This window comes from Bradyrhizobium quebecense, from assembly GCF_013373795.3.
Lineage (GTDB): Bacteria > Pseudomonadota > Alphaproteobacteria > Rhizobiales > Xanthobacteraceae > Bradyrhizobium > Bradyrhizobium quebecense.
In genome coordinates this window covers 277550-334316 of record NZ_CP088022.1, presented here as the reverse complement: position 1 = coordinate 334316, position 56767 = coordinate 277550, and the positions used below count along the sequence as shown (strand labels likewise).

53 protein-coding genes and 2 pseudogenes (2 of these 55 cut by a window edge) are annotated in these 56767 nt (G+C 65.5%); 32 read left to right on the top strand and 23 right to left on the bottom strand.

Annotated features, from left to right (window positions below; all coding sequences use genetic code 11):
• The 5 genes from HU230_RS01735 to HU230_RS01715 all read right to left on the bottom strand — a co-directional run.
• Positions 1-656, bottom strand: the 5' portion of a protein-coding gene (locus HU230_RS01735; RefSeq protein WP_176533240.1) for a TetR/AcrR family transcriptional regulator. The gene continues 67 nt to the left of window position 1, outside the view; 656 of the gene's 723 nt are visible here — the first part of the coding sequence; it begins with the start codon at positions 654-656; its stop codon lies off the left edge, out of view.
• A 58-nt stretch (positions 657-714) separates the two neighbouring features.
• On the bottom strand, positions 715-1593 hold the full coding sequence (locus tag HU230_RS01730; RefSeq protein WP_176535187.1) for an SMP-30/gluconolactonase/LRE family protein: 879 nt from the start codon (positions 1591-1593) through the stop codon (positions 715-717).
• Between the two features lie 35 nt (positions 1594-1628).
• Entirely contained in the window at positions 1629-2699 is a 1071-nt protein-coding gene (locus HU230_RS01725; protein ID WP_176533241.1) for an aldose epimerase family protein, read from the bottom strand.
• 2 nt (positions 2700-2701) lie between these two features.
• Positions 2702-3631 (bottom strand): Gfo/Idh/MocA family protein, encoded by a 930-nt coding sequence (locus HU230_RS01720; protein ID WP_176533242.1) that lies wholly within the window; start codon positions 3629-3631, stop codon positions 2702-2704.
• A gap of 235 nt (positions 3632-3866) precedes the next feature.
• Complete coding sequence (locus tag HU230_RS01715; protein ID WP_176533243.1) at positions 3867-4892, bottom strand: histone deacetylase family protein; 1026 nt, start codon at positions 4890-4892, stop codon at positions 3867-3869.
• A gap of 151 nt (positions 4893-5043) precedes the next feature.
• Here HU230_RS01715 and HU230_RS01710 point away from each other — a divergent pair, with 151 nt between their 5' ends.
• Positions 5044-5655 (top strand): TetR/AcrR family transcriptional regulator, encoded by a 612-nt coding sequence (locus tag HU230_RS01710; RefSeq protein ID WP_176533244.1) that lies wholly within the window; start codon positions 5044-5046, stop codon positions 5653-5655.
• 3 nt (positions 5656-5658) lie between these two features.
• On the opposite strand, the gene HU230_RS01705 is transcribed toward HU230_RS01710, so the two are convergent.
• The gene (locus HU230_RS01705; protein WP_176533245.1) at positions 5659-6609 is read right to left on the bottom strand and encodes a fatty acid desaturase; all 951 of its coding nucleotides are present in this window, start codon (positions 6607-6609) and stop codon (positions 5659-5661) included.
• 14 nt (positions 6610-6623) lie between these two features.
• Complete coding sequence (locus tag HU230_RS01700) at positions 6624-7655, bottom strand: alpha/beta fold hydrolase (RefSeq protein ID WP_176533246.1); 1032 nt, start codon at positions 7653-7655, stop codon at positions 6624-6626.
• 215 nt (positions 7656-7870) lie between these two features.
• Here HU230_RS01700 and HU230_RS01695 point away from each other — a divergent pair, with 215 nt between their 5' ends.
• The 6 genes from HU230_RS01695 to garD all read left to right on the top strand — a co-directional run bounded on the left by HU230_RS01695 (position 7871) and on the right by garD (position 15787).
• A complete protein-coding gene (locus tag HU230_RS01695; protein WP_176533247.1) occupies positions 7871-9208 on the top strand; it encodes an MFS transporter in 1338 nt (445 codons plus the stop codon).
• 137 nt (positions 9209-9345) lie between these two features.
• Positions 9346-10251: a LysR family transcriptional regulator gene (locus tag HU230_RS01690; RefSeq protein WP_176533248.1), complete on the top strand. Its 906-nt coding sequence runs from the start codon at positions 9346-9348 to the stop codon at positions 10249-10251.
• Positions 10252-10378: 127 nt separating this feature from the next.
• Positions 10379-11320 (top strand): 5-dehydro-4-deoxyglucarate dehydratase, encoded by a 942-nt coding sequence (kdgD, locus tag HU230_RS01685; RefSeq protein WP_176533249.1) that lies wholly within the window; start codon positions 10379-10381, stop codon positions 11318-11320.
• A 31-nt stretch (positions 11321-11351) separates the two neighbouring features.
• A complete protein-coding gene (gudD, locus tag HU230_RS01680; protein WP_176533250.1) occupies positions 11352-12707 on the top strand; it encodes a glucarate dehydratase in 1356 nt (451 codons plus the stop codon).
• A 16-nt stretch (positions 12708-12723) separates the two neighbouring features.
• The gene (locus tag HU230_RS01675; protein ID WP_176533251.1) at positions 12724-14172 is read left to right on the top strand and encodes an aldehyde dehydrogenase family protein; all 1449 of its coding nucleotides are present in this window, start codon (positions 12724-12726) and stop codon (positions 14170-14172) included.
• 73 nt (positions 14173-14245) lie between these two features.
• A complete protein-coding gene (gene garD, locus HU230_RS01670; protein ID WP_176533252.1) occupies positions 14246-15787 on the top strand; it encodes a galactarate dehydratase in 1542 nt (513 codons plus the stop codon).
• A gap of 84 nt (positions 15788-15871) precedes the next feature.
• Here garD and HU230_RS01665 read toward each other — a convergent pair whose 3' ends face one another.
• Positions 15872-16129, bottom strand: a complete 258-nt coding sequence (locus HU230_RS01665; RefSeq protein WP_097673301.1) for a hypothetical protein — start codon at positions 16127-16129, stop codon at positions 15872-15874.
• 218 nt (positions 16130-16347) lie between these two features.
• On the opposite strand from HU230_RS01665, the gene HU230_RS01660 reads away from it, so the two are divergent.
• A complete protein-coding gene (locus HU230_RS01660) occupies positions 16348-16554 on the top strand; it encodes a hypothetical protein (RefSeq protein ID WP_176533253.1) in 207 nt (68 codons plus the stop codon).
• A 92-nt stretch (positions 16555-16646) separates the two neighbouring features.
• On the opposite strand, the gene HU230_RS01655 is transcribed toward HU230_RS01660, so the two are convergent.
• Genes HU230_RS01655 through leuC form a run of 6 tightly spaced genes read right to left on the bottom strand, consistent with a single transcriptional unit; the run spans position 16647 to position 22608 of the window.
• Positions 16647-17519: an ABC transporter permease gene (locus HU230_RS01655; RefSeq protein ID WP_176533254.1), complete on the bottom strand. Its 873-nt coding sequence runs from the start codon at positions 17517-17519 to the stop codon at positions 16647-16649.
• Entirely contained in the window at positions 17516-18349 is an 834-nt protein-coding gene (locus tag HU230_RS01650; protein WP_176533255.1) for an ABC transporter ATP-binding protein, read from the bottom strand. The genes HU230_RS01655 and HU230_RS01650 overlap by 4 nt, the downstream gene beginning before the upstream one ends.
• Entirely contained in the window at positions 18346-19407 is a 1062-nt protein-coding gene (locus HU230_RS01645) for an ABC transporter substrate-binding protein (RefSeq protein ID WP_176533256.1), read from the bottom strand. The genes HU230_RS01650 and HU230_RS01645 overlap by 4 nt, the downstream gene beginning before the upstream one ends.
• Positions 19407-20540 (bottom strand): 3-isopropylmalate dehydrogenase, encoded by a 1134-nt coding sequence (gene leuB / locus HU230_RS01640; RefSeq protein WP_176533257.1) that lies wholly within the window; start codon positions 20538-20540, stop codon positions 19407-19409. The genes HU230_RS01645 and leuB overlap by 1 nt, the downstream gene beginning before the upstream one ends.
• Entirely contained in the window at positions 20537-21202 is a 666-nt protein-coding gene (gene leuD, locus HU230_RS01635) for a 3-isopropylmalate dehydratase small subunit (RefSeq protein ID WP_176533258.1), read from the bottom strand. Before leuD ends, leuB begins: the two co-directional genes overlap by 4 nt.
• Positions 21202-22608 (bottom strand): 3-isopropylmalate dehydratase large subunit, encoded by a 1407-nt coding sequence (leuC, locus tag HU230_RS01630; protein ID WP_176533259.1) that lies wholly within the window; start codon positions 22606-22608, stop codon positions 21202-21204. Before leuC ends, leuD begins: the two co-directional genes overlap by 1 nt.
• A 145-nt stretch (positions 22609-22753) precedes the next feature.
• Between leuC and HU230_RS01625 the strand changes: the two genes are divergently transcribed.
• The gene (locus HU230_RS01625; protein ID WP_176533260.1) at positions 22754-23542 is read left to right on the top strand and encodes an IclR family transcriptional regulator; all 789 of its coding nucleotides are present in this window, start codon (positions 22754-22756) and stop codon (positions 23540-23542) included.
• 146 nt (positions 23543-23688) lie between these two features.
• Here HU230_RS01625 and ald read toward each other — a convergent pair whose 3' ends face one another.
• Positions 23689-24804, bottom strand: coding sequence for an alanine dehydrogenase (ald, locus tag HU230_RS01620; protein ID WP_176533261.1), 1116 nt, complete (start codon positions 24802-24804; stop codon positions 23689-23691).
• Positions 24805-24891: 87 nt separating this feature from the next.
• Here ald and HU230_RS01615 point away from each other — a divergent pair, with 87 nt between their 5' ends.
• Positions 24892-25419 carry an Lrp/AsnC family transcriptional regulator gene (locus HU230_RS01615; protein ID WP_176533262.1) on the top strand — a complete coding sequence of 176 codons (528 nt, stop codon included), beginning with the start codon at positions 24892-24894 and terminating at the stop codon, positions 25417-25419.
• A 15-nt stretch (positions 25420-25434) separates the two neighbouring features.
• Here the strand turns inward: HU230_RS01615 and HU230_RS01610 are convergent, their stop codons facing one another.
• Complete coding sequence (locus HU230_RS01610; RefSeq protein ID WP_176533263.1) at positions 25435-25983, bottom strand: cytochrome b; 549 nt, start codon at positions 25981-25983, stop codon at positions 25435-25437.
• A gap of 463 nt (positions 25984-26446) precedes the next feature.
• Here HU230_RS01610 and HU230_RS01605 point away from each other — a divergent pair, with 463 nt between their 5' ends.
• Positions 26447-27421, top strand: a complete 975-nt coding sequence (locus HU230_RS01605; RefSeq protein ID WP_224944083.1) for a hypothetical protein — start codon at positions 26447-26449, stop codon at positions 27419-27421.
• Between the two features lie 84 nt (positions 27422-27505).
• Positions 27506-28220 (top strand): annotated as a pseudogene (locus HU230_RS01600) (glutamine amidotransferase-related protein).
• Positions 28221-28230: 10 nt separating this feature from the next.
• On the opposite strand, the gene HU230_RS01595 reads toward HU230_RS01600, so the two are convergent.
• Positions 28231-28581 (bottom strand): hypothetical protein, encoded by a 351-nt coding sequence (locus tag HU230_RS01595; protein WP_176533264.1) that lies wholly within the window; start codon positions 28579-28581, stop codon positions 28231-28233.
• Between the two features lie 246 nt (positions 28582-28827).
• Positions 28828-29763, bottom strand: coding sequence for a LysR substrate-binding domain-containing protein (locus tag HU230_RS01590; protein WP_176533265.1), 936 nt, complete (start codon positions 29761-29763; stop codon positions 28828-28830).
• Between the two features lie 201 nt (positions 29764-29964).
• On the opposite strand from HU230_RS01590, the gene HU230_RS01585 reads away from it, so the two are divergent.
• From HU230_RS01585 to HU230_RS01570, 4 genes are all read left to right on the top strand, one after another.
• Positions 29965-31293: an MFS transporter gene (locus tag HU230_RS01585; RefSeq protein WP_176533266.1), complete on the top strand. Its 1329-nt coding sequence runs from the start codon at positions 29965-29967 to the stop codon at positions 31291-31293.
• A 22-nt stretch (positions 31294-31315) separates the two neighbouring features.
• Positions 31316-32341: an amidohydrolase family protein gene (locus HU230_RS01580; protein WP_176533267.1), complete on the top strand. Its 1026-nt coding sequence runs from the start codon at positions 31316-31318 to the stop codon at positions 32339-32341.
• Positions 32342-32374: 33 nt separating this feature from the next.
• Complete coding sequence (locus tag HU230_RS01575; protein WP_176533268.1) at positions 32375-33049, top strand: RraA family protein; 675 nt, start codon at positions 32375-32377, stop codon at positions 33047-33049.
• Between the two features lie 613 nt (positions 33050-33662).
• On the top strand, positions 33663-35849 hold the full coding sequence (locus tag HU230_RS01570; RefSeq protein WP_234633904.1) for a TonB-dependent receptor: 2187 nt from the start codon (positions 33663-33665) through the stop codon (positions 35847-35849).
• Between the two features lie 202 nt (positions 35850-36051).
• Here the strand turns inward: HU230_RS01570 and HU230_RS01565 are convergent, their stop codons facing one another.
• The 3 genes from HU230_RS01565 to HU230_RS01555 all read right to left on the bottom strand — a co-directional run bounded on the left by HU230_RS01565 (position 36052) and on the right by HU230_RS01555 (position 38050).
• Positions 36052-36825 (bottom strand): SDR family NAD(P)-dependent oxidoreductase, encoded by a 774-nt coding sequence (locus HU230_RS01565; protein WP_176533269.1) that lies wholly within the window; start codon positions 36823-36825, stop codon positions 36052-36054.
• Positions 36826-36949: 124 nt separating this feature from the next.
• On the bottom strand, positions 36950-37570 hold the full coding sequence (locus HU230_RS01560) for a hypothetical protein (RefSeq protein ID WP_176533270.1): 621 nt from the start codon (positions 37568-37570) through the stop codon (positions 36950-36952).
• A gap of 243 nt (positions 37571-37813) precedes the next feature.
• Positions 37814-38050, bottom strand: a complete 237-nt coding sequence (locus HU230_RS01555) for a hypothetical protein (protein WP_176533271.1) — start codon at positions 38048-38050, stop codon at positions 37814-37816.
• On the opposite strand from HU230_RS01555, the gene HU230_RS01550 reads away from it, so the two are divergent.
• Complete coding sequence (locus HU230_RS01550) at positions 38049-38420, top strand: hypothetical protein (protein ID WP_176533272.1); 372 nt, start codon at positions 38049-38051, stop codon at positions 38418-38420. The genes HU230_RS01555 and HU230_RS01550 overlap by 2 nt on opposite strands.
• A gap of 147 nt (positions 38421-38567) precedes the next feature.
• Positions 38568-40841, top strand: a complete 2274-nt coding sequence (locus tag HU230_RS01545) for a TonB-dependent receptor (protein WP_176533273.1) — start codon at positions 38568-38570, stop codon at positions 40839-40841.
• A 34-nt stretch (positions 40842-40875) separates the two neighbouring features.
• On the opposite strand, the gene HU230_RS01540 is transcribed toward HU230_RS01545, so the two are convergent.
• Positions 40876-41808 (bottom strand): LysR family transcriptional regulator, encoded by a 933-nt coding sequence (locus HU230_RS01540; RefSeq protein WP_176533274.1) that lies wholly within the window; start codon positions 41806-41808, stop codon positions 40876-40878.
• Between HU230_RS01540 and HU230_RS01535 the strand changes: the two genes are divergently transcribed.
• The 3 genes from HU230_RS01535 to HU230_RS01525 all read left to right on the top strand — a co-directional run bounded on the left by HU230_RS01535 (position 41801) and on the right by HU230_RS01525 (position 43058).
• Complete coding sequence (locus HU230_RS01535) at positions 41801-42262, top strand: hypothetical protein (RefSeq protein WP_224942861.1); 462 nt, start codon at positions 41801-41803, stop codon at positions 42260-42262. The two genes, HU230_RS01540 and HU230_RS01535, sit on opposite strands and share 8 nt — an antisense overlap.
• A gap of 43 nt (positions 42263-42305) precedes the next feature.
• A complete protein-coding gene (locus HU230_RS01530; RefSeq protein ID WP_176533275.1) occupies positions 42306-42776 on the top strand; it encodes a hypothetical protein in 471 nt (156 codons plus the stop codon).
• 132 nt (positions 42777-42908) lie between these two features.
• Positions 42909-43058 (top strand): hypothetical protein, encoded by a 150-nt coding sequence (locus tag HU230_RS01525; protein WP_176533276.1) that lies wholly within the window; start codon positions 42909-42911, stop codon positions 43056-43058.
• A 37-nt stretch (positions 43059-43095) separates the two neighbouring features.
• Here HU230_RS01525 and HU230_RS01520 read toward each other — a convergent pair.
• A pseudogene (locus HU230_RS01520) lies at positions 43096-43305 on the bottom strand (LysR substrate-binding domain-containing protein); the annotation flags it as partial.
• A gap of 128 nt (positions 43306-43433) precedes the next feature.
• Here HU230_RS01520 and HU230_RS01515 point away from each other — a divergent pair.
• The 11 genes from HU230_RS01515 to HU230_RS01465 all read left to right on the top strand — a co-directional run.
• Positions 43434-44369, top strand: a complete 936-nt coding sequence (locus HU230_RS01515; RefSeq protein ID WP_176533277.1) for a helix-turn-helix domain-containing protein — start codon at positions 43434-43436, stop codon at positions 44367-44369.
• Between the two features lie 114 nt (positions 44370-44483).
• Positions 44484-45728 (top strand): acyl-CoA dehydrogenase family protein, encoded by a 1245-nt coding sequence (locus HU230_RS01510; RefSeq protein ID WP_176533278.1) that lies wholly within the window; start codon positions 44484-44486, stop codon positions 45726-45728.
• Between the two features lie 25 nt (positions 45729-45753).
• On the top strand, positions 45754-46473 hold the full coding sequence (locus tag HU230_RS01505) for an SDR family NAD(P)-dependent oxidoreductase (protein WP_176533279.1): 720 nt from the start codon (positions 45754-45756) through the stop codon (positions 46471-46473).
• A gap of 454 nt (positions 46474-46927) precedes the next feature.
• Positions 46928-48178 (top strand): ABC transporter substrate-binding protein, encoded by a 1251-nt coding sequence (locus HU230_RS01500; RefSeq protein ID WP_176533280.1) that lies wholly within the window; start codon positions 46928-46930, stop codon positions 48176-48178.
• A 138-nt stretch (positions 48179-48316) separates the two neighbouring features.
• Positions 48317-49135 (top strand): helix-turn-helix transcriptional regulator, encoded by an 819-nt coding sequence (locus tag HU230_RS01495; protein ID WP_176533281.1) that lies wholly within the window; start codon positions 48317-48319, stop codon positions 49133-49135.
• 120 nt (positions 49136-49255) lie between these two features.
• Positions 49256-50266, top strand: a complete 1011-nt coding sequence (locus HU230_RS01490; protein ID WP_097673275.1) for a branched-chain amino acid ABC transporter permease — start codon at positions 49256-49258, stop codon at positions 50264-50266.
• Position 50267: 1 nt separating this feature from the next.
• Entirely contained in the window at positions 50268-51353 is a 1086-nt protein-coding gene (locus HU230_RS01485; RefSeq protein WP_176533282.1) for a branched-chain amino acid ABC transporter permease, read from the top strand.
• On the top strand, positions 51346-52128 hold the full coding sequence (locus HU230_RS01480; RefSeq protein WP_021075866.1) for an ABC transporter ATP-binding protein: 783 nt from the start codon (positions 51346-51348) through the stop codon (positions 52126-52128). Before HU230_RS01485 ends, HU230_RS01480 begins: the two co-directional genes overlap by 8 nt.
• On the top strand, positions 52121-54331 hold the full coding sequence (locus HU230_RS01475; RefSeq protein ID WP_176533283.1) for an ABC transporter permease: 2211 nt from the start codon (positions 52121-52123) through the stop codon (positions 54329-54331). The genes HU230_RS01480 and HU230_RS01475 overlap by 8 nt, the downstream gene beginning before the upstream one ends.
• 3 nt (positions 54332-54334) lie before the next feature.
• Positions 54335-55168: a phosphoenolpyruvate hydrolase family protein gene (locus tag HU230_RS01470; RefSeq protein ID WP_176533284.1), complete on the top strand. Its 834-nt coding sequence runs from the start codon at positions 54335-54337 to the stop codon at positions 55166-55168.
• Positions 55169-55193: 25 nt separating this feature from the next.
• Positions 55194-56767, top strand: partial view of a flotillin family protein gene (locus HU230_RS01465; protein WP_176533285.1) — the 5' portion only. 1312 nt of this gene lie beyond the right edge of the window; the window shows 1574 of its 2886 coding nt (coding positions 1-1574); its start codon is at positions 55194-55196; its stop codon lies beyond the right edge, outside the window.

The window sequence follows — 56767 nt, the reverse complement described above, 5'->3', positions numbered from 1 at the left end:
GTCGCGCGCACCAGCTGCTCGATGGCATGGCCGGCATCGGTGCCGTCGGCGCTGCCGCGCGACAGGCGCGAGACGCGCTCCGGCGTCACCAGCGTGTAGTAGAGCGCGCCGAGCAGGAAGTGGCCGCGCCAGACCAGATCGGTGCGCGGAATATGCGGCAGGCTTTCATGGATCGCGTCGATGAAGGCGTGGCTGGTGTCGTCGAAGGTCTGCGCGATAATCTTGCGCACGACCTCGTTGCCCTCGGCCGACATGATCGCGCGCAACCGCGTGAACCGCGTTCCGCCACCGGCAAGATCGCTGCCCGAAGTGAAGGCCGGCAGCACATAGGCGCGCACGATCGCCTCCAGCCGGTCCTGCAGGTCGCGCACCCGCCGCGCCGCCGCCAGGAGCTCCGAGCGCCGCCGATTCATCGGGCCGCAATGCCGACGATAGATCTCCAGCAGCAGGCCGTCCTTGGTCTTGAAGTGATAGGTCACGCTACCGGGATTGGCGCCGGCCGCCTGCGCGATGTCGCGTACCGAGACGGCGTTGAAGCCGTAGGTCGAGAACAGTTCCTCCGCCGCGGCGAGGATCGCCTCGCGCATGTTCGGCTTGCGGGTGCTGGCGGCCTTGGCGTCGGCCTTCATGCCGGACTTGGCAGGTTTGCGGACCATATTTGTACTATCGTCCAAATATTCAGGTCGCGTCAACAAGGCGGCGGCAGGCCCGCATTCAGGACAGTTTGACGTCAGGCTCGGCACGGCCGCGTGCCGCTGCATCGAGCAGAAAGGTTTGGCCGTGGCCGGGATCGGCCTCGCGCTGGGCCTCGTCCATGTCTTGCCAGGCTGACGTAACGAGCACGCGCGAAAAATCGCGGCCGACAAAGGCCGGGCAGCTCGATTGACTCGCCGGCACCTTCAGCGAGCGCAGGTGCCGGCCGGCGGGATCGTAGACATCGACGCAGCCGCCGCCCCAGCGCGCGTTCCAGATCATCCCATCGGCATCGACGATCGCGCCATCGAGCCCGCCGGTGCCTTGATGCCTGATCAAGTCGATGGGCTCGCCGGTCGGCAATCCCGTCGATGGATCGAGCGGCACGCGATGCAGCACATTGGTCGCGGTATCGGCGAAATAGCCGGCGTCGCCTGCGGGCGAAAAACAGATCGCATTGGGGATCGTGATCCCGGGATAGAGCCGCGTGATACGGCCGTGATGCAGCGCGTAGATCGCGCCGGCGCCGTGCTCGGCCTGGCGCCCCATGGTGCCGAGCCAAAAGGTGCCCGACGGATGCACGCGCGCATCATTGGAGCGCGTCACGGGATTGTCGGCTTCGAGTGCGACGAACAGCTCCATGCGACCGCTGGCGACCTGCCGGACGTAAAGCCCATCCTCAGTGAGGATCAGCTGCCGTTCGCCATCGATCCGCGCCAGCGCACTCGCCATTCTCGGCAGCTCGTGAATGACGGTGCGGCCGCTTGCAAAACGATGCTCGAACAGGCGACGCTCGCGGATGTCGAACCACCAGGCGGTGTCGGTCGCCGCGTCATAGGTCGGGCCCTCGCCGAGATGACAGCGCTTGGTGGACAGCACGGATGTCGGCACCTGTTCGATCAGCGGCTCGGCGGCACGGTCGGTCATGGCGTCACTCACATGGTCGAGAATCGATAAATTGCGGTGCGTCGATAGATCTGCCCGGGATCGAGCCGCGCCGACGGGAAGTCGGGCCGGTTCGGCGTATCCGGCCAGGCGTGCGGCTCGAGACATAGCGCATCGGATTGGCGATACAGCCGATCACCCTTGCCGGCGCTCGAGCCATCGAGGAAATTGCCGGAATAGAACTGCAACCCCGGCTGATCGGTGAACAGCTCCATCACGCGGCCGCTGTGCGGCGCCTCGAGGCGCGCGGCGAGGCGAAGGCCTGTCCCCGAGGCCAGACAGAAGTTGTGGTCGTAGCCGCGCCCGAGCCGCAGCTGCTCGTCGTTCATCCTGATCCGCGCGCCGATCGCGGTGGGCTTGCGGAAGTCGAACGGCGTGCCGTCAACCGGCTGCGGCGGGCCCGGCAACGGAATCGCGGTGGCGTCCACCGCGAGGAAATGGTCTGAGGCGATCGTCAGCCGATGATCAAGGATCTGCGTGCCCGAGCGTGCGCCGTCGAGATTGAAGAAGCTGTGATTGGTGAGGTTGACGTATGTCGGCCGGTCGGTGGTCGCCTCAAAGGTGACCGCGAGTTCCATCGGGTCGCGCACGCGATAGGTCACGCGGGTCTGAAGATTGCCCGGATAGCCCTCTTCGCCATGCGGGCTTTCGCGCTCCAGCACCACCGCCGGCCCCGGTTCATCGGATAGTTCGGCGATCCGCCACAGTTTCCGATCAAAGCCCTGCAGGCCACCATGCAGCGCGTTGAGGCCGTTGTTGGCGTCGAGTTTCACCGTCTCGCCATCGAGCGCGAAACGCGCGCCGGCGATCCGGTTGGCGTAGCGCCCGATGGTCGCGCCGAAGAATTTGCGCTGCGCGAGATAGCCGTCGAACGCGTCGTGGCCCAGCACGACATCGTCGCAATGGCCGCCGCGATCGGGCGCGAGCAGCGTTTGCAGCGTGGCGCCGAAGGGAAGGATGCTGGCCTCGAAGCCGTGCGCGCCGCGCAGCGTCACGCGCTCGACCACGGTGCCGTCGGGCAATTTGCCGAAGGGCGCGCGAGCAATGCTGGCTGATGTCATTGTCAGTCCCCGAACGCCTCGACAGAGCGCCGTCGCCCCAGCATGTAGCTATCGGCGACCAGCCGCAAGGGCGCGAGGTCGACCTCGGACTTTCCGTCCGACGTCAGCGCGACGAAGCGGCGGTACAGCGCGGGATATTCCTCATCCGTGGCATCAACCAGCAACCTGCTGCCGTCGCGCAGCCGCCGTCCGCCTTTCGACAGCGTCACAGGCCCGGCCTCGGTCTCGCACAGGATGTCCCAGCTCGGCGGCCCGGTCTGGCGAAAATCGAACTCGGCGTGGATCGGCAGGCCGTTCTCATCGGACAGCTCGATTGCCGCGGCAATCGGCGCCTCCCGGTTGGAAGGAACGTCCAACATCGCGCTCCTGACAAAGACTGGACGCGGCAGGATCTCGGTCAGGATCGACAGTGCATTGATGCCGGGATCGAACACACCGAAGCCGCCCGCCTCGAAGATCCAGGCCTGGCCTGGATGCCAGACGCGGACGTCTTCCTTCCAGATGATCGTCACCTTGTTGATCGTGCGTCCGGCGAGCAATTGCCGCGCCGGTCCAACCGCGGGTGCGTAGCGCGAGTGCCATGCCGCAAACAATGTCCGGTCCGCCTCGCCCGCGGCCGCGATCAACGGCGTGAGCTCGCCTAACGTGGCGCCCGGCGGCTTCTCCAACAGGACATGCTTGCCGGCGGCGAGCGCCGCGGCGGCCTGCGCGTGACGCGCCTGCGGCGGCGTGCACAGCGCAACCGCATCGATCTCCGGCCCGTCGCGCAACAACTCCTGCAAATCGCGGAAATGCGGCAGGCCGGATGGGGTCTTGGCCGGATCGGCCACCGCGACGAGTGCAGCGCCTGATGTCTTCGCGATCGCAGGCACGTGCTGCCGGCACGCGATCTCCCCGAAACCGACGATGGCGATGCGAAGCAGATGGCTCATGGCCGTCCTCGCGTTGCTGCCCGCCCGGACGGCCGATGCCGCCAGGCAAGGTCATAGGCCAGCGCCGGATACCAACGGCATGATCCGGCTTTGGTTGCAAACACGCCGCTCCACGACGCTTTGTTGTACGGCGCACGGCGGGGGCTGCGGTCCTGATCCATCACAACCGATGCTCCAGACTGTTGTTTTGACGGGTTCTTCACGCGAACCGGTCACCGCTCCATTCGAAACCGCGCTAGCGTGCGGCTTCGAATCCGCCGAGCACCGCCGTCAGATTGGCACCGAGGATGTCGGAGAGATAGCCGCCCTCCTGCACCAGCACGGTCGGCAGGCCGAACCGGGCGAGCGCTTCGCCGATCCGGCGGAAGCCGTCGGTGGTGACGGCGAGGCCCGCGAGCGGGTCCTTCTCGGAGGCGTCGAGCCCGAGTGCGACCACGAGCGCGGTCGGCGCGAAGGACCGGATCGCCTTCTCCGCCGTCGCCAGCGCCCTGATGTAGTCGTCGTCGCCGGTGCCCTTGGCGAGGGGAATGTTGAGATTCGTGCCAAGGCCGGGCCCGGCGCCGCGCTCATGCGCATAGCCCCAGACGAACGGGTAGAAGAACGACGGATCGGCGTGGATCGAGACGGTGAAGACGTCCGGCCGCTCGTAGAAGATGCCCTGCGTGCCGTTGCCGTGATGCACGTCGACATCGAGAATCGCGACGCGCTCGTGCTGCTGGCGCAGGTGCTCGGCCGCGATTGCGCTGTTGTTGAGGAAGCAGAAGCCGCCGGCGAGATCGCGATAGGCGTGGTGACCGGGCGGACGGCACAGCGCATAGACGGCGTCCTCGCCGTCGAGCACCATCTGCGCCGCGGTGACCGCGACGTCGCTGGAAGCGCAGGCGCCGGCCCAGGTGCCGGGGCCGATCGGGGCCGCGGTATCGACCGTATGCCAGCCGAGCTTGCCGACGATGTGGGTGGGATAGGTGCCGGCGTTGCGCACCGGATGCATGTTCGCGATCATCTCTGGCCCGGCATTGCCGAGCGCCGACCATTCGTCCCAGGCATCAGCGAGAAAGCTCAGATATTCCGGACTGTGCACCCGCGCCCGCGGCCCCTGCCCGAATTTGGTCGGCTCGATCAGCGTGTGCTTGCCGGCCTTCAGGCCCGCCAGCAGGCGGTCGGCGCGCTCGGGCTGCTCGGTGGTGCGCTGGACCACACCGCGCACCAGGAAGAATTGCGGATCATGGTTGCGGTGCAGATCACTGTAGACGGCCTTCACGGGATACTCCTGTTCGATGAGCAGTTGAGCTGAGCCTTCGCTGGCGAGCTGTACAGTATCAGCGGCGGCGATGATCTGAAACAGCGCGCGATTTCATGCTATGTCCGCAGGCAGCGCAATGATTCAAGCACGCAGGAGACGAATCCCGGCCATGGCGGGAAGCAAGGCGGAGATGGAGGATACGACAGCGGGGCGGCGCGGCCGGCCACGCTCCGCCGCGACCACGGCCGCGATCCTGCACAGCGCCTATACGCTGATGGCGACCACCGGCCTTGCCACCACCACCATCGACGCGATCGCGAGACATTCCAACGTCTCGAAGATGACGATCTACAAATGGTGGCCGTCGCGCGAGGCCTTACTGATCGATGCTTTCCTCGACCAGGCCTCGCGCGCGGTGCCGCTGCCTGAAGCGGGCAATCCGGTCGCCCGTATCCGCCGCCACGTCGCGACGTATGTCGAGGCGTTGCAGGGCGAGTTCGGACGGGTGCAGCTCGCGGTGATCTCGGAATGCATCTCGCAGACCGGCACGGCCGAACTGTTCTACGAGCGCTACCTCGGCCTTCGTCGCAGCCGGATGCTGGAAATCATCGCTGCCGGCCAGAAGGACCGCAGCATCGGCGCACCGGGCGTACCCGGCGATATCTATGACGCGATCTACGGCAGCCTGTTCTACCGGTATGTCTTCGGCATCAAGCCGCTGACGCCGGCCTATGCCCGCAACCTCGTAAATCTGGTGCTGCGGCCGCACGCCGAGGCGTGAATATCAAGCGGAATGCTGCCGCTGACGGCGGAACCAGGCCCAGGTCTCGCGCGTCACGGCGCGGTAGTTGCTGCCGCGATACACGATGTGGCCATCGACCATGGCGTTCAGCCTCGGCAACGCATGGAACGGCACCGTCGGATAGGCGTGGTGCTCGACATGATACGGCATGTTCCAGGCGAACCATTTCATGATCCGGCCTGTCATCGTGGTGCGGGTATTCTCGAATGCACTCCGCGTCCGCTCGCAACCGGTGTGCTCGGCGTAAAGATAGGGGCGCAGGATGAGCTGACCGGCGAGCAGCGGCACGATCCACACCCAGAGCAGGATCGCGCTGTGCAGCGCGAGCGATGCCACGAGCAACAGCAGGTAACCTGCAAGATAAAGCCTGGCTTCCAGCACGATCGAGGTGCATTTGTGCTGCGGAATCCACGGCACCGTCACCTTCCCGGTGAGTGCATGCCGGAACATCAGCCGGATCCGAACCAGCACCTGCAACAGCCCCGAATAGGCGATCGCAAGCTGGGTGTCCGACGCGGGCTTGGGGCCGACGATCAACTCCGGGTCCTTCTCCGGATCCTGGGTGTAGCGATGATGGTCCCAGTGAAACAGGCAGTAATATTGGTATGGCAATCCGATCATGAAGGCGGACAGATTGCCGACCACAAGATTGAGCGCATGGCTGCGGAACGCCGTCTTGTGCGCGGTCTCGTGCACCACCATGAACAGGAACGCGACGAAGTAGCCCTGGATGGCGATCAGCGGCAACGCCCACACGAGACCATAGCGCGACGAGACCAGCCAAATCAGCGCGCCGACCACAACGATCATCCCGTAATGGCTTGCCGCGCGCACCGCGCCGGCAAGGTTCAACTTGGCCGACAGATCGCGCAAGGTCAGCGGGTTGAGCGGCTTCAGGCGGGGTCCGGCGTCACTGGTCTCTGCGGTGCTCATGGTCGTCTCACCTGTCAGCGCTGCAAGAGCGCCGCGATTTCGGCGTTGATGAAGGCGCGGTCTCCGGCGTTGTTGACGGGATTGCCGGCGCGGTGCCCATGGATCGAGGGGATCGGATGCAGCGCCGCGGAGCGCGCATTGACCAGGCGGCCGAGCTCATCCTCGTTGTCGCGCGGGTCGAAATAGCGGTCGGTGCGGCCGGGCATCAGCAGGACATGCGCCTTGATCGCGGCCAATGCGCGATCGAAGTCACCGCCGAATTCATCGCAGCGGCTGATGTCGCCGGCCCGCCAGATCGCGATTTGCGCCAGCAGGTCATTCGCATCGCGCCGCGCGAAGGCACCGTCCCAGGATTGCGCGAGGTAGTCTTCCAATGAGCTGAAGCCGGCCTCGCGCCAGACCTTCTCGCGATAGAACTCATGCGACATCGCCCAACCGGCATAGACGCGCCCCATCGCGCGAAGGCCCGCCGTCGGCTTGGCGACGAAGCGGCCATCCCGATAGGCGGGATCGGCGGTCAGCGCAGCTTTCACACCTTCGAGGAACACATGATTATACGGCGAGCACCTTGCGCTGCCACAGACTACCGCGGCGCGCTCCACCATATCAGGATAGCGCGCGGCCCAGTGATAGGCCTGCATGCCGCCCATCGACCAGCCGTAGACCAGCGCGAGCTTGGTCACGCCAAACCGCTCGACCAGCAGCCGCCGCTGGATGGCGACGGCGTCATGATAGGTGAAGGCGGGAAACGGTGCGCCGCCGAGCAGCTCGCTCGAATTCGACGGCGAGGATGATAGGCCGTTGCCGAACTGGTTCGCGATGATGATGAAGTAGCGCTCGGGATCGAGCGCCCCGCCCGGCTGCACCAGCCATTCGATGTCGGTGTGCTGCGCGGCGAACGACGTCGGATAGAGGATGACGTTGTCCTTGGCCGCGTTCAGCGTGCCGTAGGTCTTGTAGGCCAGCGCAAGCTGCGGAAACACCGCGCCGCCCTGCAAGGTCACCCTGCCTGCCTCGAACACCTCGTAGTCACGTGACGCGGTCATGCGCATTCGACCTCGATCGGCAGGGCGCGACGCTGCGCCCTCAATAACTGTACTTATTGTACATTAATTCCGAGCCGAAGCAAGGGCGGCGAAGGTGGCATCGCACCGGGCCGATCCATTCAAAATTGGTATCGATCAATACCGGTTTCGGCTTGGACCCATTGTCGTCATCTCTCTAGGACAGTCCCCGAGGAAATCTTTTCAAGGAGGCGCGAATGAGCGCAATTGTGTCCGCCACGGACGCGCGGCGATCCCGCGTCCGGCTGTTGATCGTGACGATGCTGTTTCTCGTCACCACCGTGAACTATGCCGATCGCGCCACGCTCTCGATCGCCGGCCCCGCCCTGTCCAAGGAACTGCATCTCGACCCCGTCGCGATGGGTTACGTGTTCTCAGCCTTCGGCTGGTCCTATGTGGTCGCGCAGGTGCCGTGCGGCTGGCTGCTCGACCGCTACGGCTCCAAATGGGTCTATGCGATCAGCATCATCGTCTGGTCGATCTTCACCGCGATGCAGGGCCTGGTCGGGTTCCTCTCGGCGGGCGCCGCCGTGGCGCTGCTGTTCGGGTTGCGCTTCCTGGTCGGCTTCGCCGAAGCGCCATCGTTCCCGGCCAATGCCCGCATCGTCGCGGCCTGGTTCCCCGGCAATGAGCGCGGCACCGCATCGGCGTTCTTCAACTCTGGACAGTATTTCGCGACCGTGATCTTCGCGCCGCTGATGGGCTGGATCGCGCACGAATACGGCTGGCGCCACGTGTTCTACGTAATGGGCGGGCTCGGCATCGTGATGGGCATCGCCTGGATCAAGACGATCTACGAGCCAAAGGACCATCCTGGGATCAACGAGGCCGAATTCGACTACATCAAGCAGGGCGGCGCGCTGGTCGACATGGACGCGGCGAAGGCCGGCAAGGCACACGACAGCGGCCCCGGCTGGGACCATATCCGCCAGCTGCTCGCCAATCGCATGATGCTCGGCGTCTATATCGGCCAATACTGCATCAACACGCTGACCTACTTCTTCCTGACCTGGTTCCCGGTCTATCTGGTGAAGGAGCGCGGGCTCTCGATCCTGCAGGCCGGCTTCGTCGCGACATTGCCGGCGCTGTGCGGATTCATCGGCGGCGTGCTCGGCGGCGTCATCTCGGACTATCTGCTGCGCCGCACCGGCTCGCTGACCATGGCACGCAAGATCCCGATCGTCGGCGGCATGCTGCTGTCGATGACGATCATCGCCTGCAACTACGTCGACAGCCAGGCGTTGGTGGTCGGCTTCATGGCGCTCGCCTTCTTCGGCAAGGGGATCGGCGCGCTTGGCTGGGCGGTCGTCTCCGACACCTCGCCGAAGGAAGCCGGCGGCGTCTCTGGCGGCCTGTTCAATACCTTCGGCAATCTGTCCTCGATCACCACGCCGATCATCATCGGCTACATCCTCGCCGCCACCGGCTCGTTCAACGGCGCGCTGGTGTTCGTCGGCGCCAACGCGCTGGTCGCGGCGATCGCCTATCTGTTCATCGTCGGCGAGATCAAGCGGGTGCAGCTGAAGGTGGCCTGACCGGACCGCCGCAGCAACAACCAATCAACGGCGGCTTCGGCCGCCGTCTTTGTCTTCTTGTTTGTCTTCTTGGCCAGTGGGAGGCATCGATGCTAGAACGTACAAATCCTCGACCGATCCATTCCAGGCTAGCATCGATGTTCGACCTGAACCAGCTTCGCTGTTTCGTCACGGTGGCCGAGGAATTGCACTTCGGCCGCGCCGCGGCGCGGCTCAACATGACGCAGCCGCCGCTCAGCCGGCAGATCCAGGTGCTCGAGCACATCATCGACGCGCCGCTGCTGGAACGCACCAGCCGTTCGGTGCGGCTGACCCCGGCGGGACGCAGCTTCCTGCCGGAAGCGCGGCGCATCCTCAAACTCGCGGAATCCGCCGCGCAGGTCGCCCGCCGCATCGCGCTCGGCAAGACCGGCTCGCTCAAGATCGGCTTCACCGCGGCGGCCGCCTACGGCTTCCTGCCCGACCTGATCGCGGCCGCCCGCTCCCGCCTGCCCGAGGTCGATTTTTCCCTGAAGGAGATGGTCTCCGGCGATCAGTTCGAGGCGCTGACCACCGGCCAGATCGATGCCGGCCTGCTGCGCCCGCCGATCGCGCGGCCGGAATTCGCCAGCCGGCGCGTCGTGGCCGAGCCGCTGCTCGCCGCGATCCCGAAGAAGCATCCGCTGGCCACAGCCGACACCGTCAGTATCAAGGATTTCGACGACCAGCCCTTCGTGATGTATTCGCCCTATGAGGCGCGATACTTCCACGATCTGCTGGTGTCGCTGTTCACGCGCGCCGACGTGCTGCCGCGCTACGTGCAGCATCTCAGCCAGATCCATTCGATTCTCGCGATGGTGCGTGCCGGGCTCGGCATCGCGATCGTGCCGGAAGCCGCCGCCAGCCTGAAGATCGCGGACGTCAAGCTGAAGCCGCTGAAGCTGCGCACGCCGGTGCCGGTCGAACTGTTCATGGTGTGGCGGCGCGATCACGAGAACCAGTTGCTGCCGTCCTTGATCGAGATCGCAACCGAAATCGCCGCGCCGCATCTGCGCGGCGATTGATGCAGATTGTGCATCGCTCGATACCGCGTTTGGCTTGGACGCGCATCGAAGCATTCCTTAAGAATTCCGCCACGGACGCGCGCTGCTCGCGCATCCCCTATCCCAACATCATTCCAGGAGTGGCGCCATGAGCAAGCTGACCCCTCAGGAGATGGCCGCGAGAATCGGCGGCGGCCTCCTGTCCTTCCCCGTGACCCCGTTCAAGCCGGACTATTCTTTCGACGAGGCGACCTATCGCGCCAACATGGACTGGCTGTGCGGCTATGATGTCGCCGGTCTGTTCGCCGCCGGCGGCACCGGCGAGTTCTTCTCGCTGACGCCGGCTGAAGTTCCGCATGTCGTGAAGATCGCGGTCGAAGAGACCAAGGGCCGCGTTCCCGTGCTGGCCGGCACCGGATACGGCACGTCAATCGCGCGCGAGATCGCTGTTGGCGCCGAGAAGGCCGGCGCCGACGGCCTCTTGCTGCTGCCGCCCTATCTCACGCATGCCGAGCAGGACGGCCTTGCCGCCCATGTCGAGGCGGTGTGTTCGTCGGTCAAGATCGGCGTCATCGTCTACAACCGCGACAATGCGATCCTGCAGCCCGACACGCTGGCGCGCCTCTGCGAGCGCTGCCCGAACCTCGTCGGCTACAAGGACGGCATCGGCGACATCGAGCTGATGACCCGCGTCTACACCAGGCTCGGCGACCGCCTGACCTATATCGGCGGCCTGCCGACGGCAGAAACCTTTGCACTGCCCTATCTCGACATGGGCGTGACCACCTATTCGTCGGCGGTGTTCAACTTCGTGCCGGAATTCGCGACCAAGTTCTACGCCGCGGTGCGCCGCCGCGATCATCAGACCATCCATGCGGGCCTGAAGGATTTCATCCTGCCGCTGATCGCGATACGCAACCGCAAGAAGGGCTATGCGGTGTCGATCATCAAGGCCGGCATGAAGGTGATCGGCCGCGATTCCGGCCCGGTGCGCCCGCCGCTCACCGATCTCACCGAGCAGGAGATCGCCGAGCTCGCGGCGCTGGTGGCTAGGCTGCCGCAGGCCGCGGCCCGGCAGGCGGCGGAATAAGCCGAACGGCCAACGACCAAGGGAGGAGCAGATGATTCAAGACACGATCCGCACCGGCTTTGCCGGCGCCCCCGTCGTCACGGCGATGGAGGTGATCCCGGTCGCCGGCCGCGACGGCATGCTCCTCAATCTGAGCGGCGCACACGCGCCGTTCTTCACCCGCAATCTCGTGGTCCTCACAGACAACTCCGGCCACACCGGCGTCGGCGAGGTGCCGGGCGGCGAGAAGATCCGCAAGACGCTCGAGGACGCCCGCGACCTCGTCGTCGGCCAGAGCATCGGCGCGTGCAACAACATCCTGGCGTCGATGCGCCGGACCTTCGCCGACCGCGACGCCGGCGGCCGCGGCAAGCAGACCTTTGATCTCCGCGTCACCATCCATGCGGTGACCGCGGTGGAATCCGCGCTGCTCGATCTGCTCGGCCAGCATCTCAATCTCCCGGTCGCAGCCTTGCTCGGCGAAGGCCAGCAGCGCACCAGCGTCGAGACGCTTGGCTATCTCTTCTTCGTCGGCGACCGCAGGAAGACCAGCCTTCCCTATGTCGAAGGCGAGACCGGCAAGCCCGACTGGTTCAACCTGCGCCATCAGGTGGCGATGACGCCGGAGGCGATCGTCCGCCTCGCCGAGGCGACGCAGGCGCATTACGGCTTCGCCGATTTCAAGCTCAAGGGCGGTGTGCTCGCGGGTGAAGAGGAGATCGAGGCCGTCACGGCGATCGCCAAGCGTTTTCCGAAAGCCCGCGTCACGCTCGACCCGAACGGCGCCTGGTCGCTCGACGAGGCGATCCGGCTGTGCAGCAACATGCATGGCGTGCTCGCCTATGCCGAGGATCCCTGCGGCGCGGAGGCCGGCTTCTCCGGCCGCGAGATCATGGCCGAGTTCCGCCGCGCCACGGGGCTACCGACCGCAACCAACATGATCGCGACCGACTGGCGCCAGCTCTCCCACGCGTTGCGGCTCGGGGCGGTCGACATTCCGCTCGCCGATCCGCATTTCTGGACCATGCAGGGCTCGGTGCGGGTGGCGCAGACCTGCCGCGACAACGGCCTGACCTGGGGCTCGCACTCCAACAATCATTTCGATATTTCGCTGGCGATGTTCACCCATGTCGGCGCCGCCGCGCCCGGCAAGGTGACCGCGATCGACACCCACTGGATCTGGCAGGACGGCCAGGCGTTGACCAAGGAGCCGCTGCAGATCAAGGGCGGCAAGATCGCGATCCCGGATCGGCCGGGCCTCGGCATCGAGCTCGATCGCGCTGCCATCGAGGCGGCGAACGCGCTATACAAGCAGCATGGCCTCGGCGCCCGCGACGACGCGCTGGCCATGCAGTTCCTGATCCCCGGCTGGACCTTCGACGACAAGCGTCCCTGCCTCGTGCGCTAACAAGAAAGGTGGAAACATGACCGCTCACCAGAAGAACTTCATCGCCGGCGAATGGATCGACGGAACAAGCATCACGCGGGACATCAACCCCTCCAACACGGCCGATGTGGTCGGCGAATACGCCAAGGCAGACAAGGCGCAGACCGAAAACGCGATCGCCGCGGCGAAAGCCGCCTTCCCGGCCTGGGCGCGCTCGACGCCGCAGGAGCGCTTTGACGCGCTGACCAAAATCTCCGTCGAAATCCTCGCCCGCAAGGAAGAGCTCGGCCGCCTGCTGGCGCGCGAGGAAGGCAAGACGCTGCCGGAAGGCATCGGCGAGGTGGCGCGCGCCGGGCAGATCTTTGCGTTCTTCGCCGGCGAGGCGCTGCGGCTGATGGGCGAGAAGGGTGCGTCGGTGCGCCCCGGTCTCGATGTCGAGATCACCCGCGAGCCGGTCGGCGTCATCGGCATGATCACGCCCTGGAATTTCCCGATCGCGATCCCGGCCTGGAAGATCGCGCCCGCGCTCTGCTACGGCAACACGGTGGTGTTCAAGCCGGCCGAGCTGGTGCCGGGCTCCGCGCATGCGCTGTCCGAGATCATCGCGCGCTCCGGCATTCCGGCCGGGGTCTTCAACCTCGTGGTCGGCTCGGGCTCGGTGGTCGGCCAGACCCTGCTCGATCATCCCGACGTCGCCGCGATCTCCTTCACCGGCTCGGTGCAGACCGGCCGCAAGATCGCGCAGGCCTGCGTGCTCTCCAATCCGATGAAGAAGTTCCAGCTCGAGATGGGCGGCAAGAACCCGCTGGTCGTGCTCGACGATGCCGACGTCAAGGTCGCGGTCGAGGTCGCGGTCAACGGCGCCTATTTCTCAACCGGCCAGCGCTGCACGGCGTCTTCGCGCCTGATCGTCACCGCGGGGATTCACGACCGCTTCGTCGCCGCGATGACCGAGCGCATGAAGGGTCTTTCGGTGGATGACGCGCTGAAGAGCGGCGTGCATGTCGGCCCTGTCGTGGACCAGAGCCAGCTCGACCAGGACCTTCGCTACATCAAGATCGGCCAGGACGAAGGCGCCCGCCTGCATTGGGGCGGCGAGCTGCTGAACCGCGAGACGCCCGGCTTCTATCTGCAGCCGGCGCTGTTCACCGAGGCGAACAACCGGATGCGGATCGCCCGCGAGGAGATCTTCGGCCCGGTCGCCTGCGTGATCCGCGCTAAGGACTACGAGGAGGCGCTCGCGATCTCCAACGACACCGAGTTCGGCCTCGCCTCGGGCATCTGCACGTCAAGCCTGAAATACGCCTCGCACTACAAGCGCAACAGCGAGAGCGGCATGGTGATGGTCAACCTGCCGACCGCCGGCGTCGATTACCACGTGCCGTTCGGCGGCCGCAAAGGCTCGAGCTACGGCGCGCGCGAACAGGGTGCCTATGCCCGCGAGTTCTACACCACGGTGAAGACGGCCTACACCTTCCCGGGTTGAGTCTTACCGCACGGGAGGTGCGCCCCCTCTCCCGCTTGCGGGGGAGGTGAAGCTAAGCCAGGAGGAATACGGCATGGACCAACCGATCGGCGCGCAGGAGCAGCCCCGCTACATCAAGCTCAACACGCGCGACAATGTCGCGATCGTCGTCAATGATTTCGGCTTGCCTGCCGGCTCGCGCTTCGCCTGCGGCCTGACGCTGCGCGCCTTCGTGCCGCAAGGCCACAAGACCGCACTGGACGACATCGCCGAGGGCGCGCCGATCATCCGCTATGGCGAGGTGATCGGCCATGCGCTGTCGCCGATCCTGGCCGGCGAATGGGTCGACGAAGCGCGCATCCGCATGCCCGACGCGCCGCCGCTCGATCAGCTCGAGATCGCAACCGCGGTGCCGCCGGCACTGCCACCGCTCGAAGGCTTTACCTTCGAAGGCTATCGCAATCCCGACGGCTCGGTCGGCACCAAGAACATCCTCGGCATCTCCTCCTCGGTGCAATGCGTCAAGGGCACGATGGAATATGCGGTGAAGCGCATCCGCGCCGAGCTCTTGCCGAAATATCCCAATGTCGACGACGTCGTGCCGCTGACCCATGCCTATGGCTGCGGCGTCGCCATTGCCGCGCCCGACGCCGTGGTGCCGATCCGCACGTTGCAGAATCTCGCGCTCAATCCGAATTTCGGCGGCGAGATCCTGGTCATAGGCCTCGGCTGCGAGAAGCTCGCGCCGGAACGGCTGGTGCCGGAAGGCGTCAGCGATGCCATCGTGCGGATGCAGGACGAAGCCTTCGACGGCTTCGGCGCCATCGTCGATGCCATCATGACCCAGGCCGAGGCCCGCCTGAAGGTGCTCAACGCCCGCACGCGCGAGACCTGCCCGGCCGCCGATCTCGTGATCGGCCTGCAATGCGGCGGCAGCGATGCGTTCTCCGGCGTCACCGCGAACCCCGCAGTCGGCTTCGCCGCCGATCTCCTGGTTCGCGCCGGCGCGACCGTGATGTTCTCGGAAGTGACCGAGGTGCGCGATGCAATCCAGCTTCTGACCCGCCGCGCCGTCAACGAGGATGTCGGCCGCGCGCTGATCCGCGAGATGGCCTGGTACGATGCCTATCTCGCCCGGGGCGGTGCCGACCGCAGCGCCAACACCACGCCGGGCAACAAGAAGGGCGGGCTCGCCAACATCGTCGAAAAATCCCTCGGCTCGATCGTCAAGTCCGGCTCCGGCCCGATCGCTGGCGTGCTGTCGCCGGGCGAGAAGGCGCGGCAGAAGGGCATGCTGTTCGCCGCGACACCGGCCAGCGATTTTATCTGCGGCACGTTGCAGCTCGCCTCCGGCATGACCTTGCAGGTGTTCACCACCGGCCGCGGCACGCCCTATGGCCTTGCCGCCGCGCCCGTCATCAAGGTCGCGACCCGCAGCGAGCTGGCGCGGCGCTGGAAGGACCTGATCGATTTCGACGCCGGCTGCATCGCGACCGGCGAGAAGACGATCGAGGAAACCGGCTGGGACCTGTTCCGCCTGATCCTCGACGTCGCGAGCGGACGGACCAGGCCGTGGTCGGACCGCTGGGGCATTCATAACGATCTCACGCTGTTCAACCCGGCGCCGGTTACCTAGCAACAGCGCAGGCTAGCCTGCATATGGAAAGTCCGGCGTGACGAGGTCAACGGCGGACTTTCATCTTCATGGTCTTGATCGGCATCAATCGTCGTCGTGATGAATGACGGTCTTGCTGCGATTGCCGAGCTCGTCCTGCTTCTTGATGACCGTGGTCCGGTCATGACGCGGCTCGCGCTCCCTGATCACGGTGGTGCGGTCGCGATCCCGATCGCGATATTCATGCGACTCGCCGACCGTGACGCCGGCGCCGACGGGGCCGGCACGAACACCGATTTCATCGGCGAATGCAGGCGATGCGATCGCGGTCACCATGGCCGCGGCAAACAGATACTTTCTCATGACGTCTCTCCTCCTCGAGTGGCGATGAGGAGGAGGAACGTCGGGTGCGACATAGCGTTCCTATATCGATCAGAGTGCAATCGCCCCCGCGCAAATGCGGAACATCCTGTAGGGAACCTCGCTGAACAGACATTCACCTGTGTGGCGAAATGCTCATGTTCCACGCGTTGAATAGCCTGATTTGATGGCCCACGTCCCCATCAACAGGAGGACGTTCCATGAAACAATCGCAGCACTTCCTCGACAATGCAGAGAACTGCGCGCAGCTTGCCGAGCGCGCCGACGACGAGCCGACCTACAATCGCTTCAAGCGCATGGAGGCGGCTTGGCGCGCGCTGGCCAAGGAGCAGGATTGGCTCGACGGCGAAACCTCGCCGTCGGAGACCGCACCCGCAGCTCCGTCGGAAACCGCAGCCCAAATCTGAGCCAGCCCAAGTCTGAGCCAGCCCAAGTCTGAAAATCCCAGGTCTGGAAATGGCCCGCGCGCGACAAATGAAACGTCGCCGCGGGCCGCTTCTTATTCGGCGCTGTGCTGCCGCTGCCAGCGCAGCAGATAGGCCTGCAGCCGCCAGATGATTGCCGACAGCACGACGCCGACCAGCATCAGCACCACGACCGCGACCATCATGCCGGAGGCTTCCCCTCGCGCCTCGGACTCGATGATGAGGCGGCCGATGCCGCGCTCGGCGCCGATGAACTCGCCGACGATCACGCCGATCAAGGCAAAAGAGATCGCGGGCGTCAGCGAGGCGAACACCCAGGCCATGGTCGACGGGATCACCACGGTGCGGGTGATCTGCCACTCGCTGGCGCCGAGCAGCCGCGCCGCGTTGGTAAAGCCCTCGTCGATCGAGCGCGCGCCCTCGAAGGTGTTGAAGAACACCAGGAACACGACGACGATCCAGGAAGTCACGATCTTCGACATATCGCCGATGCCGAACGCCAGCACGATGATCGGCGCCAGCGCGATCCGCGGGATCGAATTCACCGCCGTGATGAAAGGCTGGAAGATCGCGCTGAGCCGGTCGGAGCGCCCGAGGATCAGCCCGGCGACGAAGCCGCTGACCACGCCGGTCACGAAACCGAAGAAGGTGTTCTTCAGGGTGATCGCCGTCGCGGCCCAGAGATTGTTCTCGTTGCGCGCCAGGCACTTTGCGAACTCGCCGTTGAACCAGCCGTTGAAGACGCCGAGCTTCGAGGTGAGGCAGCTCTGGATCAGGAAGTTGTCGAAGATCATCGACGGCTTCGAGATGAAGTACGGATCGAGCAGGTCGGGCACCAGCCACGGCAGCTTCGTGTGGAGGTCGTAACCCCATTGCCACACCGACAGAACGATGGAGCAGATCAGGACCTGCCAGCCGATCGTACTGAGCATGCCGTGTCGCCTCATACGCTGCGGCCCTTGACGAATTCCTCGCCGAGCGAGTGCCAGATGTGCTGGAACAGCTCGGCATAATGCGGGGTCTCGCGCACCTTCACCGCGTCGCGCGGGCGGGCGAAGTCGACTTCGAACATGTCCTTGATGCGGCCCGGCCGCGCGGAGAACAGGATAATGCGGTCGGCCAATGTCAGCGCCTCGCCGAGATCGTGGGTCACGAACAGCACGGTCTGCTGCTCGCGCTCCCAGATCCGAAGCAGCACCTCGTGCATGTCGATCTTGGTGTGGGTGTCGAGCGCGCCGAATGGCTCGTCCATCAGGAGGATCTGCGGCTCGACGATCAGCGTCCGCATCAGCGCCGCGCGCTGCCGCATGCCGCCGGACAGCGCCGACGGGTAGGCGTTCTCGAATCCCTTGAGCCCGGCCTGCGCGACGCATTGCGCGATGCGCTCTTTCCGTTCCGGAGCCGGCACGCCGGATAGCTCCAGCCCGTAGCCGATATTGTCGGCGACGGTCCGCCAGGGAAACAGCGTGTCGCGCTGGAACACATAGCCGACATCTGGCGTCGCCTTGCCGGGGACGACGCGCTTGCCGTCGATCAGGATCTCGCCGCCGGTCGGGCGGATCAGCGAGGCGATCATGTTGAGCACCGTGCTCTTGCCGGAGCCCGACGGGCCGAGCAGCGCGACGAACTCGCCGCGGCGCACGTCGAAGCTGACGTCACGAACGGCCTCGATCGTGGTCCTGGCGAGCTGGAACGACTTGCTCAGGCCCTTGACCTCGACGCGGCGGTCGGCCGAGGCGTGCGGCGACAAGGGTGCGCTCGTCTCGAGCGCGCTCAACCCGGGTAGGCCTTTCGCGCCGTGTCGATGAGAGTGGAGTTGACCACATCAGCGATCTTGAGCGGCTTGATGCCGGTCATCTCGCGAAACCAGACCTTCTCGCCGCGCGCGAAGCTCGCCGCGTCGACAATACCCTCATAGTCCGCGACCTTCTGGATCGCGGTGATCTCGAGCAGGTTGGCGTCGCGCGAGGTGCTGCCGACATAGGGCTCGATGGCATCATAGACCTCGGCCGGCTTGTGCGTCTTGATCCATTGTGAGGCGCGCCACAGCGCGGTGACGTAGGCCTGCATCTTGGCGGGGTCCTTGTCGATGGTCGCCTGCAATGTGAAATGCGCGGTCACCGGCACCTTGCCGCCGATATGCTTGTTCCAGATCGCCTCGTCGGTGCCGTCGAACAGCAATTCGCCCCATCCCTGCTGCTGCGCCTCGTTCAACAGCGACAGCGAGCTGACGAGGATATCGACCTGCTTCGACTTCAGCGAGCCCAGCATGGTGTCGACATTGCCGGTGCCGATCCAGGTCACCTTGTCGTCAAGCCCCATGGTTTCCATGTAGTAGGACGCCCAGACATGGTTGGTGCCGCCGAGCGAGGAGACCGAGACGATCGGCTTGCGGCCGTCGGGCCGCTTCCATTGCGTGAAGGCCTCCAGCGAGTTGATGCCCTGGTCCTTCAGATCCTTGCGCAGGATGAACATCACCGAGTTCGACCGTGTGTCGACCGGCAGCAGCACGCGCGCAGCGCGGCCGTGGTTGGTCAGCTGCATCGGATGGGTGACGTCGCCGATGCCGATGTCGCCCTGCGACGAGGCGATGATCTCGCGGGTCTTCACGCCGCTGCCGCCCTGCACCAGCTTGCAGTCGAGCCCGGCTTCCTTGAAGTAGCCGATGCGGTCAGCGACAAATTGTGTCTGATAGACCGGCACCGCGACCGGATAGATTGCGCGGCCGGTCGCCGCCTGCGCCCATCCACGCCCGGTCGCCAGCGCCGCGCCGCCGGCGGCGATCACGGTCAGTGCCGATCGCCTTGAAACATGCGGCACGGTGAGGCGCGCCATCACGCGTGCTCCTTCGCCGAGATCTTGTCGAGCGCGCTGAGCACCGCATCGCCCATCTGGGCGGTCGACAGCTTCTTCGCCCCGGCCTCGGCGATATCGGCGGTGCGCGCGCCGGAGGCGAGCGCGGTCTGCACCGCGTGCTCCAGCAGGTCGGCATCCTCCGGGCGATTCAGCGTCAGGCGCAACAGCATCGCGACGCTGAGGATCGAGCCGAGCGGATTGGCGATGCCCTTGCCCGCGATATCAGGCGCGCTGCCGTGCACCGGTTCATACAGCGCCTTGCGCCGGCCGAAGCGATCGATCGGACCGAGCGAGGCCGACGGCAGCATGCCGAGCGAGCCCGAGGCCATCGCCGCGCAGTCGGACAGGATGTCGCCGAAGATGTTGCCCGTCACCATAACATCGAACTGCCGCGGCTCGCGCACGATCTGCATCGCGGCGTTGTCGACATAGAGATGGGTCAGCTCGACGTCGGAGAACTCCTCCTTGTGCAGCTTGATCACCTCCTCGCGCCAGACCACGCTGGTCTCCAGCACATTGGCCTTGTCGACCGAGCAGACCTTGTTGCGCCGGGTCCGCGCCAGCTCGAAGGCCGAGCGCGCCACGCGGCGGATCTGGTTGGTCGTGTACTGCTCGGTGTTGAAGCCGCGGCGCTGTCCATCCGGCAATGTCTCGATGCCGCGCGGCTCGCCGAAATAGATGCCGCTGGTCAATTCGCGGATGATGACGAAGTCGACGCCGTCAAGCACCTCGGGCTTGAGCGGCGCCGACGCCGATAGCGCCGGGCTCGCCACGATCGGCCTCAAGTTCGCGTAGAGATCGTATTTGCTGCGCAGCCCCAGCAGGCTGCCGGCCTTGCGCGCCGCCGCCGGCACTTCGGTGGTCTCCGGTCCACCGGTCGCGCCCCACAGGATGGCGTCGGCCTCGTCCATCGCCTCCGCGGTGTCCTCCGGCAGCACTTTGCCGGTCGCCAGATACGGGATCAGGCCGTACTGCGCCTCGCGCAAGGTCATCGGCACGTTACGTTTGGCCGCGAACCACTCGAGCACGCGGCGCGACTGCGTTGTGACCTCCGGGCCGATGCCTTCGCCGCCGACGACGGCGACCTTGACCATGTTGGATTGCGTGCTCATGCAGATGTCCTTGAAACGGGTGTCCTTGAAGCGGCTGTCTTCTGAAAATGAATCCAGGGCCGCGTTGTGCGGTCAGAAGCCTGGAAGGCGTGGATCTCGTCATCGCGCTGCAATGTCAGCGCCACCTCGTCGAGCCCCTTCAAAAGCCCTTCGCGCCGCCGCGGATCGATCTCGAACGAATGCCGAGCGCCCGACGGCGAGACGATGGTTTGCGCCTCGAGGTCGATCGAAACCTTGCCCGCGCCCTGCGTCGCCTCGATGTCGGCGGCGAGCTGATCGACCACGGCCTTGTCGACGAGAACAGGCAGAATTCCGTTCTGGAAGCAGTTGGCGAAGAAGATGTCGCCGAAGCCGGAGCCGATGATGGCGCGGATGCCGCGCTCCTGCAGCGACCACACCGCGCCCTCGCGCGACGAACCGCAGCCGAAATTCGGCCCCGTGACCAGGATCTCCGCCTCTCGGTAGGGCTCGCGGTTGAGGATGAAATCCGGATTCTCCGAGCCGTCGGCCAGATAGCGCAGCGAGCCGAACGCCCATTTGCCGAGCGTGCCGCGGATCGAATTGCCGACCAGGCGCTCGATCCGGATGATCACATCGGTATCGATATTGGCGCGCATGATCGGCGCGGCGGTTGCGGTGAGCTTGTCGAACGGTTTTGGCATCACTGGCGTCCCATCATCCTGACATCGGCGATCGCGCCGGCAATGGCCGAGGCCGCAGCACTCGCGGGGCTCGCCAGATGCGTCCGCGCGCGTGGCCCTTGGCGGCCGACGAAGTTGCGGTTCGAGGTCGAGACCGAGCGCTGCCCGGGCGCCACCACCTCACCATTGGCGGCAAGGCACATCGAGCAGCCCGGCTCGCGCCATTCGAAGCCGGCATCGATGAAGATCTTGTCGAGCCCTTCGGCCACCGCCTCGCGCTTGACGTTTTCCGAGCCCGGCACCACCCAGGCGCGGACCCCGGCGGCGACCTTGCGGCCGCGCACGACTTCGGCCGCGGCGCGCAGATCGCTGAGCCGGCTGTTGGTGCAGGAGCCGATGAACACCCAGTCGACCGGTGTGCCGGCAATCGGCGCGCCGCCCTGCAGGCCCATATACTCGAGCGCGGTCTCGATCGCGGCGCGCCGCGCCGGATCGTCGACCGTCTTCGGATCGGGAATGACGCCATCGACGCCGACGACGTGCTCGGGGCTGATGCCCCAGGTCACCTGCGGGATGATCTTTTCGACATCGATCACGACCTCGCGGTCGAACACCGCATCGGGATCGCTCGGCAGTTCGCGCCATGCCTTGACCGCGAGATCCCACATCTCGCCTTGCGGCGCATAGGGACGGCCGCGCAGGAATTCGAACGTTGTCTCGTCGGGCGCCACCATGCCTATCTTGGCGCCGAGCTCGATCGAGAGATTGCAGATCGTCAGCCGTCCCTCGATCGGCAGCGCGCGGATCGCACTGCCGGCATATTCGACCGCGTAACCCGTACCGCCGGCGGCGCCGATATGCCCGATCAGTGCGAGGATCATGTCCTTGGCGGTGACGCCGAGCGGCAGCTTGCCCTCGAAGCGCGCGCGCAGCGTCTTCGGACGCTTCTGGATCAATGCCTGTGTCGCCAGCACGTGGGTGAGCTCGCTCGACCCGATGCCGAAGGCGAGCGCGCCGAGGCCGCCATGGGTGCAGGTGTGGCTATCGCCGCAGACGATCGTCGCGCCCGGCAGGCTCAAGCCGAGTTCCGGCCCGATGACGTGGACGATGCCCTGGCCGGGCTGGTCGACATCGAACAGCGTGATGCCGCTCGCCGCCGTCTCGGTCCGCAGCGCAGCCAGCAATTCCTGTCCGATCTTGCTGGTTCCGGCGCGGCCGGGCGCCGTCGACAACGCGTGATCCGGCGTCGCAAACGTCAGTTCGGGATTGTGAACCTTGAGGCCACGGCTCTTGAGATCGAGCAGGCCGCGCGAGCCGCCGAGATCGTGCAGCAGATGGCGGTCGATAGAAAGGAGGTCCGTGTCCTCGCTGAGGCGGGCGATGACATGCTGGTCCCAGATCTTCTCGACCAAACTTCGTCCGGGCATCAGCCTTCCCCTGCTCTCCGCGTTTCCATGCGGCTTGATCTAATTGGCGCCAATCTGTGCCAAAGTTGTCGTCAAGTGAAGCAGTTTTGCCCTAACATCACATATGTGATGGAGGCGCGGTCGTTGCCCCGCCGCGGAGACAGCCATGCCGAATGCGAACAAGACGGCCATCGTCAAATCGGCCATGCGGTCGTTTGCAGTTCTGGAGTTCTTTCGGGAAACAAAGCGGGCTGCTTCCGTGACTGAAATAGCTTCCGCGCTGGAGATGCCCCAATCGAGTACGTCAGTGTTGCTTCGCAGCCTCGTTGAATTAAACTACCTTGAGTACGACCGACGGACCCGGCGTTTCATCCCCAGCTACCGGGTCAATCTGCTCGGTGATTGGATCCGTCGTTCTCCGTTCCGTGATCAAAAGCTCACCGATCTGATGGAGGAACTCTGGACCGCGACGGGCGGCGAGACCGTCATGCTTGGACAACAGGCCGGCGCCGCCGGGATGCGGTATCTGCACGTTGTCCCCGGCGGCAATCAGCTTCAGTTCATTGCAAATGCCGGTCAAGTACGACCGATGGTTCGCACCGCGCTCGGACACGTGCTGCTGAGCCAGATGCCGAACACCAAAATTCGCGGCATCATCCGTCGCAATAACGCTGAGGAGCCGAGTCAGTCGGCGCGCGTTCGCGAAGCGGCCTTTCTGGAAGAGGTCGAGCGCATCCGCCGCCGCGGCTTTTCCGAGTCGAGCGGCCGCACGACGCCGGGCGCAAACACAATCGGCATGCTTGTTCCCCTGCCGAAGCGACGCGCTCCGCTCGCGATCGGCATCGGCGGACCAATCGAACGGATCGCGGCAAAGCGCGAGCAGATCATTGAAGTCATGCAGAGCCGGCTGAAAGAACTGACGGATGTGGCCGGGCCGAGAGTCGTTGAAAAATGACCTCTCAAGACGCTCAACGCGTCCCGCGGACGATAGAACCGTAGCCCGGATGGAGCGAAGCGCGATCCGGGGGCAGTCCCTCCGCGGAGAGATCGGCCCCGGATTGCGCTTCGCTCCATCCGGGCTACAAATGCGCGTCGAAATTCCTACGACGCCAGCGCTTCCTCGGGCATCACGGCCGACAGATGCTGGCTCTCGGCCACCGCGCGGTTGGTGATGCGGCCGCGATGGACGTTGAGGCCGGCGCGCAGATGCGGATCCTCGACCAGCGCGCGCAGTCCCTTCGACGCCAGCGCCAGGCCGAACGGCAAGGTGGCGTGGTTGAGTGCGTGGCTCGAGGTAACCGGCACCGCGCCCGGCATGTTGGCGACGCAATAATGCACGATGTCGTCGACCAGATAGGTCGGCGCCTGGTGCGTGGTCGCCTTCGAGGTCTCGAAGCAGCCGCCCTGATCGATCGCGACGTCGACCAGCACCGCACGGCGTTTCATGCCTGCGAGCTGTGCGCGCGACACCAGCTTTGGCGCGCTGGCGCCGGGCACCAGCACCGCGCCGATCACAACGTCAGCCGCGAATACCTCCTGCTCGATCGCTTCCAGTGTGGCGTAACGGGTGCGGACACGCCCGAGGAAAAGGTCGTCGAGCGCACGGAGCCGCGGCAATGAGCGGTCAAGGATGGTGACGTCGCTGCCAAGGCCGGCGGCCATCCGCGCCGCATGGGTGCCGACCACGCCGCCGCCGATGATCGCAACGCGCGCCGGCGGAACGCCCGGCACGCCGCCGAGCAGCTTGCCCATGCCGTCGGCGGATTTGCGCAGCGCAGCACCCGCGGCCTCGATCGCCAGCCGGCCGGCGACTTCGCTCATCGGCGCGAGCAGCGGCAGCCCGCCATGCGCATCGGTCACGGTCTCATAGGCGACCGCCGTGCAGCCGGAGGCGATCAGCCCCGCGGTCTGCGGCACGTCGGGCGCAAGATGCAGATAAGTGAAGAGGATCTGGCCCTCACGCAGCCGGATCCATTCGGACGGCTGCGGCTCCTTCACCTTCACGATCATCTCGGCGACCGAGAACACCTCTTCGGCGGTGTCGGCAATCCGTGCGCCGGCCTGGGTGTAGACGTCATCGCCGGCACCGATGCCGTCGCCGGCGCCGCGCTGGACCACGACTTCGTGGCCGTGCGCCACATATTCCCGCACCGAGGCGGGCGTCAGCCCGACCCGATATTCCTCGACCTTGATTTCCTTGGGCACGCCGATGCGCATGGTCCGCTCCTTGAAGGATTCGTTTCCGTTAGCCTCAAGGCTATTCCTCGTCACATGGCGTTTCTCAGCGAATTCCGGCTTGTGCACATGCAGATCCGCTCATATCCTTCGTTTCCAGCTCAGCCTTCGAAGGAAAACTGCGTGGACGGTCTCGATCGTATCGATCTCAGAATCCTTGCCGAGCTGGTCGCCGACGCTCGCGCCAGCCAGATCGAGCTCGCCGAGAAGGTCGGGCTGTCGCCGACCGCCTGCGCGCGGCGCATCCGCCATCTCGAGGAGATCGGCGTGATCCGCGGCTACCGCGTCGACCTCGAGCCGACGGCACTCGGCCTTGTAACGACCGTCGTCGTCACCATCACGCTGGAGAAGCAGAGCGAGGATTATCTCGCAGCCTTCGAGGCCGCGATCTCACGCTGCCCCGACGTCGTGTCCTGCCATCTGATGTCGGGCAGCGACGATTATCATCTGCAAGTCATTGCCCGCGACATCGCCGACTTCGAGCGCATCCACAAGCAGCATCTGTCGCGGATGCCGGGCGTCGCCCGCATCCATTCCAGCTTCGCGATGCGCGAAGTGGTCCGCCGAACGATCCCGGAAACTGCCCTGCGCGGCTGAGGGTCGATCGCAGCGTCAGAACGGATTACGGCTCGCGCGCGGCCACATCCGCGCCAGCGTCTCGTCCTTCTTGACGAAGACATGCCACAGCGTCGCGGCGATATGCAGCGCGACCACGGCATAGACGACATAGGCCAGCGCGCCATCCGCCAGCTCGCCGGCCTCCGCCACCGCCTTGTTGTCGGCGAACAGGCGCGGCCAGCTGAAGGTCCAGAAATAGCGCAGCGAATAGCCGCCGGCCGACGAGAACATGTATCCGGTCGCCGGCATCACGAACAGGATGGCGTAGAGCGCCCAGTGATTGAGTCTTGCGGCGATCCTGATCAGCGGAGAGAACGAGCCCGGCTCCGGCGGCGTCGTGGTCACGGCCCGCACCATCAGCCGCAGGATCGCTAGGAAGAACAGGGTGACGCCGAGCGACTTGTGCACCTCGAGCAGCTCGCGCCGCGGCGACGTCCCCGCCGGCTGCAGCCCGCAATAGAGCCCGATCAGCATCGCCGCGATGAACAGCACCGCCGTCGCCCAGTGAATCCTGCGCAGCAGCGGATCGTAGCTGGCCGTCATGTCCGTCGTCACAAGGCGCCTTCGTTTGAAGCCAGCCCTTGCGGGTTCGGCCCGAAAAAAGGAAGCCGTTTCAAAGATGATCGCGCGACGCCTGCCTACCGGCGCGGGCGTCAAGTTCGATCACGATCGCGAAGGCCGGGGCTCCCTCCATCGTCATTCCGGGGCGCGCGAAGCGCGAGCCCGGAATCCATTCAACCGCAACACGGCAGCCCGATGGATTCCGGGCCTGCGCCTTCGGCGCATCCCGAAGTGACGAAGAGGTTACCGCGCGTCCCGAAATGACGAACGGAGGGCTCGCCACGCGCTCGCTGTCACAAACCGCGGTCGCTGTCACAAACGCTGTCACAATCGGAGCCGCCCGGCCCCGCGCCACACGCATTTTTTAGTCGTGATTCGCTGTCTTCTATGACAGAATTACTACAATTCAATATCAGTTCGGTTACACGCGGAGCGGTGAATGAGCATGGAGTGGCGGGCGCGGCCGGTTTCGCTGGCTTGGTCGAATCCAGTGGTCCGGTGGTGGGGCTTCCTGAGCCTCGTCAGCGCCGCCAACATCGCGATCTGGTTCGCGCTGTACCGACAGTTCAACGAGCAGTCGAACGGCAGCCTCAGCAATACGTCCGGCATCGGCCTGATGCTGCTGCTCTGCGCGGCCTATGTGTTCGGCTGCGCCTTCCGCTCGGTGCTGCCGCGCGCCGACGTGCAGCGCATCTGCCTGTTCGACACCTGGCTGTCGAGCGTCGTGGTCGGCCGCACCGTTGCGACCGTCGCCGAGGTCTGCTTCGCCGCGCAATGGGCGATCATCCTGTATCAGCTCGGCACCATGACCGGCGCCGAGACCACCATCAACATCGCCTGGATCATTGTGCCGCTGATCGTGATTGCGGAATGCTTCTCCTGGTATGCGGTGCTGACCACCCATTATCTCTGCAACGCGATCGAGAACTCGATCTGGGCCGTGGTGTTCTTCCTGGTCGGGATCGCGCTGTGCCGGCTGCTGCCCGAGTTTCATGGGCCGGTGCGCTGGGCCTTCATCGTCGCGATCGTCGGCATCGCCGCCTTCCTCGCCTTCCTGATGACCGTCGACGTCCCGATGTATCTGAACCGCTGGCGCGCCAATCTCGCCGCCGGCGGCACCCTGCTGCATCCGCTCGATGGCCTGCGCGACGTCAGCCGGCGCTGGGTCGTGACCCACGACATCGCCGAGTGGCGCGAGGAGATCGCCTGGATGTCGCTGTATTTCAGCATGGCGGTCTGGTCGAGCCTCGCGCTCTGCGTCGGCTACTCGCTCGAGGATCAGCTGCCGCGTTACCGCACCGAGCCTGCGATCGTCGCGACGACGCCGGCGATCGAAAGCCCGACACCGGCGATCTTCAGCACGACGCCGGCGGCGCAGCACACCGCAACGATCGACGCGGCGGCGCCGTCGCGGAATTGAGCGGCGGCCGCGCCGCACGGCTTGCGGCCGTCAGCGCTTCCGGAGTAAACGCTGAGGCATCCCGCCCATCCGTCAGCGCGTTCCATGCCCCGCATCACCATCATCGAAACCGGGCTCGTCAGTCCGCAATTCCGCGAGCGCCACGGAAGCTATCCGCAGATGTTCCAGCGGATGGTGGCCGCAGCCGATCCGTCGATCGCCTGCGACGTCGTCAGCGTCGCCAACGGTTTAGGCACTTCCGAATCCGGCCACATTGGATGCGATCCTGATTACCGGATCGGCGGCCGGCGTCTATGACGATGTCGCCTGGATCGCGCCGCTCGAAGCCTTCGCGCGCGCCGCTCATGACAAGCGCGTTCCGATGGTCGGCGTCTGCTTCGGCCATCTGCTGATCGCGCAGGCGCTCGGGGGCACCGTGCGCAAATCGGAGAAGGGCTGGGGCATCGGCCGCCACGTCTATCAGCTGGCGCCGGACAACGGGCTGATCGACGGCGAGACGATCGCGGCGGCCGCCTCGCATCAGGACCAGGTGATCAGCCCGCCCGCCTCCGCACGCACCATCATGGCGTCCGCGTTCACCCCGCATGCCGGGCTGCTCTATGCCAACGGCACCACGACGTCGGTGCAGCCGCATCCGGAATTCACCGTCGATTATGCCGACGCGCTGTGCGACCTGCGCCGCGGCCTCGCGCCCGATGTCGTGGTCGAGACGGCCAAGGCATCGCTCGCCGCACCGCTCGACCACGCCACGCTCGGCGGCGTGGTCACGCGCTTTCTCACCGGCCATACGCCCGCGTAAGATAGCGCCTTCAGGTCATGCTGCCCGGCATGAAGCAGCGCACGCGCGGGTGGCCGTCGATATAGTGCTTCCACACCATGGTTCGTCCGATCTTGTTCGGCTCGGTGATCAAGGCCTCGTTCGGCACCACGACCCATTCGTCGTCGATGTGCACGCGATAATGGCCGTGGTCCGACTCCCAGTCCGGATCGGCGACCACGGATCCGTCGGCGTCGGAACAGCATTGTCCGTAGCCGCTGTGCAGGCTTTCAAACCAGGGCTTCAGAGGTGAATTGGTGTAGCGGCCGTCGTCGCGCGCCAGGGTCGGCGATGTCAGCCATATCGCCCCCAGCAGCAGTGCCGCACGCGTGATGGCGTGCATGTTGTGGTCTCCGCAGATCTGATCCAGCTGCGGGCGCGCATCACTTACCATTCGCCGGCGACATTGCCGTTGCGGGCGAAACACGACGAAGCGGCGCCCCAGCACCTTGCATTCAAGTATGCAAGACCGACGCCAGACTGCATTCCGGGAGACTACGGCCGACGAAAGTATGGGAGCGCGGACCGTCGCGTGCCACGCACGGCAGGTCGCCATCTCAAGCGCGCGATCGCCTTCGGCACGGCTCGATCAGCGGATCGCCGCAGCGACCTCGGGGACCAGTAGCGGCGCACTTCGCGACGCCGCCTGCAGCGCGCATTCGACGAACCGGCGCGGCAGCAGCGAGGCGTTCGAGCGCATCGCCACCAGCATGCGGCTCTCCGCATCCGGCGTGTCCAGCGCCTTCGCGACAACGTTCATGACGCCGGCTTGCTGGTAACACGACGGCAGGATCGAAAGTCCGATCCCGGCGGCGACGAGGCTGAGCACCGTGCGCAGTTCGTGCGCCTCCTGCGCGATGCGCGGCGCAAAGCCGGCGCGCCGGCACAGCATCGCCGCCTGGTCACCGACGCCGCAACCGCTCTCGGCCATGCCGACGAATTCGTGCTCGGCGAGGTCCGCAACGCTGAGTTTGCCGGGCGCGGCGGCCAGCGGGTGATCGATCGGCAGGAACACCATCAAGCGGTCGCGCCAGACGACATGAACCTGCAGATCGGCCGCGGGCCGGAAATCCAGCGGCGGCCGCATGATCGCGACGTCGAGCTCGGCGTCGGCGAGTGCCTGCAGCTGTTTCGCCGTCGACATGTGCCTGAGCTCGATCTTCACCCGCGGATAGCTGCCGCGGAAGCTGCGGAACAGTTCGGCGAACATGTCGAGCATCGGAACCGAGTCGGTGAAACCGACACGGACCGCGCCGGCTTCACCGCGCGCTGCGCGGCGCACGGTCTCCGATGCGAGGTCGAGCTCGCTGACGGCGCGTCGCGCGTGTTCCAGCAGCAATTGGCCGGCCTGGGTGAGTTCAACCGCGCGCCGTGTCCGCGACAACAGCTTGGTGCCGAGCTCCTCCTCCATCGCCTTGATCTGTGTGCTCAGCGGCGGCTGGCTGACATGCAGCCGCTTGGCGGCGCGGCTGAAGCTGAGTTCTTCGGCGACCGCGATGAAGTAGCGAAGCTGCCTGTAATCCATCGCTTATTCCGTTTCCCTATAAGTGACGGGTCAAAGCGGTATTTGACCTCCCAGGTCCGTTTCCCGATCTTGGCGCCAAAACACGGATGCTCCAAGGGGCAACACGCGCAGCCGGTCAGCCATGCGAAATCGCCGCGAATAACAGGCGCTCCGCCCGGTTCGGATCATAAGCGCGATAACAAAAAGCAAGGGAGGATTCCAATGGGCCAAGCGTCCGTCAGCGAGCTCGAACAGCAAACCATCCGCCGGGTCTATTGGCGGCTGATCCCGATCCTCTTCGTCATGATGTTCTTCAACTATCTCGACCGCATCAATCTCGGCTATGCCGGGCTGACGATGAACAAGGACCTTGGCCTCAGCCCCGCGATCTTCGGCTTTGCGGCCAGCATCTTCTTCCTCGGCTACATGGTGCTCGAGGTGCCGAGCAATCTGATGCTGCACTGGCTCGGCGCCCGGATCTGGCTTGCGCGCATCCTGATCACCTGGGGCCTCGTCGCCACGCTGACCGCCTTTGTCTGGAATCCGCTGAGCCTCTATGTCATGCGGTTCGGCCTCGGCGTCGCGGAAGCCGGCTTCATGCCCGGCGTGGTGCTTTATTTGACCTATTGGTTCCCCGCGCGCTATCGCGCCCGCGCGGTCGCCGGATACATCATCGCCGGCTCGTTCTCAGCGGTGCTTGGCGGGCCGATCTCGACCAGCATCATGACCTTCCTCGACGGTGCGTCCGGCCTGCATGGCTGGCAATGGATGTTCATCGCCGAGGGCGTGCCGACCATTCTGCTCGGCCTCTTCACGCTCTATTATCTGACCGACCGCCCCGCCAAGGCGAGCTGGCTCACCAAAGAGCAAGCCGCCTGGCTGGAGGGCGAGCTCGCCGCCGAGCGGGCCGAGATCGAACAACAGGGGCAGCACAGGTTGATCGAATGCGTGCTCGATATCAGGGTCTGGCTGCTGGCGGCGCTGTTCGGCTGCGCGCTGGTCGGCATCTATGGCCTGCTGCTGTGGCTGCCGCAGATCATCAAGGGCATGGGCAATCTCAGCAACATCGAGGTCGGCTTCCTGTCGGCGATCCCGCCGCTGCTCGGCGTCGTCGGCACCATCGTGGTCAGCCGCAGCTCGGACAAGACAGGCGATCGCAAGTTTCATCTTGCGGCCGTCTATCTGCTCGCCGCCGTCGCCATGCTCGGCAGCGCCTATGTCTCGAGCCCGGTGCTGGCCTTCGTGTTCCTCTGCGTCGTCGGCTTCAGTCTGAACGCCGGCAATCCGTTGTTCTGGAGCATCAACGCCTCGCTGCTGACCGGCGCGGCCGGCGCCGCCGCGATCGCCATGGTCAACACGCTGGCGCAGTTCGGCGGCCTGATCGGCCCCTGGTGCATCGGCCTGATCAAGGACTCCACCGGAAGCTTCTCCTGGGCGCTGGTCGGCATCGCCGGCTTCCTGTTCGTCGCCTCCGCCATCGCCGCCACCATGCGCGTCAAACCGCGCGAGACGGAATTGACGGGCGCGATCCCGTCATCCGTCGCCCACTGACAAACCTGCCAAGGACGCAACCATGATCATCGACTGTCACGGCCACTACACCACCGAGCCGGCCAAGCTGCAGATCTTCCGCGACAAGCAGCTCGCCGGCCTCGCCGACAGATCGCGCCGGCCGCTCACCACCAATCTCGGCATCACCGACGACGAGATTCGCTCCAGCGTCGAGGGCGCGCAGCTCCGCCTGCAGAAGGAGCGTGGCACCGACGTTACCATCTTCTCGCCGCGCGCCGCCGGCATGGCGCACCATGTCGGCAAGGAAGCGACCAGCCGTGAATGGACCACGATCTGCAACGACCTCGTGCACCGGGTCTGCACGCTGTTCCCGCAAAATTTCGTACCCGTGTGCCAGCTGCCGCAGAGCCCGGGCGTCAAGCCCGCCAACTGCATCGAGGAACTGGAGCGCTGCGTGACGCAGCTCGGCTTCGTCGGCTGCAACCTCAATCCCGATCCCGCCGGCGGCTATTGGTGCGACCCGCCGCTGACCGACGAATGGTGGTACCCGCTGTATGAGAAGATGGTCGAGCTCGACGTGCCGGCGATGGTCCATGTCTCTTCGTCCTGCAATCCCTGCTTCCACGGCACCGGCGCGCACTACCTCAACGGCGACACCACCGCCTTCATGCAGTTCCTGACCTCTGACCTGTTCAAGCACTTCCCGACCCTGCGATTCATCATCCCGCACGGCGGCGGCGCGGTGCCCTATCACTGGGGCCGCTACCGCGGCCTCGCGCAGGACATGAAGCTGCCGCCGCTGTCGGAGCATCTGTTGAAGAACGTGTTCTTCGACACCTGCGTCTATCACCTCCCCGGCATCGAGCTGTTGACCAGGGTGATCCCGGTCGAGAACATCCTGTTTGCGTCGGAGATGGTCGGCGCGGTCCGTGGCATCGATCCTGAAACGGGACATCACTTCGACGACACCCGCCGCTACATCGATGCGTTGCCGTTGAGCGCGGAGGACAAGGCCAAGATCTTCGAAGGCAATGCCCGCCGCGTCTATCCTCGCCTCAACGCCCATCTCGACCGCCGCGCGCACTAGCCGACCGCGCCGACAACACCCCGGAGAACACCGATGGCCATAGGATTTGCAATTCACAAGGCGAACCGGAAAGTGTCGCCTGACCTCGTCGCGCGCTACCGCCGGCTTCCGGTCGCCAATATCAGCGACGTGATGTCGCGGATCGCGGGCACCAACCGGCTGCGGCCGATGCATGCGGGCGGCTGGCTCGGCGGCCCGGCGCTGACCGTGAAGACCCGGCCCGGCGACAATCTGATGGTGCACAAGGCGATCGACCTGGCCCAGCCGGGCGACGTGATCGTGGTCGACGCCGGCGGCATCCTGATCAACGCCATCATCGGCGAGATCATGTCGACGCTGGCCGAGAAAAAGGGCGTCGCGGGCTTCGTGATCGACGGCTCGATCCGCGATGCCGGCGCGATCCGCGCCGGATCGTTCCCGGTGTTCGCCGCCGGCGTCGCCCATCGCGGCCCCTACAAGGACGGCCCGGGCGAGATCAATTGCGCCATCTCGATCGACGGCATGATCGTCGAGCCCGGCGATCTCATCGTGGCCGACGACGACGGCGTGCTCTGCGTGCCGCACGACGACGCCGAGGCCGTCTGCAAGCTGACCGAGGCCAAGAAGGCGACCGAGGAAAAAGCCATCCAACAGATCCTCGCCGGCACCAGCGACCGCCGGTGGGTCGATGAGGCGCTGCAGCGCCTCGGCTGCGAGTTCAAGGACTAACCTGCCGCCGCTGCCTGGAAGGCGGGATGCCTGCCTCTTGGGCATAAGTCTCCGCAAAATCGGCGAGAATCACCACCCCGCAACCCGTTGGCGCGTCCCTCCACCAGCATCGGGAATTTTTCCCGATGGCAGATGGAAAAGAATCCCGGATCTCCGGGACACATCTTGTTTGCCAAAGCATCAGCGCTCCCGCAGTCTCAAAGCCAAGGTTCGTCGGGGATAAAAGCCGAACCGGGACAACAGGGTGGGCGTTATGGCTGGTGCGTTGTTGCGTACGGCAACACGATTTTTGTCTGGTTCGCTCACTACGCGCGGCGCTGCGGCCATGCTCACCGCCATCGGAGCCGCAGCGCCGCTGACGATGGTGCAGGCCCAGACCCCCGCCCCGACCGAGCTGCCGCCGGTCACCGTGATTGCCCCCTCGCCGCTTTCAGGCACGCGCAGCATCAAGCCTGCCGCCCGGCCGGTGGTGCGGACCTCGCGAACCGCCCGAACACGGGCCGCGCCGGCCCAAACCGCGGCGGCGCCGGAGGGCGGCACCGGGGTTCCAGGCCCCTCCGACCGTGACTCGAGCCTGCTCGACCGCGACAAGATCCCGTCCAACACCGAGGTGCTGACCTCGGCGGATTTCAGCCGCAACTATTCGACGAACTTTCTGGACTCGGTGAACCGCAAGCTGCCCGGCGTCACGCTGACCGATCAGACCGGCAATCCGTTCCAGCGCAATCTCGACTATCGCGGCTTCGTCGCCTCGCCGGTCCAGGGGACGCCGCAGGGCATCGCGGTCTATCAGAACGGCGTCCGCATCAACGAATCCTGGGGCGATGTGGTCAACTGGGATTTCATCCCGGAAAAGGCCATCGACCGGGTGTCGCTGGTTCCCAATAACCCCGTGTTCGGCCTCAACGCGATCGGCGGCGCGCTCAGCATCCAGATGAAGAACGGCTTCACCTATCAGGGCGTCGAGGGTGAAGTGTTCGGCGGCTCCTATGGGCGCGTGCAGGGCAGCGTGCAGGCCGGCGGCCAGAAGGACAATATCTCGGCCTACGCCGCGTTCGAATCCGCCTATGACCGCGGCTGGCGCGACTACGCCAATTCCTCGCACGTCAACCGCATGTATGTCGACATCGGCGCGCGCAACGACGACACCGAATTCCACGTCAATTTCACCGGCGCCAGCAATCTGCTCGGCAACGTCGCCGCAACGCCGGTCGAGATGCTCAACCAGCGCTGGTCGAGCGTCTACACCTGGCCGCAATCGACGATGCTGCAGCTCGCCTTCGTCAACGCCACGCTGAGCCATAATTTCTCGGACACCTGGTCGTTCCAGGGCAACGCCTATTTCCGCGGCTTCCGGCAGACCCATGTCGACGGCAACGGCACGGACGTTGCGCCGTGCGACGATCCCACGACTTTGTGCATCGGCGACGGCCTCCCGGTTTTCGGTCCTGCGGACGGTCCCGCGACTCCGAACACGCTGGGCAACGCCTTCCTTGGCGAACTCGATCGCAACCGAGCTGCCACTAACAGTTTCGGTGGCACGGCCCAGTTCACCAACACAGACAGGCTGTTCGGGCACGACAACCACGTCGTGATGGGCGTCAGCGTCGATCACGGCAACACCAAATTCACGGCGACCAGCGAGCTCGGAACGATCGATCCGAACAACCTGTTCGTCACCGGCACCGGGGTCTTCATCAACCAGCCCGACGCCGGTCTCAGCCCGGTCGATTTGCGCGCCACCAACACCTACACCGGCGTCTACCTCACCGACACGTTCGACGTGACGAGCAAATTCTCGGTGACGGCGGGCGGACGTTTCAATCTCGCCCAGATAGACCTGCGGGACCAGACCGGCACCAATCCGCTGCTGAACAGCAGCAACCGCTTCCAGCGGTTCAACCCGGTGATCGGCGGCACCTTCAAGATCACCCCGAACCTCACCGCCTATGCCGGCTATTCGGAAGCCAACCGCGCGCCGACGCCGCTGGAGCTCGGCTGCTCCGATCCCAACCATCCCTGCATGATCGACAGCTTCCTGGTGGCCGATCCGCCGCTCAAGCAGGTGGTCGCACACACCGTTGAGGCCGGCCTGCGCGGCAGCTGGGGCCGCGACGCCAGGACCGGCGTGCTGAGCTGGGGCCTGGGCGTGTTCCACACCCTGTCCGACGACGACATCATCCAGGTGACAAGCCCGCTCGGCGTCAACAATTTCGGCTTCTTCCAGAATGCCGGACAGACCCTGCGGCAGGGCATCGAGGCCAAGCTCGACTATCGCTTCGATCGCTGGAACGCCTACGCCAACTACACCTATGTCGACGCGACCTATCGAAGCGCGATCACGCTGTCCTCACCGAACAATCCGAATGCCCTGACCAACGACGCCGGCGCGCAATTTGTCAACGTCACGCCGGGTGACCACATCCCGGGCATTCCCGCGCACCGCTTCAAGGCCGGCGTCGACTACAACGTGACAGATGCGTGGAAGGTCGGCGCCGACCTCAACGTGGTGGGCAGCCAATGGATCATCCATGACGACACCAACCAGAGCCCGAAGGTGCCAGCCTACTCGGTCGTCAATTTGCACACGTCATACCAGGTCACGAAGAACATCGAGGTGTTCGGCCTGATCAACAATGTGTTCAACCAGCACTACTACCTGCACGGCGCGTTCTATCAAACGGGCGGCTTTTCCAGCGCCGGCGGTCTGCCCAACCTGATGGCGCAGCTGAGCGATCCGCGCACCTTCGTGCCCGGCATGCCGCTCGCCGCCTATGCCGGCATCAGGGCGAAGTTCTAGGGGGGTGTCCTGCGGCCCCGCGATGCTTTCGACGCCGTCATTGCGAGGAGCGAAGCGACGAAGCAATCCATTTTTGCTCGCGGCGTGATGGATTGCTTCGCGGAGCCTGTCATCCGGCGGCGCTATGCGCCGACCGGGTGGCTCGCAATGACGTGGATAGAGCAACCCACATCAACTCCGCCAGCCTGACTGATGCCGCGCGCTACGCCACCGTCCCGCCGTCGACCGGCATCGCGATGCCGGTGACGAACGAGGCCTTGTCCGACAGCAGGAACACCGCGACCTCGGCGATCTCCTCCGGGCGTGCGGCGCGGCCCATTGGATTGCGGGTCACCGCGGCCTTGATCAATTCCTCGGGGTCGGCTTCGTTGTGGCCCGGCTGGTCGGGCCGGTTGACGAACACCCGCAGCATCGGCGTGTCGATCGCGCCGGGACAGATCGCATTGATGCGCACGCCGTCCTTGGCGTGGCGCTTGGCGAGCGCCCGCGCCAGCCCGATCACGCCGGCCTTGGCCGCCGAATAGGTCGGGCTCCATGGCGAACCGACCAGGCCCGAGGTCGATGCGGTGAACAGGATGCTGCCCTTGCGCCGCGCCGTCATCTGCCCGAGCGCCGCATTGGTGGTGATCAGCTGCGAGCGCAAATTGAGATCGATGCTGAGGTCCCAGCCTTCCAGATCGTCGATCACAGACGGACCGGGAATGCCGAGATGATTCCAGACGCAATCGAGCGCGCCGAACTCCTTCATGGTTGCAGCGACGATGTCGCGCGCAAAGCCGTCGTCGCGCAGGTCGCCGGTCAGCGCCAGCGCGCGTCCGCCGCCCTTTTTGATCTCATCGACCACGGCCTTCGCACCAGCCTCGTTCTGGTCGATCACCGCGACCGCCGCGCCCTCGCGCGCGAGAATGAGCGCGCCGGCGCGGCCGGCGCCCGACGCCGCGGCGGTGACGAGTGCGATCTTGCCTTGCATGTCCATGGTTCGATCCTGATTGTGCTCGCGACCTCGAGCCTTCTTGGTTCTGATTGAAGTTCTGGTTGGATCAGGAGCGCAACGCCGCAGTCTTGCGCTGACGCGCTACCGTCACGCAGCGGGCTTCGCGCTAGCGGCCGCCGAACAGAACCGGAGACTGGCCGGGCAGCAGCTGCGAATGGATGTCGCTGTCCATGCGCTCCGCCCCAAGCTGGGTGAAACCGGCCCCGAACGACAGGGTGACATTCGAGGTCGGGCGGAACTCCAGTCCCGCGCGCGCCGTATACCCGGCGTTGACGCCGGGATTGCCGCTGAACGGCACCAGCGGCCCGCCGGCACCGGGGGGATTGTATTTCAACGAGTCGAAGCCGGCGAAGAACGTCACGGGCGTATCACCGACGCCCTTGAAATTGTAGCCGACCTGCGCGCCCTGATATTCGAGCGAGCCGAATGCCGCCGATTGACCGAGCGTGTTCCAGCCGGCGCGGCCGCCTTCGCCGCCGATAAACCAGCCATCCGGACGGCCGTTCAGATACGAGAAGTCGCCGCCTTGCGGGGCAGTGGCGTCAAAGCCCGGAAAGTTGCCGTAAGTGTCCGCCTTCTGGCCGTCGGCCAAGCCGCCGCCGAAGCCGAACAGCGAGCCCGGCGTCCAGTAGCGCACCGGGCCGGCCTGGGCGTTGGCCTGCTGGGCGCCGAGACAGAGCACTGCGGCGATGATTGCGAGACCGGATTTGCTTGCGAAAGTGGACATCAGGTTACCGTCACGTGCGGCCAAACTATACCCGTCGGACGTCGACAATGCCAGCGCTGCGCCCGATCGGGACGTAGCTCGCCAGGCTCCCGCGAGCCGCTGACGACCCTCGGCAGGACGAAGCGGCCACGCCTAGTCGAGGGAACACCGACGTCGCATCGACGAACGGCCGGGATCAGGGACGCGATCGTTTTGCGATCAGGATCACCGGTCAAGCACCGACGGTGTCAGGCGCCTTGATCATCATGTGCACATGACAATCAAATAGCGCCTCAAATCGACGGCATGATCGACGGGATCGTGGAGCGGTGTTTGTGCCAACGTCGCAGTGTTGCAAGATCGTCCGATCGCCTGGAAATTGATCGCATCAATAAGCAATGCGGATTGACAGGCCGGCTCGTTTTCGAAACTGTGCGACACTGCGTCGCAGGCGCCGTCCGTCGGACTTGTGATCTCTCGACGCGGAAATGGCGTCGTCATGAAGTGGTTTCGTTCGAACATCAGGCACGGGACTCGGCTGGCGCTGTTGGCGCTGTCGATCCAGTTCGTGCTGTCGTTCGGCCATTTTCATGCCATTGCGCCGGCACAGGCGACAGCGTCGTTCGCGGCGCATATCGAGAACGCCTCGCGAGACGAGCCTCGTTCGAATCCTGATTCCGATCAGGCCGTAGATCTCTGCGCGATCTGCGCCGTCGTAGCGATGACGAGCACGGCGACGCCGGTGCCGGCGTTGCCGCCACTCCAATTGCCCGATGCCGTCGCTCTGCTCTCCTGGCAGATCGACAATTATGCGGCCCCGCTCGACATCGGCCGGCTGCACTATCAGCCGCGCGCGCCTCCGATCTCCTGAACTCCCTGCACGACTGAACGTCGAACGCGGCCACCATTCGGCTGCCGTTTGATCAATGGGGAATTTCGCCGTCGCGCATCGACGGCGGGCTCGACCGCGTCCTTCGGTGAGGATCCGGATCGCAGCCTCGTGAGATCGAGAACCAACATGTCAGGACATACCAGACGACGCGCCGCTGCCGGCGCAGCATCGCTCTTGGTCTACGGGATCAACGGCGCCGCATTCGGGCAGACGACCGCGCCGACAACGACTCTTCCCGACATCACGGTGACGGCGCCGCAACGCCACACCGCGCCGGCCGGACCGAACAAGCCGAAGACGCGCGTTGCGAGCGGCGGCGGCCACCGCGCGCGCAGAACCGGCGCGGTATCGGCGACGCCGGAATCTCCGGAACAGACCCAGGCTCAAGCCGTCGCAAGCCAGAACACGCGGCTCGACCAGGCCCGCGCCGCGCTGCTGGCACCCACCGGCGCCAACAGCTACCAGATGAGCCGGCAAGCCCTCGAGGCATTGCCGCAGGGGACCAACACCACTCTCGACAAGGCGCTGCTGCAGGCGCCCGGGGTTTCACAGGACTCCGCCGCAAGCGGCGATCTGCACGTGCGCAACGAGCACGCCAACCTGCAATACCGTATCAACGGGATCATGCTGCCGGACGGCGTCGGCGCCTTCGGCCAGATCATCGACACCGGGATCGTCGGCAGCATGGCGCTGATCACGGGCGCGCTGCCGGCGCAGTATGGCCTCCGCACCGCCGGCGTGCTCGACATCCAGACCAAGACCGACGCCTTCAACAATTCCGGCAGCGTCAGCGTCTATGGCGGCAGCCACGGCACCTTCACCACTAGCGTCGATTATGGCGGCACGATCGGACAGACGCAGTACTACGTCTCCGGCCGCTATTTCGGCAGCGACGTCGGCATCGAGAACCCGACGCCGGCCTATAGCGCCATCCACGACCGGACCGACCAGGAGAAGGGCTTCGCCTATGTCTCGACCGCGATCGATCCGACCAGCCGGCTGACCTATATCGGCGGCGTCTCCAACGGCGCCTATCAGATCCCCAACAATCCCGGCCAGGCACCGGCGTTCACCGCCTACGGCGTCTCGAACTTCGATTCCGCGCTGCTCAACGAACGGCAACTTGAATTCAACCAGTTCAACGTCGTGGCCTATCAGAAGGCGGGCGACGGGTTCGACTACCAGGTCGCCTATTTCAACCGCTACAGCCAGCTGCACTTCATGCCCGATCCGGTCGGCGATCTCGTTTTCAACGGCGTTGCTTCGGACGTGTACCGTCAGAGCTTCATCAACGGCATCCAGGAGGACACCTCCTACCGACTGGGCTTCGCGCACACGCTGAAGTTCGGCGTCGCGGTCAGCGCCGAGCGCTCACTGGTCAACAACGGCTCGACCGTGCTGCCGCTCGACGATGCCGGCAACCCGATTGATGCGCCGCTCTCGGTGTTCGATTCCAGCGCCAAGACCGGATATTTGTTCTCCACCTACATCGCCGACGAATGGAAGATCACGAACCAGCTGACGCTCAATGCCGGCCTGCGCTTCGACCAGATGTGGCAATATGTCGATGCCAACCAGCTGAGCCCGCGGATCAGCCTGACATGGAAGCCTTATGAGGGCACGACCTTCCATGCCGGTTATGCCCGCAACTTCACGCCGCCCGAGCAGGTGCTGGCGGCACCGACCAACCTTGCGCTGGTACAGAACACGACCGCGCAGCCGGCGACCACCGCCAATGACCCCGTGCTGCCGGAGCGCTCGCACGTGTTCGACATCGGCGTGACGCAGAAAGTCTACGCGATCCCCGGCCTCGAGGTCGGCATGGACGCCTACTACAAGATCGCGACCGATCTGCTCGACGACGGCCAGTTCGGCCAGGCCTACGTCCTGACCGCCTTCAACTATGCGAAAGGCACCAATGAAGGCGTCGAGCTGACCGCGCGATACGATCACGACAATCTGCACCTCTACGGCAATGTCGCCATCGCAAGGCAGGTCGCCACCCAGGTCGTCTCGAACCAGTATCTGTTCGATCCTGACGAACTGGCCTACATCGCCAACAATTACGTCAACACCGACCATGCCCAGACGCTGACCGCATCGGTCGGCGGCTGGTACCAATGGCGCGACACGAAGTTCAGCGCGTCGGTGATCTACGGCTCAGGCTTGCGCGACGGCTTCGCCAATACGGGCACGGTGCCGCCATACACGCAGGTCAACGTCGGCGTCTCGCACGATTTCAACATCGTCGCGCCGAACAAGCCGACCACGCTGCGCTTCGACGTCGTCAACCTGTTCGACACCGTGTACCAGATCCGCGACGGCTCCGGCATCGGCGTGTTCGCGCCGCAATACGGCCCGCGCCGCGGCTTCTACGCCGGCATCACGCAGAAGTTCTGACGAGGCCAGGCCGCGCTGCACAAGGCGCGCCCGCTCACAGCTCGGCGACCAGTTGGACCAGTTGGTCCCGCAACCAGACATGAGCCGGGTCGTGATGATAGGACCCATGCCACAGCAGTGACACCGTGACGTCTTTCACCTTCACCGGCGGCGGACTGAGGCTGAGCCCGAGATCGGCAGCGAAGCGGCGCGCCAGCCGCGCGCCCATGGTGACGATCACGGGCGCCAGCGCCACCAGATACGGCACGGTAAGGAAGCGCGGCGTGGTCAGCGCAACGGACCGCTGCAGGCCGAGCTCTTCGAGCGCCTCATCGACAGAGCCGCGCACGGTGCGCCCCGGCCGCAGGCTGGTCAGCACGTGCGGAAGCCGGATGTAGTCCTCGAGCGAGATGGGCGGCGTGATACCCGTCTTCTCGGCATTGAACATGCAAAGGAAGCTCTCGGTGAACAGTACGCGCTGTTTGTGATGCAATTGTCCTTGCTGGATCGACCCGTAGGAGAGCGCGAGATCCACTTCGTCGGCGTCGAGGTCATCGAGCAGCCGGGACGTATCGACGTTGTAGAGCCGCAGATGAATGCCCGGCGCGATCTCGCGCATGCGCGCCAGAAGGCGCGGCACGATCAGGATTTCCATACTGTCCGATAGGCCGAGCCTGAACGTTCGCACCGCGGTGGCCGGATCGAAGGTCTTCTCGCGCAGCAGCACCGCCTCGACCTGTGCGAGCGCGGTCCGCACCGGATCGAGCAAGGTCATCGCGCGCGGGGTGAGGCGCATGCCGTCGGCCCCGCGCGTGAGCAGCTCGTCATCGAACAGTTCGCGCAGGCGGGCGAGATTGTGGCTCATCGCGGATTGGCCAATGCCGACGGAGCCTGCCGCCCGGGTCACGCTCCGTTCCGTGAGCAGCGCATTGAGATGAACAAGCAGGTTCAGGTCGATCCGACCTAAATTGACGGCATCGATGGCCATTATCGATCCTATCTGTTTGATCGATGATCATAGCCTCACCATCTCCTCCGGCAAGGGAGCAGACGGGCAATCGCTCGCCGCCCAGGTTCTGACACTCAAGCCAACGGAGGATCCCATGTCGATCCGCAGCACAATTCTCGCCACAGCCTTTACCCTCGCCTCACTTGGCGCCTCGCTTGGCCCCGCAGAGGCGCGCGGACTCCGGCCGATCGAGGCCCAAAGCATTCATCTGGGCGACGTGTCCGGCGTCGCCTACTACACGGTCGAGCCCGACGGATATCGCGTCGTGACCACGCTCTCACAGGGCGAGGCCGGAACGCCGGTCCGCTTCGTCTCGGTGCTGGCGCCCGGTCAGCGTGCCCTGCTCTCGACGCCGAACCAGGCAGGCGCACTGGAAATCAGCCGGAGCGGCGACAGCCTGACCGTCCGCAAGTCGGGCGCACTCTCCAATTAGCCCCCACAGCGGAGCCTTCCATCACTTGGTGCAGGAGCGACAGATGTCCACGATCCACTTTCATTGGACGACAAGCTTGACGCCCGAGCAGTACCTCACCGGTCTCACCGACTTCGGGCCGGGCCGCTCCAAACTGTTCGGCAATAGCGCCGACGCCTATCTCAAGGTGCATCATCGCGGCCCCTCGGATGCTGACGTGACCGAGGGCTCGAGCGGCATCTGGGAGCGTTTGCACTACGACTGGTCGGACCCCGACCATGTCGTCCTGACGACGACCGACTCCAATGCGTGGGGCGGCAGGTCGGGCCACACCTACACCTTCACGCGGCGGTCCGATGGCACGACCGACATTGACCTGGTCGTGGTGCGCGACGGCAAGAATCTCAGGGGATGGGTCCTCGGTCTCGTGCTTGGGTCCATCGGCAGAGGCGTCCTGGAGAAAGCATTCGAAAACTCCGTCAAAGCCATCGAGCAGCGGCAAGCCCATGTGCTTCCGGGCCGGATTGCCGCTTAGACGCGGAGAATCGAAAGTATTGCTCCGAGATCAATGTTCCTATTGTACCGAGCAATGTACCGGACCATATCTAGGTTTATCGAACGCATTGTACCGGGGCAGCCCGGTGCAAGCCGAATGGAGACAACTGAAATGGAGATCAATTATCTCGATACGTTCCTGGCATTCCTCGGAATGACCTTCGGACTGGTCTCGGTGATGCCCGGCCTGTTTTTCCAGCCCAAGGCCGAGGCGAAGCGCGCGAGGGCAGCCTCGATCCGCGCCGGCAACAGCAGGCGATGATGCACCGCGGCTTCTAGGCCCGCATCACGCCGAAGTTCTAGCCCGCGACGAGCAGCTTCTCTTTCAACAGTGCCGTCAGCCAATCGGCAAACACCTGCAGCCGCCGCGACAGGTGCTGGCGGTGCGGATAGAGCAAGGTCATCGGCATCGGCGCCGCGCGGTGCTGCGGCATCAGCTCGACGAGCTCGCCGACATCGAGATGCCGTTTCACGTCATAGGCGGAAATCTGGATCAGGCCGAGGCCGGCCGTTCCCTGCATGCACGCGCCTCTCCTTGCAGGGAAAACAGGCCGCCGGCGGAATTTGACCGCCGGTTTCGCCGGCGATATCTTTCGCCCGCTGGGCCCTTCGCAGTGACGGTCTATTCGAGGCGCACATGGAATGGTCGACCAGGCCGGCCCGTCCGGATCAACCCTTCGGCAGTTGGGCAGACGACCTCGCAGCTGCCTTCGTGCGACTGGAGCCGCGCCGGATTGCCGAGGAATCGTTTGCCGGCGCGATCTGCAAGGTCGACGCCGCGCCGCTGCAGATATCGCGGGTCACGGCCAGCGGGCACATCGTGCACAGGCTCGCCTCGCACATCGCTGCAAGTACAGACGACCTTTGCTTCGTCAACCTCCAGCTCGAAGGGCTCGGACGCACCTCGCAGCGCGGCCACGAGCAAATCAGCGCCCCCGGCGATCTCGCGGTTGCCGATACGACGCAGCCGTTCGAGATCGCCCACCGCAATAACTTCAAGCTGTTCTGCTTTGCGGTGCCGCGGCGTCTGTTGCCGGACACGCTGTTCAACCACCCGCGGCTCGGCCTGTCTGCGACCGAAACCGGCCGCGCGCTGTCGCGGACGCTGGCGAGCTACGCCGAGCTCTGCCTGAGCGGCGGCCGCCTCGCAACAACCTCGGCGATGCTCGGCACGCATATCGCCGAGCTGATCGCGCACGCACCCGACATCCTTGCCGACTTGTCGGCAGAGCGCGTGCATACGCCGGTGCTGCTATCGATGATGCTTGACCACATCGCCCGTCACAACGACGACCCCGAGCTCGGCGCGCCGGCGCTGGCCAGGAAATTCCGCTGCTCCGAGCGCTACGTGCACCGCCTGTTTGCAAGCACCGGCCGCTCCGTGGGCGAACACGTCAACGAACAGCGGATCGCCGCGTGCACGCGCGCCCTGCTCGATCGCACCTCAGCGCACAAGACCATTGCCGAGATCGCCTTTGCCGCGGGCTTCCGCGACATCTCGCATTTCAACCGCCTGTTCAAGCGCCACAATGGCCTCGCCCCGCGCGAATTCCGCCGCGCCGCCGCGCACTGAACCGCGGCGAGATTAGGTTCACTCCGCGCCAAGAAATCGGGCACTGCCGTCCAAGATTTCCCGACCACGCCGCGATAGCCATGAGCCCGAACCGCCGACACGGAGGGCATTGGCATGGCGATCGATTTCACGCTCACGGCACAGCAGCGCGAGCTGCAGCTCGCCTCCCGTAAGTTTGCCAGGGAGGTGCTGGCCGATGCCAGGGCCGCCGAAAAGCTGGCGACGCCCGAGCAGCGCTTTCTCGCGACCAAGCCGACCTACGAGGCGATGGTGGCGGCCGGCTATCTGCGCAAATGCATTCCGGCGCCGGCGGGCGGCGACAATGCCGGCATGATCGACATGGCGATCCTCGCCGAGGAATTCTACAGCGTGAACCCCAGCGTGACCCTCACGATGCTCGGCAGCGTGCTCGGCCTGCTGCCGCTGCTGCTCGGCGGCACGCCGGAGCAGTGCCAGCGGCTGCTTGCGCCGTTCCTGAAGACCAGCGGCGCGCCGCTCGCCGCCTTCTGCTCCAGCGAGCCGGGCGGCAGCGCCAACGCCGCCTCGCCGCCGCCCGGCGAGGGCGTCCGCACCACCGCGCGGCGCGACGGCGACAATTGGCTGATCAACGGCCGCAAGAAATGGGTGTCCTCGGCCACCGGCTGGAATCGCGAGGGAGCCGATCTTCTGACCGTCGTGTGCCGGACCGATCCGGCGGCAGCAGCGGAGGCCGCCATCTCGATCATTGCCGTGCAAGGACCGGTGAGCGGCCTTGTGTTCGAACGCGCCATCGACAGCATCGGTCATCGCGCGCACCTCGTCCCGCAGTTTGGTTTGCAGAACGTCGCAGCGCCGCATCACAATCTGCTCGGGCAGCAAGGCGCGGGCCTGGCGCTGACCGCGGCGGCGTTCACCGGCACCGCGGCACTGGTCGGAATCTTCGGCGTCGCGCTGATGCGGACGGCCTTCGCGTTCGCACTGGATTTTGCCCGCAGCGAAAAGCGCGGCGGCGTTCACCCCATCATCGAGCATCAAGCGGTCGGATACGCGCTCGCCGATGCCAAGACCACGATCGAAGCGGCGCGCACTCTCAGCTGGCGCGCCTGCCATGCACTGGACACCCAGTCGCCGGCGGCCGAAGAGCTGGCGGTGCAGGCCAAGATCTTCGGCTCCGAGTCCGCCGTGCGCGTCATCACCGATCTGATGCGGGTGGTCGGGATCGACAGCTATGATCATGAGGCCCCATTCGGCGGCCTGCTGCAGGACGCGCTCGCGCTGCCGATCTTCGACGGCGGAAATCTCGGCATCCGGCGGCGGCAACTGCACACGATGTTCAAGAGCCGCGACTACAGCCCGCTCGCCGCAAGCGGCGCCGCGTAGCGCGAAATACTGAAGGAGTGCAATCATGAGCACAGAGCGGAAGGTGGCAATCGTCACCGGCGCATCGCAGGGGATCGGCGCCGGCATCGTTCAGGCCTTCAGGGATCGCAATCGCCGGGTCGTCGCGACGTCGCGCTCGATCAAGCCGGCCACCGATGCGGATATCGTCACGGTGGCGGGTGATGTCGGCGCAGCCGATACGGCGGAGAACGTATTCAAGGCGGCGCTGGAGCGCTTCGGCCGCGTCGACACGCTGGTCAACAACGCCGGCATCTTCATGGCCAAACCCTTCACCGCCTACACGCAGGATGACTACGCCAGCTACATCTCGACCAACGTGACCGGCTTTTTCAACATGACCCGGCGCGCGCTGGAGCTGATGAGCAAGCAGGGCCACGGCCACGTCGTCACCATCACGACAAGTCTCGTCGACCAGCCGATGAGCAGCGTTCCGGCCGCCCTCGCCTCGCTGACCAAGGGCGCCCTGAACGCCGCAACCCGCGCGCTCGCGATCGAATATGCAAGGACCGGAATCCGCGTCAACGCAGTGTCGCCCGGGATTATCAAGACCCCGATGCACCCCGCGGAGGCGCATCAAGCGCTGGCCGCGCTCCACCCGGTCGGCCGGATGGGAGAGATCTCCGACATCGTCGACGCGGTGCTCTACCTCGATGGCGCAGGATTTGTGACCGGAGAAGTGCTCCACGTCGACGGCGGACAGGCCGCCGGCCACCACATGCCGTAGCGGGCGATGTGGTCCTACCTCCCGTGCTTTGTTGAACGGGACCCATGGGTGCATCGACACCGGGCTTTCCCTGCGCCCTCTGAACAGAGGACGAAACGAAAAGCAAAAGCTCGGACAAATCATGTCGCGAGAACGCAAACGCATACCCCGTCATCCTGAGGCGCGAGCGCAGCGAGCCTCGAAGGATGCACGGCCCGGCCGGTGGCCGTCGATCCTTCGAGACGCGCTACGCGCTCCTCAGGATGACGGAACTACTACACCGAACCTCCGCTACATTGCGCCGCGAACCGCGCTGCGGCGCAACAATCAAAATGAGACTGCCCGTTAAGCACCCCCGCTGCGACGACATCCGCGCCGCGCCTGCCTTCGGCTAGCTTTGCCGGAAACAACCGGACGCCCATCAGCCTTCGTCAGGCCAGGTGGACGCCGGTGACAACACAGAGGGAGGAGAGCGATGTTGAAAGGCAGTTTAGGACTGATTGCGTTGAGCAGCCTGTTGCTTTCGGGCACGGCGTTCGCCCAGGAGAAGATCAAGGTCGGCGTCACCGCGACGCTCGAGGGCACCTATACGGTGCTCGGCGAGGATGGCATGCGCGGCCACCAGACCGCGCTCAACGTGCTCGGCAAGAAGATCGGCGACAAGGAGCTCGAGTTCATCGTCGCCTCGACCGACGCGACGCCGGACTCCGCGGTGCGCGCGGTGCGCAAGCTGATCGAGCAGGACAAGGTGCAGATCCTGCTGTCGCCGCTGTCCGGCGACGAGGGCATCGCGGTGAAGAATTTTGCCAAGACCCATCCGGAGCTGACCTTCGTCAACGCCGCCTCCGGCGCGCAGGAGACGACCTATGTCGATCCGGCGCCGAACTTCTTCCGCTACAACATGGACGGCGCGCAGTGGCAGGTCGGCCTCGGCAAATATGCCTATGAGACCAAGGGCTATCGCAAGATCGCCACCGTCGGCGAGGATTACTCGTTCATCTACACCCAGGTGTTCGGCCTGGTGCTCGAATTCTGCGGCGCCGGCGGCCAGGTCACCAACCGGCAATGGGTGCCGCTCGGCACCAAGGACTTCGCCTCTGTCATCGCAGCGCTTCCCGACGATGTCGATGCGATCTATCTCGGCCTCGGCGGCGCCGACGCCGTCAACTTCCTCAACCAGTATCAGCAGGCCGGCGGCAAGGCGCATCTGATGGGCGGCTCGATCATGATCGACCAGACCATCCTGTCGTCGAAGGGCAGCGCCAAGAACGCGCTGATCGGCACCATCGCCGCGAGCGGCCAGGCGGATACCTGGGAGGATCCGGGCTGGCAGAAGTTCGTGAAGGCCTATCAGGACTCGTTCCCGGAGAGCAAACGCTTCCCGAGCCCGTCGCTGCTCGCCACCAACTATTACGGCTCGACCATGGCGCTGATCCTGGCGCTGCGGCAGGTCAATGGCGATCTCTCCAACAACCAGGCCAAGCTGAAGGACGCACTGGCGAAGATCGAGATCGACGCCCCGAACGGCAAGATCAAGCTCGACGCCAACCGCCAGGCGATCGGCACCAATTTCGTCACCGAGGTGGTCGATGACGGCAAGGGCGCGCTGTTCAGCAAGGTCGTGAAGGTGATCCCGAACGTCAACCAGACGCTGGGCTACGATCCGGCGGTTTTCGCCAAGATCGGCCTGCCGAGCCGCACGGTCCCGGAGTGCAAGAAGTACTGACGTATTTGTTGCAGGTGCGAGCAAGCCAGCCGTGACGGAGCCGCGCGGTTGCATGAACAGCCCTGCTCGCCCTTGCTTTCCGCGGGCGGATGATGAACGCTTGTCGAAAAGACAAGAACATCCCGCGGGAGGGGAGGCATGAGCAGGGCGCTTGCCGTCTTCCACGGCCGGTTCGGTCGCGCGACGGTCTATCAGTTGAACCGTCCCTTCAACGTGCATGCGCACCGCGAAGGGCACCTGATCTTTCATGTCGGCGGCACGCCGGCGCAGATCGATGTCTCCGAGCAGCGCCTGCTGCTCAAGGACGACACCGTGGTCGCGGTCAACCCTTGGGAACCGCACAATTTTCTGCCGACCGACATGGACCACGGCGCGATCTTCTTCGTGCTCTATGTCAATGCCGAATGGTTCGCGCCGCAGCCCGCGAGCGCGCAGGGCCTGCGGTTCGGCCGCACCTTTTTTCCGCGCACCGAGACGCTCGACCGGCTGATCCGCCGCACCGCAGCACTGGTGTGCGGCGCGCCGTCACTGCGCAGCCTCGATTGCGAGCTCAGGCAGTTGATCGATTCCTGCTACGAGGAGAGCTGGCAGGCGGCGCAGGACGCGCGCGCCGCTGCTGCCGTGACTGATTTCCGCGTCCGCAAATCGATCAAGCTGATGTCGGAAAGCCCCGGCGCCGAAATCGAGCTCGATGCGATCGCGCGCGAAGCGGGCCTGTCGCGGCCGCACTTCTACCGGCTGTTCCGCACCCAGACCGGCGTCACCCCTCACCTCTACATGAACACGCTGATCATGGAGCAGGCGCTGGATGCGCTGGTGGCGACCGAGGCGCCGATCGCCGATATCGGCTTCGATCTCGGCTTCTCCTCGCAGAGCGGCTTCACCCGCTTCTTCGCCGCCAATGTCGGGATGGCACCGACCGACTATCGCCGCGCCGCCAAGGTGTTGCGGCCGTGAAGGAGTTCCAGAGCAGACGATAAAAGATACTCTCGATCAAATCCGAAGCTTTCGCCCTCGGTAGGATAAAGGACACGCGGCCCGGCAGACGGTCGCCACGTCAGAGGGAACGCGACGGAGATGGCCAGGTTCATCGAACGCCATCCGGCCTGGGCGCTGATCGTGATCATCGCGGTCGCGGTGCTGCTGTGGCTGGTGTTCGCGATCTGGCCGCCGGGGCTGGAAGCCGCGATCGGCCGCAAGCGCGTGTTCCTCAACGCCGTCTTGAACGGCATCACGCTCGGCGGGCTGTATTTCCTGGTCGCCAGCGGCTTCACGCTGATCTTCGGCCTGATGCGCAACGTCAACCTCGCGCACGGCTCGCTCTATCTGTTCGGCGGCTATATCGGCTACGCCATCAGCACCTGGACCGGGTCGTGGATCCTGAGCTTCATCGTCGCCTTCATCGCGGCGGCGCTGGTCGGCGTGATCCTGCAGCTCGCCGTGTTCCGCCGCATGGAGGGTCAGGACCTCAGGCAGACCATGGTCACGATCGGGCTCTCGATCGTGTTCGCCGATCTGATGCTCTGGGTGTTCGGCGGCGACTTCTACCAGGTCCAGACCCCGAGCTGGCTGATCGGCCCAGTGCAGCTGCCGCTACTCACCGCGATCAAATCATCGGGCGAGCCGGTCTATCTGCAGTATCCGCTGGTGCGGCTCGTGATCTTCGCAGCCTCCGTCGTCATCGGCATCGCGATGTGGCTGGCGCTCAACCGCACCCGGATCGGCATGATCGTGCGCGCCGGGGTCGACGACCGCGACATCCTGGCCGCGACCGGGGTGCGGATCCAGCTGGTGTTCGTGCTGGTGTTCGCACTCGGCGCGGGCCTTGCCGGCATCGCCGGCGTGGTCGGCGGCACCTTCCAGTCGCTGTCGCCGGGCGAGGACACGCGCTTCCTCCTCGCCTCGCTGGTGGTCGTGATCGTCGGCGGCATGGGCTCGATCCCGGGGGCTGCGCTCGGCGCCGTCATCATCGGGCTCGCCGAGCAGCTCGGCTCGGTCTACATCCCGACCTACGCCATCGTCGTCACCTTCCTGATCATGGTCGTGGTGCTGGCGCTGCGGCCGCAGGGCCTGCTCGCGAGGCGATGAGATGTCGTTGCTGCAGAGCACCCAGTTCCGCCCCGACCCATCCGCCAACGCGACCCGCCGCGCCCTGATCCGCACCTGGCCGGAATTCCAGAATCCGGCGGCCTGGCTGGTCGCGCTGCTCCTCGTGATCATGCCGCTGATCGCCAACGGCTTCTTCCTGATCGAGATCTTCGCCACCACGCTGATCCTCGGCGTCATCGCGCTGAGCCTGATGTTCCTCGCCGGCTATGGTGGCATGGTCAGCCTGATGCAGCTCACCATCGCGGGCTTCGCCGGCTACATGGTCGCGGTGTTCGGCATGAGCGGCAACGCCAATATCAGCCTCGGCTGGCCGTGGTGGCTCGCAACCCCGATGGCGCTGGCTCTGGCGACGCTGTTCGGCACACTCGGCGGCGCGCTCGCGGTGCGCACCGAGGGCATCTACACCATCATGATCACGCTGGCGATCGGCGCGGCGTTCTACTACTTCACCAACCAGAACTGGGCGATCTTCAACGGCCACACCGGCATCAACACCGTCGCGACCCCGCATTTCTGGGGCGTCGACTGGCGCGCCGACATCGCCTTCTATTATGTGACGCTCGGCGTCGCCGCGATCTGCTACTTCGCCGTCCAGTATGTCTCGCGCGCGCCGTTCGGCCTCGCGCTGCAAGGCGTCCGCGACAACCCCCGCCGCATGGCCGCACTCGGCTTCAATCCGAACGCGCATCGCATCGCGGCCTACGCCTTCGCCGCCTTCATCGCGGCGCTCGGCGGCGTGCTGCAGGTCTGGAACTACCGGCAGATCTCGCCCGGCTCGGTCAGCGTCGGCGCCTGCATCGACGTCCTGATCATCGCCGTCGTCGGCGGCATCACCCGGCCGATCGGTCCGTTCATCGGTGCCCTCATCTTCGTGCTGCTGCGCACCTTCGCGCTCGACGTCTTGATCAAGTTCGGGCTCGACGGCAATCGCTTCCGGCTGCTGATCGGGCTCGGCTTCCTTGCCATCGTGTTCTGGTCGTCCGACGGCGTGATCGGCCTCTGGGAACGCTGGCGGCGGCGCAGCGCATCCGCGACGCAACGTTCGGGCGGAGGCCGCCATGGATAGCGTCGCGCAGCGACTGTCCGTGGTCGGCGCCGGCGCAGCCCTGGAGCTGCGCGGCGTGACCCGGCTGTTCGGTGCGCTGGCGGCGCTGACCGACGTCACCATCACCGTGCGGCCCGGCGAACGGCGCGCGGTGCTCGGCTCGAACGGCGCCGGCAAGACCACGCTGTTCAACTGCATCACCGGCGACTTCCCGCCCTCCTCCGGCACGATCCGCTTCTTCGGCGAGGACATCACCCAGTTTCCGCCCTATGAACGCATCCGCCGCGGGCTGCGCCGCACCTACCAGATCTCGGCGCTGTTCCCCGGCCTCACCGTGCAGGACAACGTCTATCTCGCCTGCCGCGGCGTCTCCCGCGGGCGGTTCTCGTTGCTGCGCCCTGGGCAGAACGATGCGCTGATGCACGCGACCGAAACGCTGGTGCAGGCCGTGCACCTTGCCGGCGTCAAGGACCAGCGCGTCGCCGAGCTGGCGCACGGCCAGCAGCGCCAGCTCGAGATCGCACTCGCGCTGGCCGGCGCGCCGCGCTTCATCCTGTTCGACGAGCCGGCGGCGGGACTGTCGCCGACCGAGCGGCGCGAGCTGATCGAGATCCTGACCTCGCTGCCGGCGCATATCGGCTACATCATCATCGAGCACGACATGGACGTTGCGCTGCGCGTCGTCGAGAGCGTGACGATGATGCATAACGGCCGCATCTTCAAGGAAGGCCTGCCGCGCGAGATCGAGTCCGATCCCGAGGTGCAGGAACTCTATCTCGGAGGCGGCCATGAATGAACGCCGCCCAGTTCCCGCACTCGAGGTGAAAGGCCTCGACGTCTATTACGGGCATTCGCATGCGCTGCAGGGCGTCGACCTCACGCTCGATGCCGGCGTGTTCTCGGTGGTCGGCCGCAACGGCATGGGCAAGACCACGCTGTGCAAGGCCATCATGGGCCTGGTTCGCGCCAGCAGCGGCTCGATCCGGATTCGCGGCGAAGAGGCCACGCGGCTGAATCCGGCGCGGATCGCCCGGCTCGGCGTCGGCTACGTGCCGCAGGGCCGGCGCCTGTGGCGTTCGCTGACGGTCGACGAACACCTGGCGCTCGCCGGCGGCCTGCGCCGCGGCGCCTGGACCATCGAGCGCATCTACGACACCTTCCCGCGCCTTGCCGAACGCAAGAACAACGGCGGCAACCAGCTCTCCGGCGGCGAACAGCAGATGCTCGCGATCTCGCGCGCACTGCTCACCAACCCGCAGCTCCTGATCATGGACGAGCCGACCGAGGGACTTGCGCCTGTGATCGTCGCGCAAGTCGAGGAGATGCTGCTGCGCCTCGGCGACGAAGACGACATGTCCGTCCTGGTCATCGAGCAGAACATCGGCGTCGCGACCGCGGTGTCGCGCAACGTCGCCATCATGGTCAATGGCCGGATCAATCGCATCATCGACTCCGCGCGGCTCGCCACCGACCGCGAGCTGCAGCAGCGGCTGCTCGGCGTCGGCACCCACGGCGCTGACGAGATCGATGCCGAGACGGCGCCGAAAAAGGCTGAGGCGGCCGGCGCGCCGCAGCCGGAGCGCAAGGGTCCGGTTCGCATCTACGTCTCCAATCCCGTGCTGCCGACGCGCTGGTCGCAGCCGGTGCCGATCGCCCGCATCGAGGCCGCTGCACGGACGCAGTCCATCGCCGTCACGCGTCTCGAGGAAGCAACCCGCTCACGGCGCGAACCGGCAACGTCGAGGACATCGGGGCCGCCGGTCGTGCTGGTCGTCGGCACGCTCGATACCAAGGGTGCGGAGCTGCGCTTCATCCGCGATATCATCGCGGCCAGCGGCCTGCGCACCCGGCTGGTCGACGTCTCGACCAGCGGCAAGGCGGCGAGCTGCGACGTCACTGCGCAGGAGATTGCCCTCAACCAAGGCCGTGGCGGCTCCAGCGTGTTCGGCACCGACCGCGGCGCCTCGGTGACCGCGATGGCGGACGCATTCGAGCAATGGCTGCGCCGCCAGGGCAATGTCGCCGGCATCATTTCCGCCGGCGGCTCAGGCGGCGCATCGCTTATCGCCCCGGGGATGCGGGCGCTTCCGGTCGGCGTGCCCAAGCTCATCATCTCCTCGGTCGCGTCCGGCGACGTCGGTCCCTATGTGGGGCCTGCCGACATCACCATGATGTATTCGGTGACCGACGTGCAGGGCCTCAACTCGATCTCGCGAACGGTGCTCGGCAACGGCGCCCATGCGCTGGTCGGCATGGTCAAGGCGCGGCTCGAGGAACAGGCCGGCAAGCCACGCGATACGGGCGCTCATCTTCCGGCCATCGGCATCACCATGTTCGGCGTCACCACGCCGGCGGTGCAGAAGATCGCGGCTGACCTGCGCGAGGATTTCGAGTGCCTCGTCTTCCACGCCACCGGCGTCGGTGGCCGCTCGATGGAGAAGCTGGTCGAATCCGGCCAACTCGCCGGCGTCATCGATCTCACCACGACCGAGGTGTGCGACCTCCTGATGGGCGGCGTATTCCCTGCGACCGACGATCGGTTCGGCGCCATCATCCGCAGCCGCGTGCCGTATGTCGGCTCGGTCGGCGCGCTGGATATGGTGAACTTCGGCGCGCCCGACACTGTCCCGGAGCGCTACCGGCAGCGCAAATTCCACGTCCACAATCCGCAGGTCACGTTGATGCGGACCACGCCGGAGGAGAACGAGCGCATCGGCCGCTGGATCGGCGAACGCCTCAACCAGATGGACGGGCCGGTGCGTTTCTTTCTGGCCGAAGGCGGCGTCTCCGCGCTCGATGCGCCCGGCCAGCCGTTCTGGGACCCTGATGCCGATACGGCGCTGTTCCGCGCACTGGAGCAGACCGTGCGCCAGACGGGCAACCGGCAGATCATCCGCATCAAGCGCAACATCAATGATCCCGAGTTCACCGCCGCCATCGTCAGCGCGTTCCGTCCGCTGCTCGGACGCGCCGGTGGCCGGCGCAGAGTGGCGAGGTGACCCATGCCCAGGTTTGAACGCGCGGCGCTGTTGAAGAAGTTTCACGCCATGATCGCACGCGGCGAACCGATCGTCGGCGGCGGCGCCGGCACTGGCCTATCGGCAAAATGCGAGGAGGCCGGCGGCGTCGACCTGATCGTGATCTACAATTCCGGCCGCTACCGCATGGCCGGCCGCGGCTCGCTCGCCGGACTGATGCCCTATGGCGATGCCAATGCGATCGTCGTCGAGATGGCCGCCGAGGTGCTGCCGGTCGTGACCAAGACGCCGGTGCTCGCCGGGGTCAACGGCACCGATCCGTTCCGCGACATGGACGTATTCCTCGATCAGCTCAAGGCGATCGGCTTCGCCGGCGTGCAGAACTTTCCGACCGTCGGCCTGATCGACGGCACCTTCCGCGCCAATCTCGAAGAGACCGGGATGTCCTATGCGCTCGAGATCGATATGATCGCAAAGGCGCATGACAAGAACATGCTGACCACGCCCTATGTGTTCAGCGAGCAGGAGGCGACCGCGATGGCGATCGCCGGCGCCGACATCATCGTCTGCCATATGGGCCTGACCACGGGCGGCACGATCGGCGCGCAGACCGCGTTGAAGCTCGCCGACTGCCCTGCCCGGATCGAGGCCTGGGCCGAGGCCGCTCTCAGCGTCAATTCGAACATCATCGTGCTCGCGCATGGCGGCCCGATCGCGGACCCCGCGGATGCCGATTTCATCATGAAGCAGACCCGCAACTGCCACGGCTTCTACGGCGCCTCCTCGATGGAGCGCTTGCCGGTCGAGCGGGCGCTGACGGATCAGGTTCGCAAGTTCAAGGCGATCGGCGCGCGCTAACGCGCCGTGACCAAGGGAGGAAGAGATGTCGGGGATGCTGGTCGGTGAATTGATCCTCTGGCTCATCGTCGCAATCGTCGCGATCGTCATCATCGTCTATGTGGTGAACTGGCTCTACCACCGCTCATCGAAGGAAACCTCCTTCGTCCGGACCGGTTTCCTCGGCGAACGCGTGGTGATCAATGGCGGCGCCTTCGTGCTGCCGTTCATCCACGACTACACGCCGGTGAACATGAACGTGCTGCCGATGGGAATCGTGCGCTCCAGGCAGGATGCCGTCATCACCCGCGACCGCATGCGCGTCGACATCGAGGCCGACTTCTACGTCCGGGTGCAGGCGACCCGTGAGGCCGTCTCGATCGCCGCCGCCACGCTCGGCCGCCGCACCATGGAGCCCGAACAGCTGCACACCCTGCTCTCCGGCAAGTTCATTTCCGCAATCCGCTCGGTTGCTTCCGAGATGACGATGGAGCAGATGCACGAGCAGCGCGGCGAATATGTCGCCCGCGTCAAGGCCAATGCAGCCGAAGCGTTGGCGCAGAACGGTCTCGAGCTCGAGTCGGTCGCGATCACGGATCTCGACCAGACTGACCTCGAATATTTCAACCCCTCGAACCGCTTCGACGCCGAAGGCCTGACCCGCCTGATGGAGGACATCGAGGCCAAGCGCAAGCTGCGTAACGACATCGAGCAGGACTCGATGATCAAGATCCGCTCCCGCAACCTGGAGGCCGAGCGGCAGGCACTCGACATCGAGCGCGAGAGCGAGACCGCCCGCCTCGAGCAAGAACGCGACATCGAGATGCGCCGCGCCCTGCAACGCACCGAAGTCGCCCGCGAGCGCGCGCTGCGCGAGACCGAGGCCGAGCAGGCCCAGATCACCGCACGTGAAGCCATCGAGAAGGCCCGTATCGCCAATGAGCAGGCCATCACCGAAGCCCGGATCGCGTCGGAACGCGAGACCCGGCACCGGGAGATCGAGCGCACCCGCGCGGTCGAAGAGCGGGAGTTGCTGGCGCGTGAGGAGATCGAGAAGGCAAGGATCGCCAACCAGCGCTCGGTCGACACCACGCGCATCGCTTCCGAGCGTGAGGTCCGCCAGCGCGAGATCGAGCGGATGCGCACGGTGGAGGAAGCCGAGATCGCCGCCCGCGAGTCGATCGAAAAGGCCCGCATCCAGCAGGACCGCGTCGTCACCGATGCCCGCATCGCCAATGAGGAAGAGACCCGCCGGCGCGAGATCGAGCGCACCCGTGCCGTCGAGGAGGCCGAGATCGCGGCCCGCGAGGCCACCGAGAAAGCGCGCATCGCCCAGACCATGACGGTCAATGTCGAGCGCATCTCCTCCGACGAGCGCACCCGCGCGCTGGAGATCCAGCAGGTGCGGACCATCCAGGAAGCCGAGATCGAGGCCCAGAAGTCGGTCGAGGCCGCCCGCATCATCAGAGAGAAGACGCTTGCCGCCGAGCGCATCGCCGCCGATCACACCACGCGCAAGCTCGAGATCGAGCGCAACCAGGCGATCGAGATCGCCGGGATCACCGCGCGCGACGCCACCGAGGCGTCGCGGATTGCGCAGGAGGAACATGTCCGGGCGCT

Bases quoted from the DNA above. Each gene is read 5' to 3' on its own strand.
- HU230_RS01585 (WP_176533266.1), top strand. From the start codon at position 29,965: ATGGGCCAAGCGTCCGTCAGCGAGCTCGAACAGCAAACCATCCGCCGG.
- HU230_RS01530 (WP_176533275.1), top strand. From the start codon at position 42,306: ATGTCCACGATCCACTTTCATTGGACGACAAGCTTGACGCCCGAGCAG.
- HU230_RS01710 (WP_176533244.1), top strand. From the start codon at position 5,044: ATGGCGGGAAGCAAGGCGGAGATGGAGGATACGACAGCGGGGCGGCGC.
- HU230_RS01490 (WP_097673275.1), top strand. From the start codon at position 49,256: ATGGCCAGGTTCATCGAACGCCATCCGGCCTGGGCGCTGATCGTGATC.
- HU230_RS01565 (WP_176533269.1), bottom strand. From the start codon at position 36,825: ATGGACATGCAAGGCAAGATCGCACTCGTCACCGCCGCGGCGTCGGGC.
- leuB (WP_176533257.1), bottom strand. From the start codon at position 20,540: ATGAGCACGCAATCCAACATGGTCAAGGTCGCCGTCGTCGGCGGCGAA.
- HU230_RS01615 (WP_176533262.1), top strand. From the start codon at position 24,892: ATGCAGATCCGCTCATATCCTTCGTTTCCAGCTCAGCCTTCGAAGGAA.
- HU230_RS01690 (WP_176533248.1), top strand. From the start codon at position 9,346: ATGTTCGACCTGAACCAGCTTCGCTGTTTCGTCACGGTGGCCGAGGAA.
- HU230_RS01480 (WP_021075866.1), top strand. From the start codon at position 51,346: ATGGATAGCGTCGCGCAGCGACTGTCCGTGGTCGGCGCCGGCGCAGCC.
- HU230_RS01535 (WP_224942861.1), top strand. From the start codon at position 41,801: ATGGCCATTATCGATCCTATCTGTTTGATCGATGATCATAGCCTCACC.
- HU230_RS01555 (WP_176533271.1), bottom strand. From the start codon at position 38,050: ATGACGACGCCATTTCCGCGTCGAGAGATCACAAGTCCGACGGACGGC.
- garD (WP_176533252.1), top strand. From the start codon at position 14,246: ATGGACCAACCGATCGGCGCGCAGGAGCAGCCCCGCTACATCAAGCTC.
- HU230_RS01660 (WP_176533253.1), top strand. From the start codon at position 16,348: ATGAAACAATCGCAGCACTTCCTCGACAATGCAGAGAACTGCGCGCAG.
- HU230_RS01595 (WP_176533264.1), bottom strand. From the start codon at position 28,581: ATGCACGCCATCACGCGTGCGGCACTGCTGCTGGGGGCGATATGGCTG.
- kdgD (WP_176533249.1), top strand. From the start codon at position 10,379: ATGAGCAAGCTGACCCCTCAGGAGATGGCCGCGAGAATCGGCGGCGGC.
- HU230_RS01655 (WP_176533254.1), bottom strand. From the start codon at position 17,519: ATGAGGCGACACGGCATGCTCAGTACGATCGGCTGGCAGGTCCTGATC.
- HU230_RS01705 (WP_176533245.1), bottom strand. From the start codon at position 6,609: ATGAGCACCGCAGAGACCAGTGACGCCGGACCCCGCCTGAAGCCGCTC.
- HU230_RS01510 (WP_176533278.1), top strand. From the start codon at position 44,484: ATGGCGATCGATTTCACGCTCACGGCACAGCAGCGCGAGCTGCAGCTC.
- HU230_RS01500 (WP_176533280.1), top strand. From the start codon at position 46,928: ATGTTGAAAGGCAGTTTAGGACTGATTGCGTTGAGCAGCCTGTTGCTT.
- HU230_RS01505 (WP_176533279.1), top strand. From the start codon at position 45,754: ATGAGCACAGAGCGGAAGGTGGCAATCGTCACCGGCGCATCGCAGGGG.
- leuC (WP_176533259.1), bottom strand. From the start codon at position 22,608: ATGCCCGGACGAAGTTTGGTCGAGAAGATCTGGGACCAGCATGTCATC.
- HU230_RS01475 (WP_176533283.1), top strand. From the start codon at position 52,121: ATGAATGAACGCCGCCCAGTTCCCGCACTCGAGGTGAAAGGCCTCGAC.
- HU230_RS01625 (WP_176533260.1), top strand. From the start codon at position 22,754: ATGCCGAATGCGAACAAGACGGCCATCGTCAAATCGGCCATGCGGTCG.
- HU230_RS01590 (WP_176533265.1), bottom strand. From the start codon at position 29,763: ATGGATTACAGGCAGCTTCGCTACTTCATCGCGGTCGCCGAAGAACTC.
- HU230_RS01545 (WP_176533273.1), top strand. From the start codon at position 38,568: ATGTCAGGACATACCAGACGACGCGCCGCTGCCGGCGCAGCATCGCTC.
- HU230_RS01560 (WP_176533270.1), bottom strand. From the start codon at position 37,570: ATGTCCACTTTCGCAAGCAAATCCGGTCTCGCAATCATCGCCGCAGTG.
- HU230_RS01550 (WP_176533272.1), top strand. From the start codon at position 38,049: ATGAAGTGGTTTCGTTCGAACATCAGGCACGGGACTCGGCTGGCGCTG.
- HU230_RS01575 (WP_176533268.1), top strand. From the start codon at position 32,375: ATGGCCATAGGATTTGCAATTCACAAGGCGAACCGGAAAGTGTCGCCT.
- HU230_RS01580 (WP_176533267.1), top strand. From the start codon at position 31,316: ATGATCATCGACTGTCACGGCCACTACACCACCGAGCCGGCCAAGCTG.
- HU230_RS01665 (WP_097673301.1), bottom strand. From the start codon at position 16,129: ATGAGAAAGTATCTGTTTGCCGCGGCCATGGTGACCGCGATCGCATCG.
- gudD (WP_176533250.1), top strand. From the start codon at position 11,352: ATGATTCAAGACACGATCCGCACCGGCTTTGCCGGCGCCCCCGTCGTC.
- HU230_RS01605 (WP_224944083.1), top strand. From the start codon at position 26,447: ATGGAGTGGCGGGCGCGGCCGGTTTCGCTGGCTTGGTCGAATCCAGTG.
- HU230_RS01495 (WP_176533281.1), top strand. From the start codon at position 48,317: ATGAGCAGGGCGCTTGCCGTCTTCCACGGCCGGTTCGGTCGCGCGACG.
- HU230_RS01700 (WP_176533246.1), bottom strand. From the start codon at position 7,655: ATGACCGCGTCACGTGACTACGAGGTGTTCGAGGCAGGCAGGGTGACC.
- HU230_RS01515 (WP_176533277.1), top strand. From the start codon at position 43,434: ATGGAATGGTCGACCAGGCCGGCCCGTCCGGATCAACCCTTCGGCAGT.
- HU230_RS01720 (WP_176533242.1), bottom strand. From the start codon at position 3,631: ATGAGCCATCTGCTTCGCATCGCCATCGTCGGTTTCGGGGAGATCGCG.
- HU230_RS01610 (WP_176533263.1), bottom strand. From the start codon at position 25,983: ATGACGGCCAGCTACGATCCGCTGCTGCGCAGGATTCACTGGGCGACG.
- HU230_RS01695 (WP_176533247.1), top strand. From the start codon at position 7,871: ATGAGCGCAATTGTGTCCGCCACGGACGCGCGGCGATCCCGCGTCCGG.
- HU230_RS01485 (WP_176533282.1), top strand. From the start codon at position 50,268: ATGTCGTTGCTGCAGAGCACCCAGTTCCGCCCCGACCCATCCGCCAAC.
- HU230_RS01725 (WP_176533241.1), bottom strand. From the start codon at position 2,699: ATGACATCAGCCAGCATTGCTCGCGCGCCCTTCGGCAAATTGCCCGAC.
- HU230_RS01675 (WP_176533251.1), top strand. From the start codon at position 12,724: ATGACCGCTCACCAGAAGAACTTCATCGCCGGCGAATGGATCGACGGA.
- HU230_RS01470 (WP_176533284.1), top strand. From the start codon at position 54,335: ATGCCCAGGTTTGAACGCGCGGCGCTGTTGAAGAAGTTTCACGCCATG.
- ald (WP_176533261.1), bottom strand. From the start codon at position 24,804: ATGCGCATCGGCGTGCCCAAGGAAATCAAGGTCGAGGAATATCGGGTC.
- leuD (WP_176533258.1), bottom strand. From the start codon at position 21,202: ATGCCAAAACCGTTCGACAAGCTCACCGCAACCGCCGCGCCGATCATG.
- HU230_RS01645 (WP_176533256.1), bottom strand. From the start codon at position 19,407: ATGGCGCGCCTCACCGTGCCGCATGTTTCAAGGCGATCGGCACTGACC.
- HU230_RS01540 (WP_176533274.1), bottom strand. From the start codon at position 41,808: ATGGCCATCGATGCCGTCAATTTAGGTCGGATCGACCTGAACCTGCTT.
- HU230_RS01525 (WP_176533276.1), top strand. From the start codon at position 42,909: ATGGAGATCAATTATCTCGATACGTTCCTGGCATTCCTCGGAATGACC.